This is a genomic window from Paenibacillus sp. Marseille-Q9583 (genome assembly GCF_976954365.1).
Genome location: NZ_CDRJTB010000023.1, coordinates 1 through 57,671, shown reverse-complemented (window position 1 = coordinate 57,671; position 57,671 = coordinate 1). Strand labels below are relative to the sequence as shown.

53 protein-coding genes (1 of these 53 running past the window's edge) are annotated in these 57,671 nt (G+C 42.7%); 13 read left to right on the top strand and 40 right to left on the bottom strand.

Going from position 1 to position 57,671, the window contains the following annotated elements; all coding sequences use genetic code 11:
* A protein-coding gene (locus tag ACWNM1_RS13120) for an MDR family MFS transporter (RefSeq protein WP_449601257.1) crosses the window boundary here: on the top strand, positions 1 to 113 show its 3' end. It extends 1,123 nt beyond the left edge of the window; the window shows 113 of its 1,236 coding nt (coding positions 1,124-1,236); the start codon falls outside the window, past its left edge; the stop codon is at positions 111 to 113.
* Positions 114 to 264: 151 nt separating this feature from the next.
* Here ACWNM1_RS13120 and ACWNM1_RS13115 read toward each other — a convergent pair whose 3' ends face one another.
* The gene (locus tag ACWNM1_RS13115) at positions 265 to 1,236 is read right to left on the bottom strand and encodes a helix-turn-helix transcriptional regulator (protein ID WP_449601256.1); all 972 of its coding nucleotides are present in this window, start codon (positions 1,234 to 1,236) and stop codon (positions 265 to 267) included.
* 111 nt (positions 1,237 to 1,347) lie between these two features.
* Between ACWNM1_RS13115 and ACWNM1_RS13110 the strand changes: the two genes are divergently transcribed.
* Positions 1,348 to 2,283 (top strand): Gfo/Idh/MocA family protein, encoded by a 936-nt coding sequence (locus ACWNM1_RS13110; protein ID WP_449601255.1) that lies wholly within the window; start codon positions 1,348 to 1,350, stop codon positions 2,281 to 2,283.
* A 290-nt stretch (positions 2,284 to 2,573) separates the two neighbouring features.
* On the opposite strand, the gene ACWNM1_RS13105 is transcribed toward ACWNM1_RS13110, so the two are convergent.
* The 4 genes from ACWNM1_RS13105 to ACWNM1_RS13090 all read right to left on the bottom strand — a co-directional run bounded on the left by ACWNM1_RS13105 (position 2,574) and on the right by ACWNM1_RS13090 (position 4,747).
* Complete coding sequence (locus ACWNM1_RS13105) at positions 2,574 to 3,053, bottom strand: flavodoxin domain-containing protein (RefSeq protein WP_449601254.1); 480 nt, start codon at positions 3,051 to 3,053, stop codon at positions 2,574 to 2,576.
* Positions 3,054 to 3,086: 33 nt separating this feature from the next.
* On the bottom strand, positions 3,087 to 3,734 hold the full coding sequence (locus ACWNM1_RS13100; protein ID WP_449601253.1) for a TetR/AcrR family transcriptional regulator: 648 nt from the start codon (positions 3,732 to 3,734) through the stop codon (positions 3,087 to 3,089).
* A gap of 181 nt (positions 3,735 to 3,915) precedes the next feature.
* Complete coding sequence (locus ACWNM1_RS13095) at positions 3,916 to 4,017, bottom strand: sporulation protein YjcZ (RefSeq protein WP_197069683.1); 102 nt, start codon at positions 4,015 to 4,017, stop codon at positions 3,916 to 3,918.
* A gap of 184 nt (positions 4,018 to 4,201) precedes the next feature.
* Positions 4,202 to 4,747, bottom strand: coding sequence for a GNAT family N-acetyltransferase (locus tag ACWNM1_RS13090; RefSeq protein WP_449601252.1), 546 nt, complete (start codon positions 4,745 to 4,747; stop codon positions 4,202 to 4,204).
* Positions 4,748 to 5,010: 263 nt separating this feature from the next.
* On the opposite strand from ACWNM1_RS13090, the gene xerS reads away from it, so the two are divergent.
* Positions 5,011 to 6,093: a tyrosine recombinase XerS gene (gene xerS, locus ACWNM1_RS13085; RefSeq protein ID WP_449601251.1), complete on the top strand. Its 1,083-nt coding sequence runs from the start codon at positions 5,011 to 5,013 to the stop codon at positions 6,091 to 6,093.
* A gap of 229 nt (positions 6,094 to 6,322) precedes the next feature.
* Here the strand turns inward: xerS and ACWNM1_RS13080 are convergent, their stop codons facing one another.
* From ACWNM1_RS13080 to ACWNM1_RS13045, 8 genes are all read right to left on the bottom strand, one after another.
* Positions 6,323 to 7,585 (bottom strand): molybdopterin molybdotransferase MoeA, encoded by a 1,263-nt coding sequence (locus ACWNM1_RS13080; RefSeq protein ID WP_449601250.1) that lies wholly within the window; start codon positions 7,583 to 7,585, stop codon positions 6,323 to 6,325.
* A gap of 176 nt (positions 7,586 to 7,761) precedes the next feature.
* Positions 7,762 to 8,268 carry a DUF4178 domain-containing protein gene (locus tag ACWNM1_RS13075; RefSeq protein ID WP_042188751.1) on the bottom strand — a complete coding sequence of 169 codons (507 nt, stop codon included), beginning with the start codon at positions 8,266 to 8,268 and terminating at the stop codon, positions 7,762 to 7,764.
* Between the two features lie 14 nt (positions 8,269 to 8,282).
* Entirely contained in the window at positions 8,283 to 8,687 is a 405-nt protein-coding gene (locus tag ACWNM1_RS13070) for a DUF350 domain-containing protein (RefSeq protein WP_042128236.1), read from the bottom strand.
* A gap of 123 nt (positions 8,688 to 8,810) precedes the next feature.
* The gene (locus tag ACWNM1_RS13065) at positions 8,811 to 9,479 is read right to left on the bottom strand and encodes a PspA/IM30 family protein (RefSeq protein WP_449601249.1); all 669 of its coding nucleotides are present in this window, start codon (positions 9,477 to 9,479) and stop codon (positions 8,811 to 8,813) included.
* A 70-nt stretch (positions 9,480 to 9,549) separates the two neighbouring features.
* Positions 9,550 to 9,888, bottom strand: a complete 339-nt coding sequence (gene lpdD / locus ACWNM1_RS13060; protein WP_449601248.1) for a prenylated flavin chaperone LpdD — start codon at positions 9,886 to 9,888, stop codon at positions 9,550 to 9,552.
* Between the two features lie 23 nt (positions 9,889 to 9,911).
* Positions 9,912 to 10,844, bottom strand: a complete 933-nt coding sequence (locus ACWNM1_RS13055) for a dihydroorotate dehydrogenase (RefSeq protein ID WP_427472302.1) — start codon at positions 10,842 to 10,844, stop codon at positions 9,912 to 9,914.
* Positions 10,837 to 11,541: a dihydroorotate dehydrogenase electron transfer subunit gene (locus ACWNM1_RS13050; protein WP_449601247.1), complete on the bottom strand. Its 705-nt coding sequence runs from the start codon at positions 11,539 to 11,541 to the stop codon at positions 10,837 to 10,839. The genes ACWNM1_RS13055 and ACWNM1_RS13050 overlap by 8 nt, the downstream gene beginning before the upstream one ends.
* Positions 11,542 to 11,628: 87 nt before the next feature.
* Positions 11,629 to 12,663: an NADH:flavin oxidoreductase/NADH oxidase gene (locus ACWNM1_RS13045; protein WP_449601246.1), complete on the bottom strand. Its 1,035-nt coding sequence runs from the start codon at positions 12,661 to 12,663 to the stop codon at positions 11,629 to 11,631.
* A 185-nt stretch (positions 12,664 to 12,848) separates the two neighbouring features.
* Here ACWNM1_RS13045 and ACWNM1_RS13040 point away from each other — a divergent pair, with 185 nt between their 5' ends.
* Positions 12,849 to 13,730 carry a polysaccharide deacetylase family protein gene (locus ACWNM1_RS13040; protein WP_449601245.1) on the top strand — a complete coding sequence of 294 codons (882 nt, stop codon included), beginning with the start codon at positions 12,849 to 12,851 and terminating at the stop codon, positions 13,728 to 13,730.
* A gap of 131 nt (positions 13,731 to 13,861) precedes the next feature.
* Here ACWNM1_RS13040 and ACWNM1_RS13035 read toward each other — a convergent pair whose 3' ends face one another.
* Positions 13,862 to 14,521: a 3D domain-containing protein gene (locus tag ACWNM1_RS13035; protein WP_449601244.1), complete on the bottom strand. Its 660-nt coding sequence runs from the start codon at positions 14,519 to 14,521 to the stop codon at positions 13,862 to 13,864.
* A gap of 400 nt (positions 14,522 to 14,921) precedes the next feature.
* Between ACWNM1_RS13035 and ppk1 the strand changes: the two genes are divergently transcribed.
* Positions 14,922 to 17,012 carry a polyphosphate kinase 1 gene (gene ppk1, locus ACWNM1_RS13030; protein ID WP_449601243.1) on the top strand — a complete coding sequence of 697 codons (2,091 nt, stop codon included), beginning with the start codon at positions 14,922 to 14,924 and terminating at the stop codon, positions 17,010 to 17,012.
* Here the strand turns inward: ppk1 and ACWNM1_RS13025 are convergent.
* From ACWNM1_RS13025 to glgB, 6 genes are all read right to left on the bottom strand, one after another.
* Positions 16,984 to 18,513, bottom strand: a complete 1,530-nt coding sequence (locus tag ACWNM1_RS13025; RefSeq protein ID WP_449601242.1) for a Ppx/GppA phosphatase family protein — start codon at positions 18,511 to 18,513, stop codon at positions 16,984 to 16,986. The two genes, ppk1 and ACWNM1_RS13025, sit on opposite strands and share 29 nt — an antisense overlap.
* 156 nt (positions 18,514 to 18,669) lie before the next feature.
* Complete coding sequence (locus ACWNM1_RS13020; RefSeq protein WP_449601241.1) at positions 18,670 to 19,392, bottom strand: amino acid ABC transporter ATP-binding protein; 723 nt, start codon at positions 19,390 to 19,392, stop codon at positions 18,670 to 18,672.
* Positions 19,379 to 20,044, bottom strand: a complete 666-nt coding sequence (locus ACWNM1_RS13015) for an amino acid ABC transporter permease (protein WP_042128253.1) — start codon at positions 20,042 to 20,044, stop codon at positions 19,379 to 19,381. Before ACWNM1_RS13015 ends, ACWNM1_RS13020 begins: the two co-directional genes overlap by 14 nt.
* A 106-nt stretch (positions 20,045 to 20,150) precedes the next feature.
* Complete coding sequence (locus ACWNM1_RS13010) at positions 20,151 to 20,969, bottom strand: transporter substrate-binding domain-containing protein (protein WP_449601240.1); 819 nt, start codon at positions 20,967 to 20,969, stop codon at positions 20,151 to 20,153.
* 329 nt (positions 20,970 to 21,298) lie between these two features.
* Positions 21,299 to 22,723 (bottom strand): glycogen synthase GlgA, encoded by a 1,425-nt coding sequence (gene glgA, locus ACWNM1_RS13005; RefSeq protein ID WP_449601239.1) that lies wholly within the window; start codon positions 22,721 to 22,723, stop codon positions 21,299 to 21,301.
* A 48-nt stretch (positions 22,724 to 22,771) separates the two neighbouring features.
* Positions 22,772 to 24,709 carry a 1,4-alpha-glucan branching protein GlgB gene (gene glgB, locus ACWNM1_RS13000; RefSeq protein WP_449601238.1) on the bottom strand — a complete coding sequence of 646 codons (1,938 nt, stop codon included), beginning with the start codon at positions 24,707 to 24,709 and terminating at the stop codon, positions 22,772 to 22,774.
* A 216-nt stretch (positions 24,710 to 24,925) separates the two neighbouring features.
* Here glgB and ACWNM1_RS12995 point away from each other — a divergent pair, with 216 nt between their 5' ends.
* Positions 24,926 to 26,149 (top strand): glucose-1-phosphate adenylyltransferase, encoded by a 1,224-nt coding sequence (locus ACWNM1_RS12995; protein ID WP_076283564.1) that lies wholly within the window; start codon positions 24,926 to 24,928, stop codon positions 26,147 to 26,149.
* Between the two features lie 197 nt (positions 26,150 to 26,346).
* On the opposite strand, the gene ACWNM1_RS12990 is transcribed toward ACWNM1_RS12995, so the two are convergent.
* From ACWNM1_RS12990 to ACWNM1_RS12965, 6 genes are all read right to left on the bottom strand, one after another.
* Positions 26,347 to 27,405, bottom strand: coding sequence for a GNAT family N-acetyltransferase (locus ACWNM1_RS12990; protein ID WP_449601237.1), 1,059 nt, complete (start codon positions 27,403 to 27,405; stop codon positions 26,347 to 26,349).
* A gap of 11 nt (positions 27,406 to 27,416) precedes the next feature.
* Positions 27,417 to 28,874 carry a sensor histidine kinase gene (locus ACWNM1_RS12985; RefSeq protein WP_449601279.1) on the bottom strand — a complete coding sequence of 486 codons (1,458 nt, stop codon included), beginning with the start codon at positions 28,872 to 28,874 and terminating at the stop codon, positions 27,417 to 27,419.
* On the bottom strand, positions 28,871 to 29,569 hold the full coding sequence (locus tag ACWNM1_RS12980; RefSeq protein ID WP_042128265.1) for a response regulator transcription factor: 699 nt from the start codon (positions 29,567 to 29,569) through the stop codon (positions 28,871 to 28,873). The genes ACWNM1_RS12985 and ACWNM1_RS12980 overlap by 4 nt, the downstream gene beginning before the upstream one ends.
* Positions 29,562 to 30,839 (bottom strand): hypothetical protein, encoded by a 1,278-nt coding sequence (locus ACWNM1_RS12975; protein ID WP_042194029.1) that lies wholly within the window; start codon positions 30,837 to 30,839, stop codon positions 29,562 to 29,564. Before ACWNM1_RS12975 ends, ACWNM1_RS12980 begins: the two co-directional genes overlap by 8 nt.
* A gap of 40 nt (positions 30,840 to 30,879) precedes the next feature.
* On the bottom strand, positions 30,880 to 31,605 hold the full coding sequence (locus tag ACWNM1_RS12970; RefSeq protein WP_076283562.1) for a phosphonate ABC transporter ATP-binding protein: 726 nt from the start codon (positions 31,603 to 31,605) through the stop codon (positions 30,880 to 30,882).
* Between the two features lie 90 nt (positions 31,606 to 31,695).
* Positions 31,696 to 32,850 carry an MFS transporter gene (locus ACWNM1_RS12965; RefSeq protein ID WP_449601278.1) on the bottom strand — a complete coding sequence of 385 codons (1,155 nt, stop codon included), beginning with the start codon at positions 32,848 to 32,850 and terminating at the stop codon, positions 31,696 to 31,698.
* A gap of 162 nt (positions 32,851 to 33,012) precedes the next feature.
* Between ACWNM1_RS12965 and ACWNM1_RS12960 the strand changes: the two genes are divergently transcribed.
* The 3 genes from ACWNM1_RS12960 to ACWNM1_RS12950 all read left to right on the top strand — a co-directional run bounded on the left by ACWNM1_RS12960 (position 33,013) and on the right by ACWNM1_RS12950 (position 35,542).
* Positions 33,013 to 33,930 (top strand): ArsR/SmtB family transcription factor, encoded by a 918-nt coding sequence (locus ACWNM1_RS12960; protein WP_042188782.1) that lies wholly within the window; start codon positions 33,013 to 33,015, stop codon positions 33,928 to 33,930.
* A gap of 36 nt (positions 33,931 to 33,966) precedes the next feature.
* Positions 33,967 to 34,713, top strand: coding sequence for an HAD family hydrolase (locus ACWNM1_RS12955; RefSeq protein ID WP_076283560.1), 747 nt, complete (start codon positions 33,967 to 33,969; stop codon positions 34,711 to 34,713).
* Between the two features lie 103 nt (positions 34,714 to 34,816).
* Positions 34,817 to 35,542, top strand: a complete 726-nt coding sequence (locus ACWNM1_RS12950) for a DsbA family protein (RefSeq protein WP_449601236.1) — start codon at positions 34,817 to 34,819, stop codon at positions 35,540 to 35,542.
* An 89-nt stretch (positions 35,543 to 35,631) separates the two neighbouring features.
* Here the strand turns inward: ACWNM1_RS12950 and ACWNM1_RS12945 are convergent, their stop codons facing one another.
* Complete coding sequence (locus ACWNM1_RS12945; RefSeq protein WP_449601235.1) at positions 35,632 to 37,887, bottom strand: DNA topoisomerase 3; 2,256 nt, start codon at positions 37,885 to 37,887, stop codon at positions 35,632 to 35,634.
* Positions 37,888 to 38,073: 186 nt separating this feature from the next.
* Between ACWNM1_RS12945 and ACWNM1_RS12940 the strand changes: the two genes are divergently transcribed.
* Positions 38,074 to 38,937, top strand: a complete 864-nt coding sequence (locus tag ACWNM1_RS12940) for a pentapeptide repeat-containing protein (protein ID WP_449601234.1) — start codon at positions 38,074 to 38,076, stop codon at positions 38,935 to 38,937.
* An 11-nt stretch (positions 38,938 to 38,948) separates the two neighbouring features.
* Here the strand turns inward: ACWNM1_RS12940 and ACWNM1_RS12935 are convergent, their stop codons facing one another.
* From ACWNM1_RS12935 to pdhA, 9 genes are all read right to left on the bottom strand, one after another.
* On the bottom strand, positions 38,949 to 40,664 hold the full coding sequence (locus ACWNM1_RS12935; protein ID WP_449601233.1) for a proline--tRNA ligase: 1,716 nt from the start codon (positions 40,662 to 40,664) through the stop codon (positions 38,949 to 38,951).
* Positions 40,665 to 41,087: 423 nt separating this feature from the next.
* Complete coding sequence (locus ACWNM1_RS12930; protein ID WP_449601232.1) at positions 41,088 to 42,575, bottom strand: glutamate synthase subunit beta; 1,488 nt, start codon at positions 42,573 to 42,575, stop codon at positions 41,088 to 41,090.
* Between the two features lie 230 nt (positions 42,576 to 42,805).
* On the bottom strand, positions 42,806 to 43,297 hold the full coding sequence (locus ACWNM1_RS12925; protein WP_449601231.1) for a dihydrofolate reductase: 492 nt from the start codon (positions 43,295 to 43,297) through the stop codon (positions 42,806 to 42,808).
* 53 nt (positions 43,298 to 43,350) lie between these two features.
* A complete protein-coding gene (locus tag ACWNM1_RS12920) occupies positions 43,351 to 44,331 on the bottom strand; it encodes a thymidylate synthase (RefSeq protein WP_449601230.1) in 981 nt (326 codons plus the stop codon).
* A gap of 107 nt (positions 44,332 to 44,438) precedes the next feature.
* Positions 44,439 to 45,413, bottom strand: coding sequence for a S66 family peptidase (locus ACWNM1_RS12915; RefSeq protein ID WP_449601277.1), 975 nt, complete (start codon positions 45,411 to 45,413; stop codon positions 44,439 to 44,441).
* A gap of 178 nt (positions 45,414 to 45,591) precedes the next feature.
* Positions 45,592 to 47,004 carry a dihydrolipoyl dehydrogenase gene (lpdA, locus tag ACWNM1_RS12910; protein WP_042128286.1) on the bottom strand — a complete coding sequence of 471 codons (1,413 nt, stop codon included), beginning with the start codon at positions 47,002 to 47,004 and terminating at the stop codon, positions 45,592 to 45,594.
* 2 nt (positions 47,005 to 47,006) lie between these two features.
* Positions 47,007 to 48,659 carry a 2-oxo acid dehydrogenase subunit E2 gene (locus tag ACWNM1_RS12905; RefSeq protein ID WP_449601229.1) on the bottom strand — a complete coding sequence of 551 codons (1,653 nt, stop codon included), beginning with the start codon at positions 48,657 to 48,659 and terminating at the stop codon, positions 47,007 to 47,009.
* 108 nt (positions 48,660 to 48,767) lie between these two features.
* On the bottom strand, positions 48,768 to 49,745 hold the full coding sequence (locus ACWNM1_RS12900; RefSeq protein ID WP_042188810.1) for an alpha-ketoacid dehydrogenase subunit beta: 978 nt from the start codon (positions 49,743 to 49,745) through the stop codon (positions 48,768 to 48,770).
* Between the two features lie 15 nt (positions 49,746 to 49,760).
* Positions 49,761 to 50,828 carry a pyruvate dehydrogenase (acetyl-transferring) E1 component subunit alpha gene (gene pdhA, locus ACWNM1_RS12895; RefSeq protein WP_042188812.1) on the bottom strand — a complete coding sequence of 356 codons (1,068 nt, stop codon included), beginning with the start codon at positions 50,826 to 50,828 and terminating at the stop codon, positions 49,761 to 49,763.
* A gap of 265 nt (positions 50,829 to 51,093) precedes the next feature.
* Between pdhA and ACWNM1_RS12890 the strand changes: the two genes are divergently transcribed.
* The gene (locus ACWNM1_RS12890) at positions 51,094 to 51,825 is read left to right on the top strand and encodes an alpha/beta hydrolase (protein ID WP_449601228.1); all 732 of its coding nucleotides are present in this window, start codon (positions 51,094 to 51,096) and stop codon (positions 51,823 to 51,825) included.
* Positions 51,826 to 51,960: 135 nt separating this feature from the next.
* On the opposite strand, the gene ACWNM1_RS12885 is transcribed toward ACWNM1_RS12890, so the two are convergent.
* The gene (locus ACWNM1_RS12885; RefSeq protein ID WP_042194033.1) at positions 51,961 to 52,425 is read right to left on the bottom strand and encodes a low molecular weight protein-tyrosine-phosphatase; all 465 of its coding nucleotides are present in this window, start codon (positions 52,423 to 52,425) and stop codon (positions 51,961 to 51,963) included.
* A 162-nt stretch (positions 52,426 to 52,587) separates the two neighbouring features.
* Here ACWNM1_RS12885 and ACWNM1_RS12880 point away from each other — a divergent pair, with 162 nt between their 5' ends.
* Both ACWNM1_RS12880 and ACWNM1_RS12875 read left to right on the top strand, forming a co-directional pair.
* The gene (locus tag ACWNM1_RS12880) at positions 52,588 to 53,229 is read left to right on the top strand and encodes a thiamine diphosphokinase (protein ID WP_449601227.1); all 642 of its coding nucleotides are present in this window, start codon (positions 52,588 to 52,590) and stop codon (positions 53,227 to 53,229) included.
* Positions 53,230 to 53,555: 326 nt separating this feature from the next.
* On the top strand, positions 53,556 to 54,056 hold the full coding sequence (locus ACWNM1_RS12875; protein WP_339241593.1) for a C40 family peptidase: 501 nt from the start codon (positions 53,556 to 53,558) through the stop codon (positions 54,054 to 54,056).
* 42 nt (positions 54,057 to 54,098) lie between these two features.
* Here ACWNM1_RS12875 and ACWNM1_RS12870 read toward each other — a convergent pair whose 3' ends face one another.
* The 3 genes from ACWNM1_RS12870 to ACWNM1_RS12860 form a co-directional block, all read right to left on the bottom strand.
* The gene (locus ACWNM1_RS12870; RefSeq protein WP_449601226.1) at positions 54,099 to 54,992 is read right to left on the bottom strand and encodes a response regulator transcription factor; all 894 of its coding nucleotides are present in this window, start codon (positions 54,990 to 54,992) and stop codon (positions 54,099 to 54,101) included.
* A complete protein-coding gene (locus ACWNM1_RS12865) occupies positions 54,937 to 55,977 on the bottom strand; it encodes a ThiF family adenylyltransferase (RefSeq protein WP_449601225.1) in 1,041 nt (346 codons plus the stop codon). Before ACWNM1_RS12865 ends, ACWNM1_RS12870 begins: the two co-directional genes overlap by 56 nt.
* A 76-nt stretch (positions 55,978 to 56,053) precedes the next feature.
* Positions 56,054 to 57,607, bottom strand: a complete 1,554-nt coding sequence (locus tag ACWNM1_RS12860; RefSeq protein WP_042188823.1) for an ABC-F family ATP-binding cassette domain-containing protein — start codon at positions 57,605 to 57,607, stop codon at positions 56,054 to 56,056.
* Positions 57,608 to 57,671: the final 64 nt, after the last annotated feature.

The following is a 57,671-nucleotide window of genomic DNA, read 5'->3' as shown; positions in this document are numbered from 1 at the left end:
TCTTCCTGCCACTCGCTTTAACCACGGCTATAGGTCTTCCTTTTCTATTCGTAGCGCACAAGAGGCTTACTGCCAGAGAGAAGTTATCGCATGGTGTTGAGACTAGCGCATAAATGGCTAATTTATTAAATATAAAGGTTATTATGGGGCAATCCTAAATTAGTTAACATATTAATTATTATGTAAACCAATTGAATAAATAAAGCCTATTCACAAATGAGCGGGACCGTTTCATTGCAGAATCTGCGATAAAACGGTCCCTTTTCACACGAGATTATGATAATTATAAATCCCCTGTAGCAAATCCACCTGTTCTTTCACATATTGTCTCAGTTCCAAAGGTTCCACAATCTCGCCTTGTCCAAGTATCCCCCAAATATTCGTACATGCACTAACATAGCTATACATATTTACAGTAAGGGTTATTTGATCTCCTTCCTCTACTCTATTCATGATCTCCACCCCGTGTATAGAAGCCTCTCGGCTCTTATCCGTTCTAATCAATACTGGGTAGATCTCTTTCTCTTTACAAGCTTGCTTAAATCCCCTCTCCTGCTGCTTCCAGTGCCCTTCTAATGAAAAGTTCTGAGGGATAGCATACTCTTCATCTATAAGCTGTGTAGAGGCGATTCGCTCACATTTAAACGTGCGGATTTGTTCGATTTCTTCACAGTAGGCTATAAGATACCACTCTTCTTTTTTCACAACTAGACCATAGGGTTGTAATTTCCTGCTCGAGATGATTCCGTTAATCTTGTGGTACTCAATCTGTAGTTTCTGAGATCTCCAAACAGCAGTTCGAATCGATTCCAGACATGGAATCTCTAAGCGTTCTGTCCACCATGGCGTATCATCAAAATAAAAACGTCTTTGTGCCTTCTGGATATCATTTTGATAGGAAGCGGGTAATGATTTTTCTAATTTCAAGAGGGTTCTCTTTAGCTTTAATCCGGAATCTGTATGTCCTCCAGTATGAATCCCCATTCCTGTTAGAAATAGATTGATTACATCTTCCCCATGAAGCTGATTTAGGTTAACAGTATACCCCTCCATCAAGGAAATGCCACCATTCGGTCCCGGCGTAGATAACAGTGGTATTCCTGCTTCAGCTAATACATCAATGTCTCTGTAGATAGAACGTACGGAGGTTTCCAAGGCTTCAGCTAAGTCATTGGCCTTCATCTTCCCTCTTGATTCCACTAATAATAAAATTGCAATCAAACGATGCAAGCGCATGGGGAGCCTCCAAGTTTTTCTTTTTTTATAGTATACATCATAATTCTTGCCAAGCTGTTGTCAACAATAGAAGGTTATGATTAGTTCATTACATTAAAGGAGCTGATACACATGAATATAGGCGTATTGGGAACTGGATTCGGAGCTTATCATGCGCAGTTATGGACGACAATGGATCGAGTAGACAAAGTAATTATCTTTGGTCGGAACGAAGCTAAGCTGCAGGAGCTAAAACAATCTTTAGGCGTTGAGATAACTACTAACATTGACGATATTATGCTTGATTCCACCATCGATGTGATTGATATCTGTTTGCCCTCTTTTTTACATAGGCAGTATGCAGTCGATGCGCTTAAGCATGGAAAACATGTATTCTGCGAGACACCGGTTTGCTACAACTTAGAAGATGCTCTTGCAATGAAGGAAGCTGAACAACTGTATGATACGCGAATTCTCGTCAACCAGTTTATTAAATTCGATCCTGCGTACAAATATCTTTACGAAGCGACTCATAATGAGAAATACGGAAAACTCTTTTCTCTTACCTTAAAAAGAGAAACGCCTCCTTTGTGGGGTGACCTCGGCCTACACACTATCGCTACAAATCTGATGATTCACGAATTGGATTTTGTGACCTGGATGCTGGGGTTTATGGAGCCGCACTCGGTTTGGGGATCCGATGGTGGTAAAAGTAATCAAGCCTTAGTCCGTGCAATTTTTCAACAACCTCATGTATCCGCAGAGATCGTTGTTTCTTCACAAATGCCGGCTTCGTATCCTTTTACCGTAGGCTATGAGGCTTATTTTGAACAAGGCAAAATTGTCTATCAAGAAAGTGACAACATGAATGGAGCTGTTGAAAGCTCATTAATTGAATATACTGCTGTAGGTAAACAAGATCTTTTGTTAGAACCAGCTAATCCCTATGAAAAAAGTTTGGAGTATGCACTCCAATGTCTAGTGGAGGGTAGTTCATCAATAATTGAGTTAGACAATGCGATACAAGCTTTAGAACTAGCTATTTGCATTGAAAAAAAGCTTGTATAAATGGATCAAGGGATGTTATATCCTTTTTCATGGGTTTTGTTTGTAGGGTGAGGTGAACTGTTTATTGATGTGTAGTGTCTAGGGTGAGGCGATAGTGGATTTTGATTATTCTATTGTGAATTTTTCATATGATGAAATAGCGGAAAATAAGAGCGATAAAATCAAAAATCAATACTTTTTATAAGCAACCCTTCTCCTAACTAATTATAATTGGTATCTGAAAACAATAACTAGTTAACATAATCATTATTATGTTAACTAGTTTCAGAAAATCGATTTTCCACACTCGTTCACCGCTTCTTTAGCGCAAGTGCGAAACGTTCTATCGTCTCTTGGGATAATCCATTTACACTCTTATTCTTCCCTTTTACCACTCGCAGAACCACTCGATCTAATGCAGTCATCTTCTCTTCGTAAATCTCATCACCGAACACTTCTTTTGTAATGGATTGGTTATACAGCTTCTCTGGAAATGAAGATTTCAATTCTTGTATGGCTTGCTCCCCCTTCGCTCCTGCACAAATAAACAATCCAACGCGCTTATTAGCTAGTTCATTTTGATATTTTGAAGTAAACTCCGTCATTTGTTTTTGTATTTTCCCAAAATAAATAGACCCACCTAAGATGACAGTATCGTACCGTTCTAATGTAGGCTCTTTAGCATGCATTAAATTAACTACTTCAGTCTCATCATCCAATTGATTTTTCAATAAATAGGCAGCTTTCTCCGTACATCCATACTTAGAAGTATAAATAATAATCGTCTTCATTCTGATTCTTCCCTCCACCCTCTGATCATCCTACTATGTTAAAGGCTCACGTATCTCCCTGGTTGCTATTGAAACCATAGAATCCAAATAACAAGATATCAGTGCTTCAACCTGATCTTCTGGCAAATCCTTTTCTACAATCAAACGCATAATTAATCCGAACGCAGCACTCCACATCACTTGAGCAGTGAGCTCTATCGAAGATTCCATATGTTGTGCTTTCGATTCGAATCTAGATAGACATTGACAGAGCATACCTATCGCTTTACGCTCCTGACCAGCTCCCTTGAATAGAACTGCTGTGTAACTAAGAACAGCCGGTGTATCATTTAGCATAACATTACGGTACTCAACACTTGTGGAAAGGGTCATCCTGATCCATTGCTCAAGCGATTGTCTCAAAAGCATCTCTGGTGGCAGTTCATGCTCTGCCTTTCGTTGTACAGACTGAAGCCCGTCAACCATATCTGTATATTTCTGTTGCAAATATCTCACCACAATTTCATCTTTACCCTGAAAGTAATGATAAATAATACCCGGAGAATACTCGATTTTCTCTGCAATTTTGCGAATAGAAAGCTTTTCAATCCCGTCCTCTGCAATCAACAAAGCCGCAGCCTCTAAAATTCTTTTCTTCATTTCCTCACGCTCACGCATTTGCCTTTGTTCTTTGGTCATCATTACGTCTCCTTATAATTTGAACATCGTTTAGTCATTGAACACTGTTAAATATATATAATTTATAACGCTCTTTTCTATATAGTAAGTCACATACAACTCTTAACGATTAACGTCCTATCCAGACATAAAAAACCGCCAGTCCTTATAGACTGGCGTAACCACACTTCATGATATTAAAGGATTACAGACAAAGGGTTTTAGTGATGATAACCAACAGGATAAACAGAACCAGAATCGCTCCTGTGGAAGTAAATCCACCATATCCTCCTGCGAATTCGCCCATTTTAACTCCTCCTTTGTAATTGAGTACATCATAAGATATGCTAAATCCCACTCTGTGCTTGGGTGAAATGAACAAAAATAACCCAACAATCCTGTTAAGGCTGTTAGGTTATTCACTATTAGTTTACATAATAATTATTATGTAAACTAATTCTGCATTTATCTTAATTATCGTAAGATAACCATTAATTTTTCATGACTACATCATCGCTGTTACCTTTACAATTATTAATCTTATTATTAGTTAATGTGTTGAAGTATTGACTCGGATTTCCTTGAGGCGGATTAAAACGCTCTTTAAATTCTCCATTTGTGTACTCTCCAATCACTCTATGCCAGAAATTACAGGCAGGCGTATTCGCGCGTACCTGTGACACCTTCCAGTCGCCTGGGTACATATCAAACAACTTATGCGCTGCCCAGGTCCCCACACCGCTCCGGCGATATTTTTGCATCACAAAGAACTCAGTCATGTAAAATTGCCCTTCGGGATCATACAACAACCGTTCTACCAAAGCAAATCCGGCAATATTCCCGTCTACTTTAAACAAATACGCAAATTTATTGTTGCCACTACTCCAAAATGATTCTAATCCCGGATAAGCTGGATATACTCCATCTTGATCTACATCAAGCTCCAGATAACGGGTGAAATCATATAAATAGTACTGCATTAGTTTGCTTATCGTCTGTTTCCGCTCTTTGGGAACCAGCTCCATTCCAAGTTCCATTTCGTGCACCTCTGCCATTTATGTTTACTACACATCATATAACTTAGTTACTTCAGGAGCAAGTTCATCACTAGTAAATAGCTTTGATCAAAGCCATGGGACAAGAAGAACCGGCTTTACCGTCCTTATTGGGACGGTTTCCGTTTCTGCGAGAAATATAAGGCATAAAGTATGGTGTGAAACTTATACTTTCTTATATTTGGACAAAACATGATAAGATAGAAAGAAGAAATGATATGCAAACTATGGAAAAGGTGAATCACATGAGCGTTCAAAAGAACGATGACCGTAAAAAACTGGATCTAAAGCTACCTCTCATGCCTTGGTTCGTTCAGCAGTTTATTGACTATAAGCGTCCTGATCTATCCCCTTCCACCCTGCTGGAATATATTCGGGACTATGAGTCCTTTTTTGGATGGCTGCGTGCAGAAGGCCTCTCAAAGGCCAGCTCCAATACAGAGATCACTCTGCTGGAATTAGAAACCCTGCATATGGATAGTATTGTTGGATACCGCCTACACCTCACTACCCGAGCTGAAGGAACCAATACACGAGTAACCGTGTCCCGTAAGCTGTCCGCATTACGCTCTTTATTTCATTATTTAAGTCAAATCGCTGAGGACGAGAACTTCTATCCATTGCTTAAGCGAAACATTATGGCTAAGGTTGAAGTTAAACGAACGCATAAACCTAAGGATACTGCTGCTAAATTAAAGGGAAAGATTCTGGAGGATGAGGAACTACTGGAATTCGTGGGGTACATTTTCGAAGGATATGGACGAGATGTTGAAGGAAACAAGCAGGCATTTTATTCCTTTCAATTGAATCGCGAGCGCGATGCCTGTATTGCCAGCTTAATTCTGAATTCTGGCCTTCGTGTATCCGAAGTAGTCAATCTAAATGTGGATGATCTGGATGTTAACAACAAGCTACTCTATGTTACCCGAAAAGGGAACAATGATGAAACCTTCAAAACCCCTGTTTATTTTCGAGAACAAGCTAAAGAAGATTTAGCACTTTATTTAAGCCTACGTCAATCCCGTTATAAAACGCCAAAGAGAGAAAAAGCTTTATTTATCGCTTTGCCCAACGGACGGCAAGAAGGCAAACGCATGACCAAAAGAGCCATTCAAGAAATGATTATTAAATATGCAAAACGCTTTGGTAAGCCCTATCTAACGGTACATAAGCTTCGTCACTCTTTTGCAACAGACTATTATCTGCAAAACGATATTTATAAAACGAAAGAACAACTCGGGCATGCTTCGACAGAAACAACCGAGATCTATGCTCATCTCACGGACAAAACGATGTCTGAGGCGATTGAACGGCGTTTGGATAGTTAATTTTTGCGAAAAGCCGGCCATACCCTATCCGATTTTTGTGGAAAAGGTGTGGCCGGCTCTCTTTTTACATGATTTAGAAAGACTGATCAGATTAGCATTATGTTGAATTATTGGCTTTTCTATTGTGAATTTTTCATATATTGAAATGTTGTAAATAATATCGTTGGCATATTATATAATTAGCTATTTCCGTCCTATTGTTAATGTCAAAAAGCATTTTACCTTTATCCTATCCCCGTATTTCTCCCGGAAGCTTAATAATAGTCACTTTAGCACCCGCAGATAAGCCTCGTTCCTCTGGTGGAACAACAATCAGGCAATCGCTATCCTTGATCGTGACCATCACGGAAGATTCATCTATCGCTGCTGGAATGGCATAAAGGCTGCCATCACGGATTTCTAATCGCGCTCGAACAAATCGGGTAAAGTTGTTCACTCTGTTATAATCTGTGCCGAGTGTGGCGCTCCATTCTGGTAAAAAAGGCTGTGACGCGCTCTGCATTAATCTAATAACCGGACGTGCGAACAATTGAAACCCAACGAAACAAGCACCTGGATTACCTGATAGGGCTAACAGCAGCTTACCACCTCTAACAGCAGCAGTAGTTACACTCCCCGGACGCATCGTCACTTTATTAAATAACATATCTCCACTCTGTTCACGAACCAAATCGCCCATAATATCATAATCTCCTACCGATACTCCACCCGTAGTGATTACAAAATCATAGGTTTCCAGCGCCATCTGTACTTTACTTCGAGCCAGCTCCAGATCATCCACAATAGATCCCAGCATCACAGGCTCCCCACCTGCCTCTTTGACTAAAGCTTCGAGCATTGGTGAGTTGCTGTTTCGAATTTTGCCAGGCTGTAGTGGTTCATGTACCTCTAGCAGTTCTGTGCCTGTCGCAAAGATAGCTACCTTAGGCCGGCGATAGACTTTCACTGTATGTATGCCAAACGCCGCCAGAACAGCTATATCCCCTGCAGAGATTAACCGCCCCGCTGGCAGCACTAGCTCACCAGAGCTTAACTCCAGCCCCATCGGTGTGATATTAGACTTCGCTTCCTGCTTCTTTCGAATACCTACGTAAGTCTTTCCTTCCTCCTCACGTGTCTCCGTTACTTCTAGCTTAACTACAGTATCTGCCCCTGACGGCACTTGTGCTCCAGTCATTATCCTTGCTGCTGTTCCCGAAGTTATATCTACCGAGGCCACAGCGCCACATGGAATATTGTCCACCATTTCTAACCATACAACTTGTCCATTTACACAGTGATTGGTATCCGCTGCGATAATCGCATATCCATCCATGCTTGAACGGTTAAACGCGGGAAAGGGATGTGGAGCAATCACTTCCTCAGCTAAATAACGACCACAACACTCATTCAAAAAGACCTCCTGTGGCTCTAGTGGATTAGCAAATTTGATTATTTTAGCTTGTGCCTCTTTTACTTGAAGCGCTCTGCGCTGAAATTTTTGATCCGTCATACCATACCTCCGCTCTAAATCGTCCGTTTTTGTAGTACATACAATAGGTACTATTTTAACATGAGTCATCCTGATGTAAAACGAATAGCAGAAACGGCAAAATCCCTTACCGATTTCAGCTAAGAAGTTGCAAAAAAAAGATGCGATCACAAGATCACATCTCCTACAAATCATTTCTAGGATGCTCTAATTACCTTCACATCTCCAGGAATTACTTTCTCCCCTTCATACAGCATGAATCGTCCATGTTGCCACTCCACACGCAGAAGTCGAGAATCATCTGATTGATATTGCCATACATGCTGCTCTCCACCATTCATAAAAGGGGTTTGACCTAGGGCAGCAACATATCCTTCATACTCTTCCTCCAGAAAAAATGTATAATCGTCCAGTTCAAGTGTTGTTGGAACCTCAGCAGGATTATCTAAGCGCCCATCAATAGGTTTATATAAACCATATTGCAGCTGTTCCCGCTCCTCAATATGCAAATAGGCAATTTGACTACCATCTCTTAAGGTCAGTACTACCGCATTTCGTCCACGATTATGGGTCCTGCCGGTTACCTCGTAGGTAACGAGCGATACTTCACAGATGTCTCCGGGAGACAAATTAAGCATACTTTTCTGAACTTCCTGTGCCGCTGGTTTGGAGAAAAGATTACCAATACGTTTCCATATACTCAACTTGATCGTTCCCCCTACATAAATGCAGAAATAATTAAAGCTCCCGTAATTTGCAGTGAGCCTGATAATAAGCCGTACCCGATTTTGCCAAGCTGTGTACCATGATCCAGATCCAGATTCCCCCATTTAGCTAGGAGGAGACGGACCGTTCTTTCCAATATAAGCAAAAGAAAAAAAGATACAATCGAGACCAGCAAAGCATCTGGCAGACTGTTAGAAGCAGCTATCGATGACGATAAAATGAAAGCCTGTGCCAATAGCTTCATCACAAAACGTGTAGTCACTGCCATATTTCCAGCCTTTAACTCTTCTAAATCATTGTATCGAGTGAAAAGTGAATCTACGAACATCAGCACAAACAGCAACACCGCGCCGCTCACTGTCCACACGACCATGGACACCAGGATATGGAAATCCATTCTATAGCCCCCGCTTATTCATTTTGCATGCCTGTCATAAGCATAGATAAAGCGAAGAGGAAACGATATTCCTGTCTCCCCTTCGCCTGTGAACATCAGCCGTGAAACGGCTAAGATCAAATGTTATTGCTTCTCGTATTGTTTCATCAGAGCAGCCAATTCATCTTCCACTGCTTGATCTTTATTCAATTTCTCGAACTCATCATCAAGTGATTTGTTGCCCGAGCTCATCTCGTTGCTAGCTTCTGCTTGAGCTTCTGCTTGCATCATTTTTTCTTCCATACGTTTCAGGCCGGCAGATGCGGAATCAGAGCTGAAACCACTCATAGCTTTATTAATTTCAGTTTGAGCTTTGGCAGCATTATAACGAGCAACCAAGGTTTCGCGTTTGTTCTTCATTTGAGTAAGTTGCTTACGCATTTCGTCAAGCTTCCCACGAAGATTATCCGCAGATGCTTTGTTCTGATCGAAGCTTGCTTTGTATTCTATCAGTTTAGCCTCAGCAGCCTTCTTCTCTTCCAGTGCACGGCGAGCCAGATCAACATTACCAGCTTGAGCTGCAGCATGTGCCTGTTGTGTACGTTTGTTAACAAGCGCTTCCTGCTCTTCATACAGCTGCTTGAACTTCTTCTCAATAGCGATTTGAGCCGCTACCGCTTTTTCTGCATCTTCCAAATCTTCGGTCATATCACGAATGTACTGATCGGTCATCTTAATCGGGTCTTCTGCTTTGTCGATAATCGCATTCACGTTAGACATTGTTAAATCGCGCAATCTTTTAAATATAGACATGGTTTCATTCCTCCAAAAGATAATTTAAATACTCACTTGATATCTTTTACGCAGAATTGCCAATCCCGTTTCACATTTGTTGCGCTAAATATTGAATTACTTTATTATTTACGATCTCAACGACCTCTTTAATACCTTCTTTCGTGAGATCTTCATAATGAATGCCCATAACCACTGTGACCGTCCTGTTTAAAGCCTCAGCTACCCTAATGGCTATATCTTCGCTTATCGTATGCTCTTTATGATGAGGAACAGCAGAGGTCTGCACTTCTACCCGCTCTCCATTTAAATACGCAGTACTTGCCGCTCCAATATGACGTATGCCCCCACTAATTACGAGTAAAAGATCACGTCCGACAGGCGTCGCCGTCAGCTCAATATCCTCGGGGTTAATCTTGTTAGAAGTCAATAGTATCTCCTCACTACTCCACTTTATATAATGCCACGTATTTCATCCAAGGATTGAATATTCTCTTGAACCATGAATTGCTCAAGCTCTTCAACTAGCTGACTACCTGCTCTTAAATTCATAAAATTGTAGGTTCCCACTTGGATTACCGAAGCACCTGCCATAATAAATTCAATAATATCCGTTGCTGTGGTGATGCCTCCCATTCCGATCACAGGAATAGATATGTTCTGTGCAACTTGATGCACCATGCGCAAAGCAACTGGCTTAATCGCTGGTCCGGACAGTCCGGCATACAAGTTATTAAATACACTACTTCTCCGTCGCACATCAATTTTCATCCCGGAAATGGTGTTGATCAGCGAGACAGCATCTGCTCCCTCTGCCTCACACATTTGCGCCATCTCAACGATATTCTCAGCACCTGGAGACAGCTTAACCGCAAGTGGTAGCCTAGTGGCACGTCTAACAGCTTGTACTACTTTTTGCGCTTCTGAAGTCTTAATTCCAAATGCAATTCCGCCCTCTTTTACATTTGGACAGGAAATATTCAACTCAATCATATCAACAGCTGGTTTACCTGCGCTTGATCGAAGATCTGCATCACGCTGGATCATTTCTGCTCCAAGTACGTAATCTTCAAGCGTCCCGCCCCCAAGGTTCACCAAACGGGCTGTATCGAGTGTTTCCCAATAAGGGCATTCTTTTTCCAAGAACGCAGCTACACCGGGATTCTCCAATCCTACACTATTCAGCATGCCAGAGGCTGTCTCATAAACTCGAGTGCCAGGGTTACCTGCTTTTGGATGGAGGGTGAGCCCTTTCCCTGAGATTCCACCTAGCAAAGATACATCATACAGCTTTCCATATTCACGACCAAAGCCGAATGTTCCTGAAGCCATTACAATCGGATTCTTAAAATGAACGCCTGCAATTGTTGTACTCATCTTAGTCATGGAAAATCACCTCCTCAGAAAGGAACACGGGTCCGTCTGCACAGGCTTTTCGCTGACCATCACGACAAGAAACACTACAAACAAGACAGGCACCAATGCCGCAAGCCATTCGATTCTCTAGAGAGAGATAAACTTTTGTATTGCTACCCGCCTCTTCGGCCGCTACGCCTTTAAGCTGTGCAGCTTTAAGCATAGGATGTGGGCCGCAAACGAAAACATGATCATATTGACTAAAATCCACACGATCCAAAATAAATCCGCCTACATCTACTGTAAGCTCGGCTGCTAATGGACGAAAAGCTTCTGTCCGGTAAGCTTCCCGACTAAAACCTAGAAAGATATCACAACTAGGCAGCTGCTTCGCACAATAATATAGAGGCGCTATTCCAATTCCACCACCAATAAGTGCAACCTTGCCTTCGACCTGCGGGAATCCCGTGCCAAAAGGCCCTTCAAGCTCCACTGAGTCACCAGGAATCAACCGTGAAAATATCTCAGTGCCTTCCCCCACTACGTGATATAAAAATTCGACACTATCTTCTTTTACTTCATGTATACTTAACGGTCTGGAAAGGATCGGATAAGCATCCCATGCCCGTAACATGTAGAATTGACCCATTTCACCGCCGCTATTCGTTTCAACTTTAAGGTGGTACACTCCGTCAGTTAGCCGATCGTTACTTAAAACCATCCCCACGTTATCAAGCTCCTTCAAATTTTATCTTTATTAAGATTGCCTTAGAAGGAGTATAAAATCTGTGACAAACTTCACATTCAAAGCGCGCTATCCCTTTTTCCAGATCCCGCGTTCATAAGGTTTGGGTACATTACGTACGCTTCCAAGCGCCTCTTCCGCATGTAAAGCCCAATAGGGATCGCTCAACATCCCACGGCCAACGGCTATCAGCTCTGCCCGTTCTTCCGCGACGATGGACTGTGCCTCAGTAAAGGATTCAAGCCGCCCCACTGCAATTACAGGCACCTGTAATTCACTACGGATAAACTCTGCCAGATCCACTTGATAAGCAGGGCCTGCACCCGGCCCTCCATTTGAACCTATAGGACCTTCTCCTCCAGAAGAAACATGGAACAGATCCACTCCAGCATTCTTATACCGTCGGCAAATATCCAGAGCGTATGCAGCATCATATCCACCCTCTACATATTCCTTCGCAGATATTCTCATAATCAATGGCATGTCTACAGGAACCACTTCTCGGACTGCTTTAACTACATGTTCTCCGAACAACGCAGGATCTTGTCCATATTCATCATCTCTTGTATTAGTCAATGGAGAATGAAACTGGTGAATTAAATAACCATGTGCACCATGAATTTCAACCGTATCAAATCCTGCCTCTATAGCTCTGCGTGCCCCTTCACGGAAGGCCTCAATTAATTCTGAAATTCCTTTTTTAGAAAGAGCCCGTGGCGTTTTGAAATTAGCATCAAAAGGAATTGCTGATGGAGCCACTGGCGGCTCTGCATCCACAGCTTTTCGTCCAGCATGTCCTAATTGAACAGCGATTTTTGATCCATACGCATGTACACCATCCGTGATTCTACGATAAGCTTCAATTTGCGAATCACTCCAGATTCCTGTATCTCGATTAGTGATTCTACCATCTGGATGTACGCCAGTCATTTCCATGATAATAAATCCTGTACCGCCTATAGCACGGCTTACATAATGAACATAATGCCAATCATTAGGGATGCCATCCTCTTTATCCACCGAATACTGGCACATAGGTGGCATGACAATACGATTCTTCAGCGATAACCCCTTCAATTCATACGGTGCAAACAAATCAGACATTCATGTCTCCATCCTTCCGTAATCTATAATTGACTCGGGAATTCCCCGTTCTATTAGTATACACGCATTGGTTCCTTCAAGAAATCTTAACCAATACTGTATTGTTATCAGCATAAATCTACCCATCTATGGAGATAACAATTAAGAATATGACGGTGATCAGATAGTAAAGGAGGCAGATGGGGATGTATTTTCAAAGGAGAGGTCAGAAACTGCTTGTAATATTAGGAACAATCATAACTATGCTATTCCCAACCTATTCTTCAGAGGTTGCGTCAGCGCCTGTACAGAGTCAGAAGACTCCGCAAGAACAAACACAAAGTGTACCCGCTTCAGACGAAGATTCGGCAATTTCAGCAGGTAGCGCTGCTACAAATAGTTCGACGCTTAACAGCAATAAAAACACTAAAGGTCTGACATTAAGTCAGCTGTTACACAAATACCCAGAGACTTTTAAGACTAGTGGACCTCGGAATAAAGTCATAGCACTTACTTTTGATGATGTTCCTGATCCAAGATTTACCCCCCAATTGCTTAACATCCTGAAAAAATATAATGTCAAAGCAACCTTCTTTGTGGTGGGAAGCCGAGCAAAAAAACATCCAGCTTTGGTGAAAAGAATGATTAGAGAAGGACATGCGATTGGAAATCACTCGTATAACCACCCTCAGTTTGTGAAGCTAGCGATGAATGATTTCCGATCACAAATCATAAAGACCGAGGATATTATACAAACCTTGGCCGGATATAAACCACGACTAATTCGCCCTCCCTATGGGGATATCAGTGAACAGCAGCTTAAATGGGCAAAAAGCCATGGCTACACGCTCGTGAATTGGAATGTGGACTCATTGGACTGGAAAGGACTTTCCAAAAACCAAGTCAGGAATAATATTCTAGCCCATATTGGAAGAGGAGCGATTATTCTTCAGCACGGTGGAGGCGGTCCAGGTAGTCATCTACAGGGAACAATTCAGGCTTTACCTGAAGTAATCACTATTATGCGCAAGCGGGGTTATACATTCGTTACCGTTCCTCAATTACTACAAGTGTCCAAAAGTAAATAAATTACCCAAAAATATATATTTAATAATACGCAAAAAAACGGAGGCAGCCGCTAAGGACTCCCTCCGTTTCCTGTGTAACCTTATTTTAGAACTTTTCATATCTCATAGGTATTCTCTCTATTTTTATCTATCTATTTAACAATGTATAATTGTACATATTGATAACCGAATGATGATACAAAGCTTTGGCTACCAGGGATAAAGATATCGATACGATTGCCTTTTATAGCACCGCCCACATCCGTTGCCGTTGCTAAGAATGCATCTTTAGGCAATCCATCATGTGAATGGCCTGTCACCAATACTTTGGTACCGAGAGGAATCACATTTGGATCAACAGCAATAGTTCCAAGCTTGAGAGGATTTCCGAAATAATCTACTGCACCCCATCCGCCGTTCTCACTGCTTGCAGAAGAATAAGCTGAAGCTTTGACTTGAATCGATTTGTCATAATTAAAGGACTTACCCCATGCTTCAACTGTTTTGGACTCTGAGTTTACATTCAGACTTGGTGTAATCACTGGTGATTTGTCAGTTGTAGTTACGGACTCAGCCTGCATCTTACTAGGGATAGTAATTTCAAGACCTTCGTAAATGTTAAGTGCTGCAACGTTTGGGTTTGCTTTCATTAATTCATTCACACCTACATTATATTGCTTGGACAAAGTATAAAAAGTGTTGCCATCCTTAGCGATATGAACGCTGTCTGCATGAGCTGGAACGGCATGCAGTAATGCACTGATTCCCATAATTGCAGCAAAGGTTTTAATTGTTCTAAATCTGTTCTTCATAATTGCCTCCTCATTAGATGGGCGTGAACGGTATCACTTCCGTATACGCTCGTGTACATTTTAAGTACTTATGTACATCCCGTGTGTGATTTCATGATGTGTTGCAGTCTTTTGTAAAACTGACAGGACTTAATATATCACAATTTTGTAACCTGTGCTTATGTAATTGTTACCATTGTGAAAAATCAAGTTTCAATATTGTCATTTTTTCGGATTGTGGTTAACATATTTTTCATTATGTAAACTTCTTTAAAAGATACATGCTCCTTTTTTTGAAATTATCATATAAAATTCCCGAATATTTTACATAGCGTTAACATTTCATGCTTTATCCAATAGTAGAATGATAGAATATGATAAATAGAATAGATATAGACAACGAATCATATTTGGAGGTCCCATGAATACAGAAGAAAATAAAAACAACCAAAGCAGCCCAGCCACTGCTTACCTCAATAGAGATTTGAGCTGGATCGAATTTAACCGACGGGTGCTGAAAGAAGCTCAAGACCCTGATAATCCGCTAATGGAACGGGCTAGATTTCTGGCTATCGTCTCAAGCAACCTTGATGAATTCATAAGCGTTCGAGTGGCAGGAATTCAAGATCAAATCCGGGCAGGCTATACTAAAAAAGATTTCACTGGCTATACCCCTTCCGGGCTATACAAACGTCTCATCAAGCGAGTTACCAAAATTGTTGCCGACCAATACCGGATTTTCCGTGATATTTCACGGAGTTTGCATAAAGAAGGTATCGTTTTTGTGGATTATGAGGATCTCACTCATGCACAGGAACAGTCCATAGAACAATATTACCGGGATATCATTTATCCTGTACTTACGCCAATGGCTGTAGATCAGAGTCGACCGTTTCCACTCGTTCATAGCCAATTTATCTATTTAGCAGTAGTTCTTACTCGTAAGAATGGCCTTGAAGAAGAGCCTTTTTTTGCTATTCTGCAAATTCCATCTAATCTGCCAAGATGTATCCCGCTACCACACCGGTCTAACAGTAAGAAACGGCAGTTCGTATTTATAGAGGATGTCATCCGTCATCACATACAAACTTTATTTAGTGGTTATGAGCCCGTTGCCGTTAGTGAATTTCGTTTGACCCGCAACTCTGATCTCACGATCGACGAAGAAGGGGCCGAGGATCTTCTAGAAGAGATTGAAAAGGAGCTGCGCAAGCGTCGCCGCGGTGTTCCAGCAAGACTTGAAGTACAAAAAGGAATTCATCCATATGCCTTGGAACAGCTGCAAGCTGAGTTTGAACTTGAAGATTTCGTATTCGAAATTGAAGGTCCGCTAGATCTAAGTTTCCTTCGTAATTTCGCCGGCAGCATTAAGGGCTTTAGTTACTTAAACTATCCAAGCATTGAACCCGTCTACCCTGCTGAATTTGAAGAGAACGAGGATTTCTTCGAGGTATTACGTGAGCGAGATGTTCTGGTCTACCACCCTTACGAATCCTTTGATGCGATGACGGACTTTATCATTCAAGCCTCAGAGGACGAACAAGTGATGGCCATTAAGATGACTTTATACCGTGTGAGCGGAAACTCTCCTCTGATCACTGCACTCGCTAATGCTGCTGAATCCGGAAAACAGGTAACAGTGGTTGTTGAGTTAAAAGCCAGATTTGATGAGGAACGTAACATCGCTTGGGCTCGCCAACTTGAAAAATCCGGATGCCATGTCGTTTATGGTCTTGTTGGACTCAAAACACATGCCAAAGTCACCTTGATTGTCCGTCAGGAGGGCCATGAATTACGTCGTTACGTGCATGTAGGCACAGGAAATTACAATGACAGTACCGCCAAAGTCTACACGGATCTAAGTCTATTTACTGCTCAAAGCGATATCGGACTTGATGCTTCCGAGTTGTTTAATCAAATGACTGGCTATTCCGCTGATTTTGACTGGAATTCCTTCATTGTAGCTCCAACGGACATGAGCCTTTCCTTACAAAAGCTGATGAAGCGTGAAGCGGAGCATGCTGCAGCTGGAAGACCTGCACGTATCATTGCCAAAATGAACTCACTCTCTAATCAACAAGTCATCGACGATTTATATGGTGCCGCACAGGCCGGTGTATCTATCGATTTAATCGTCCGGGGGGTTTGTTGTCTTCGTCCGGGGATTGAAGGCTTGAGCGAAAACATTACGGTTCGCAGTATTGTTGACCGTTTTCTGGAGCATTCAAGAATTTACTATTTTGAAAATGGCGGGAAGCCTGAGGTGTATTTATCCAGTGCAGACTGGATGACTAGAAACCTAACCCGACGGATCGAGCTCATGTGTCCGGTAAGAGACAGCAATATTCGTAAACAAATCGTTAAGATCCTTGAACTATCCCTTAAAGATAATGTGAAGGCCAGCTTCTTACAGCCTAATGGGTATTACGAGCAACCAGACGACAAAAAGGCCCCTTTCCGGAGCCAGTTCGCAGCAATGGATGTTACACGTTGGAAGGAAAATCGAGTTTAACCTTCACCGCCCAAGCATTCTTAAATGCTTTCAAGGCGTTCTCAATGTCCTCTAGACCAATCAGAAGCGCTGAAGTGCCCTCAAGATCCAGATTAAGAGTATTGCCGTGGAGATTAGCTTTCAGGCCGCTTACAATCCCGATCTCTGTGCTGTCTAGTGCAATGCTTAGCTGTACAAGCGATCCGAGCTTATGAATCCACTCTTCGTCGGAAGGCAGTAAAATGTCCTTATACATCTGGGACAATTTCTGCTTCCGGCTTTTTGTGCTATACGAGGCAATCATCGCGCACAGGATAAGCTGGCGGTGTGTCAATCCGCGAATCGGTGAATTCATCAGCCAATACAGGGTGTGTCGTTTAGATTGATAATAGTTAATGTTAGACCCTGTTCGATGTAGCATGATGGATACATAAATTAACATCTCATGTTCAGCTTTATTCTCCTCATCCTTGAACGCGTCAAACAGACTTAGAGCAAGCTTGTTAATATGATCTAAATACCGTTTAGAAGTACGAATATCAAACCGAATAATCGTATTTAAACTGTATTCAAGCGCACTGTCCCGCACCGGTTGCTCCGGCTTCAGTAGATCATGTAGCATACCTTCCCTGAGCCCCTCCCCGCTGATTACAGCCTGGCTAGCCCCAATATACTGATATACCGTATGGAAAATAATCAACCCGGATACGATGATATCTGCTCGACTCTTAGACAACCCGTCTAAGTCTTTACGCTTATCATAAGGCATTGAAGGTAATATGTTCATAAAATGCTCAATCGTCTCACTGGCCATGGTGTAACCGTGAGAGTTAGGTAATGAGTATGCTCTAGTCTTTTGATCCAGCTTACCTAGAGAACGAACCGTACCTCCCAGACCAAACAGTGGAAGACCTGCTGTTGAGTTAAGCCAATCATGCTCTACCAATCTCCCCAGAACATAGGTCTCGAGCTTCTGAATCTGCTCTCCATTCCAGTTCCCGCCTTGACCAAACATAAGATTGGTATTCACCGCTCCGAACGGAAAGGAAATACTATGTTGATAACGCCGCCCGCGAAAAAGTGTGATTTCAGTACTCCCGCCACCAATATCGATGACATAACCATCTTCAACATTAAATGCATTTATGACACCTAAGAAGCCAAAGTAAGCTTCCTGATGACCACTGATAACCTCAATTGGTATGGTTGAAGCTTCTGACAAAAAGGCAATAATTTCACTGGAGTTAGCAGCATTTCTGATTGCCGCTGTAGCGCCCGCACGAATGGTCTCGACATCAAAAGCATTGCAGATCTCCTTAAACTGGCGCAAGACTGGAATGATCGTCTCCATATCCTTCTGCTCCAGTCGACCTTCCTTCGTAATCTTCTCACTAAGACGTGCAGAGTACTTACACTCCTTGATGATCTTATAGCCTCCCTCCGGCGTAGTATCATAGATTACAAGACGTATGGAGTTAGAACCAATATCGATAATGCCTATCCGGCGCAGATCATCTCTCATTATGTATGTACTCCTTTTCAAGTTGATTGACCATCTATTATACATGGTTCACATAAATAAATGAACTCAGTCCATTATATCCTCAAATTATGCAACTGTTAAAAAATAAAGCAGCACCCGGATAACTTGCCCGAGCGCCGCTTCGATTTGACTTACTTATAACACTTTACTTAAAAAATCCTGTGTACGTACATGCTGAGGATTTCCGAATACTTGTGCAGGTGTACCCTGCTCTACAATCACACCGCCATCCATAAATAGAATACGGTCGCCCACTTCGCGTGCAAAGCCCATCTCATGCGTAACAATGACCATTGTCATCCCATCTTCTGCAAGCTTCTTCATAACCTCCAGCACCTCACCGACCATCTCTGGGTCAAGTGCTGAGGTTGGCTCGTCAAAGAGCATCACATGAGGCTGCATCGCCAGCGCACGGGCAATCGCGATCCGCTGCTTCTGTCCTCCGGACAGTTGAGCAGGATATGCATCCTTTTTATCTTCAAGGCCTACAGTCTTGAGCAGCTCCATTGCGAATTTTTCAGCTTCGGACTGCTGCTGTTTTTTCACCTTAATCGGCGCTAGTGTAATGTTCTGCAGAACTGTTTTGTGAGGAAAGAGGTTAAACTGCTGAAATACCATTCCCATCTTCTCACGTGTAACATTAATATCGTGCTTTTTGGAGGTAATAGATTCACCTTCAAAAGTGATTTCGCCACCAGTTGGCTGCTCCAGGAGATTCAAACAGCGTAGAAAGGTACTTTTACCCGATCCACTCGGTCCGATAACGACGACGACCTCACCTTTATGAATCTCCAAGTCAATTCCCTTGAGAATTTCCAGCTTCCCATAATTTTTTTGCAAGTTCTTAACGGCGATCATCGGTATTCAGCCTCCTTTCCAGTCTACCTAGGATCTTCGATAGCGTAAATGTCAGCACAAAGTACATAAATGCGATAATTACAAGTGGTGTCATACCATCGTAAGAAATCGTTGTAACCGTACGTGCTTGAAACATCAAATCCGTAACGCCGATAAAAGAAATAATCGATGATTCCTTGATAATGGTAATAAATTCATTTCCGATTGCCGGAAGAACACTCTTGAGTGCCTGCGGGAGTATGATATGGCGCATAGTCATCCCTTGCTTCATTCCAAGCGAACGGGCTGCCTCCATTTGTCCACGATCTACCCCTTGTATCCCAGCACGGAAAATCTCTGCAAGGTAAGCAGAACTGTTAATGGATAAAGTGATTGCCCCCGACTGAATCGGTGTAAATTCAATCCCGAATGTAGCCAATCCATAATGGATCAGAAACAGTTGTACAAGCATAGGTGTACCACGAAGGAATTCTACCCAGGCTGTTGCCAAGAAGCGAAGCACACCCCATTTGGACATACGTAGCAAGGAAACAATAATCCCTAGAATAAAACCAAAGAAGACGCCTAGAACAGCAAGCAGCAAGGTATACTGCAAACCGGTTAGGAAAAAATCACGATAATCATAAGCCATTTTAAATAAAGTAATGTCCATAACCTATCCTCCCATCTCCAAAAAAATAGAAAATAGCTTATTGTCGCTATTTTCTGTATACACATACAATTTACTTTAGCAGACTTTAAAAATATCCGTTGTTTCTTTACTTCGTGCTATCTGCAAGCTCACTAGCTGCTGTTACGTACTCATCAATTTTACCTTCTGAGTTTAAACGTGTCAGCGTGCTATTTACTTGATCCAGTAGCTCTTTGTTTCCTTTTTTAATACCAATAGCATAACCGTCATCTTCAACTTCTGGCTTAGCATCAGTAATTACAAGACCAGGAACATTCTTAACGAATGATTTGGCGACGGGCCCTTCAATGATAGCAGTATCTACACGATTGGATTGCAATTGTAGAACGATTTCGGAGATTTTACCAAGCGAAGTGATTTTCGCTCCCTCGACTCCTTTAGCAATTTCTTCTTGAATGGATCCAGTCTGCACACCAATTTTGGTACCTTTTACAGCATCCATAGTGGCGTATTTATCTTTGTCCGCTTCGCGCACAACAATCGCTTGCTCAGCCTTGTAATAAATGTCTGAAAGGTCAACAGCCTTTTTACGTTCTTCCGTCGGGCTAAGTCCAGAAATTACAATATCTACTCTTCCGCTGGACAATTCGTTTAGTAGTGAGTCGAATGGCAAGTCCTTAATTACAAGTTCAGCACCCATATCAGCAGCAATTTCCTTAGCGATATCGATATCGAAGCCCACAATAGTATCTTTACCGTCTACTACTTTATGGAATTCGTACGGAGGAAAATCTGCACTTGTACCCATAGTAAGCTTCTTAGTAGCCCCACCGTTAGTTGCATTTCCACTTGCAGCGGTATCACTATCATTTTTATTTTGACCGCAGCCTGACAACAGGCCTACTGCTAATAACATACCTAAACTAAGTTTACCCCATTTGTTCATTTCTATATCTCCCCTATTCGTATGAAAAAAATCCAAGTTGTCTCTTTGACCGACTTATTATAAATCAGAACGCATGAATATGCAAAGGCATAATTGTGACAATAACTTCCTTTTATTGGGTTTCAAAGCAAAGAATTCATTCTTCTGAAACATATTATTCAACATTTATTCAAATTTTATATAATTTTATACATTTTTACTATTCCCTAACTTAACCAAATCATGCGGCAAATCGCCTCTTATTTTCATCAAAAAAAGGAGTGCACTTAAAGTATGAGTTATACTTCAGTGCACTCCCTTATTATCCTATTACGGAATCTAATGAATCCTTATTCCGTAATTTCATTATAAATATCAATGTACTGTTGCGCCGATACATTCCAGCTATAATCTCCAGCGAATGCGTTTTTCGTAATCTTTTTCCAGTGTTCAGGCTGCTTGTATAATGAAATCGCCCGGCGAAGTGTAAACATCATATCGTGGGCGTTGTAGTTACTGAATGTAAAGCCGTTCCCTTCACCGGATTCTTCATTATAAGCTTGAACTGTGTCATTCAGGCCACCAGTTTCCCGCACAACAGGTATGCTGCCGTAGCGTAAAGCGAGAAGTTGACTGATTCCGCAAGGCTCAAACTTGGAAGGCATCAGAAAGATATCACTAGCAGCATATATTTTGCGTGAGAGTGCATCATTAAAGAGGATTTGTGAAGATAGCTTTGTCGGATAACGCCAAGCCGCTTCCTTAAACCATCGCTCATAGGACTCATCCCCCGTTCCAAGCAGAACAAATTGAATGTCATCCTTATACAATAGCTCATCCAATACACGCGTAAGCAAATCTAAACCTTTGGAATCCACAAGACGAGTAACCATAGCCACCATCGGAATATTAGCATCCACAGGTAGTCCTAATTCCTCCTGCAAGGCTAATTTATTCTCCGTTTTCTTCGCCAGATTAGAACGATAACGGGTAACAAGACTTGTATCCGTTGCAGGATTATAACTTTTTGTATCAATTCCATTCACAATACCGCTCAAAACATCCGCTCGCGCATTCAATAATCCATCCAACCCGTAACCATAATATGGTGTTCGAATTTCTTCCGAGTAGGTTGGACTTACTGTGGTGACACGGTCGCTATATACAATGCCACCTTTTAAGAAATTCACATTCCTGTAATACTCCACGCCTCCAAAATAACTGCTGTCCAGACCCAATAGCTCACCAAGCACTTCATAAGGAAACACACCCTGATACAGCAGGTTATGTATGGTAAATACACTTCGCATTTCGCTGTAAAATGGATTGTGTCGATAATGACCCTGAAGCAGCATTGGGATTACAGCCGCATGCCAATCATGGCAATGCAAGACGTCGGGCTGAAAATCAATAGCTGGCAGACACTCCAGCACCGCACGATTATAGAACGCGAAGCGTTCCCCATCGTCCATATATCCGTAGATTCCGTCCCGTCCAAAATAATATTCATTGTCGATAAAGTAAACGGGAATACCGTCATAAACCATATGTTCGATCCCGCAGTATTGATTACGCCAGCCGATTGGCACATACACTTCTGTTAAATGCTCCAATTTTGAAGTGAACTTTTCTGGAATCCCACGATATTTAGGCAAAATCACTCGTACATCCACCCCGGCACCCTTCAGCGCTTTAGGTAATGCCCCAATGACATCGGCCAGACCACCCGTTTTGATAAATGGATGAGCTTCAGCTGCGGCAAATAAAACTTTCATGATTATTTCCCCCTTTAAAGTGTACGGATTCTCTATTCGTTCTTTAATCTATGACTCATTTGCCTCTTTACTCTTACCCACTCGTGACGTTTTCTTAAACACCAGGAAGCTAAAAGGCGGTAATGTTAGCTCTATACTGTTCACCTGATTATGCCATTCCAACTTTTTGCTCTTCTGAGGCAAGTTGTGTATACCCGAACCTCCGAACGCTATATCTTCCGAGCTAAAAAGTTCTTCATAAGTCCCTGGGCGTGGAACACCTATACGATACTGTTGGCGCTGGACAGGTTGAAAATTGATGATAAACAGCAACGTATCTCCAGGCTTCTTGCCTTTACGCAAATATGAAATTACGCTTTGTTCATTGTCATCTGCATCAATCCATTGATAACCCTCTTGGGAATGATCAAGCTCCCACAGGGCTTTCTCCGAGCGATACAGTTTATTAAGTGCAGCAGTGTAAGCTAGCATGCCGCGATGGCTGTCATAGTCCAGCAGTAGCCAATCCAGCTGTTCCTGATCCTTCCACTCGATAAATTGACCAAATTCTCCACCCATGAACAGGAGTTTCTTTCCGGGATGAGATATTTGATAACCGAGCAGTTGTCTAAGTCCTGCGAACTTTTGCTCATAAGAACCTGGCATTTTGTCCAGTAATGACTTCTTGCCATGTACAACCTCGTCATGTGATAACGGTAATGCATAATTTTCGGCATAAGCATAACATATTGGAAATGTTAATAAATTATGATGATGAGGGCGCCCCCAAAAATCATGTTCTATGTAGCCCAATGTGTCATTCATCCATCCCATATTCCATTTGTAGTTAAAACCGAGGCCACCTTCATGAGCTGGCGCTGTAACTCCCGGCCAAGCACTAGATTCTTCTGCCATCATTAATGCCTTAGGAAAATACTGAAATATCGCTTTATTCAGGTTCTGAATAAACTTAATGGCTTCTAAATTCTCCAGACCACCATTCACATTACGTCGATATTGATGAGCTTGTTTCTCAAAATCGAGACGTAGCATACTGGTAACCGCATCTACACGCATCCCGTCAATATGATAATATTCAAACCAAAAGAGTGCATTAGAAATGAGGAACGAAGAAATCTCAGGCTTGCTGAAGTCGAACGATAGGGTTCCCCAGCCTGGTTTTTCCGCTAACATTGGATCTGCATATTCATAAAGTGGCGAGCCATCAAACATTCTTAAACCGTGTGCATCCTTTGCAAAATGGGCCGGAACCCAATCCAGAATGACACCAATTCCAGCTTGATGCAAATGATCGATTAAATACATCAACTCATGGGGTTCACCATATCGGCTCGTAGCCGCAAAATACCCCGTGCCTTGATAGCCCCATGACAAATCGTATGGATGCTCAGCAAGCGGCATAAACTCAACATGGGTATAACCCATTTCCACCAAATAAGGAATTAATAATTCACTCATTTCCTGATAGCTGTAAAATTCCCCATCTTCTTTTTGACGCCAAGTTCCAAAATGCATCTCATAAATGTTCATCGGTTGATGATATGGAGCTTTACTCTTTCTCCGCCATGCAGCATCTCCCCAACGATAACCACTGAGATCCGTAACAACGGAAGCAGTCGCCGGTCGAACCTCAGCTTTGAAGGCAAAAGGATCCGCTTTTAGGAAGCTGGAGCCATCACTGGCAACAATCCTGTATTTGTAAAAAGTTCCCGGCTGTATTCCCGGAAAAAAACGACTCCAAAATCCTGAATCGGGTATCTTATATAACGAGTCCATGTCCTGCGTTCCATCCCAGCCATTATGATCACCAGCTAGTCCTACATATGTCGCATGAGGAGCCCACACGGTAAAGCGCACGCCCGTAACGCCTTCTTCAGCGGCAGTGTGCGCACCCAGCATAGAATAGCTGCGATAATTGGTGCCCTCATGGAACAAATAAATATCAGCAGCTGACGGAAGGGTATCGATTGTTGCTTTTTCAGCCAATTCTACACCACCTTTTTTGAATGCTTGTACCTATTACATTACCCGAATATTACCATTTTGAAAATGATTTGATGTGAAAACAAAAGATTTTCTGATAAAGAAATATTAATTGTAATTTTTCTTTTTACACAGCAATATACTTCACCTATGTCGTTTCAAGTGCTTGTCGTGAGTTTATATATCAAGCATTGACAAAATAAATGGGAGGGATAACAAATGAATAACAAAAAAGATTGTATCGCCATGCTCTTGGCAGGAGGGGAAGGCCGCAGATTGGCTCCCTTGACTTCCAGTATGGCTAAGCCTGCAGTCCCTTTCGGTGGACAGTATAAAATTATTGATTTCCCACTAAGTAATTGTGTAAACTCTAAAATTGATACAGTAGGTGTCCTGACGCAATATGAAGCTGAATCCTTACATGAACACATCGGTGAAGGTGAGCCTTGGGGCTTACATAGTCAAAAGGATAAAGGTGTAACCCTGCTTCCTTCCGGTGTTGAAGGCAGAGATAGCTATACAGGAACTGCTGATGCAATTTATAAAAACATTGAGTATATCGATAGCCGCAATCCAGAACATGTTCTCATTCTATCCGGTGATCATATTTACCATATGGATTACCGAAAAATGTTGGATTACCATGTAGAGAAGGCTGCAAAAGCCACCATCTCCGTAATGGAGGTGCCTTGGGATGAAGCCAGTCGTTTTGGAGTGATGAACGTAAATGATGAACTAAAAATCTCTGAGTTTGCGGAAAAACCAAAAGTACCCAAAAGTAATTTAGCTTCTATGGGTATATATCTGTTTGAGTGGGCTTATCTGAAGGAGCACTTGTTACGGGATGCAGCTAATCCGAATTCCAGTCATGACTTTGGTAAAGACGTTATACCAACGATGCTTGATCAGAATGATGATTTATTCGCTTACCGCTTCAAAGGATACTGGAGAGATGTAGGTACTGTGGGTAGTCTTTGGGAAGCACATATGGATCTTCTGCAAAAAAACAATGGCATGAAGCTCGACAAAGCTCATTGGCCGATGTATAGCCGGAGTCGCCGGACTAAGCTTGCTGTTCATAAACCACGTGTTCAGATTCCATCAACCGACTCTCTCGTGAATGAATTCTGCACGCAAGAAGGCAGCTTGCAACGTTCTGTAATCTTCAATGGTGTGGAAATTGGAAAAATGAGCCAAATTAAACAAAGCGTTATTATGCCTGGCGTTCGCATCGGACGTGGAGTACAGATCGAAAATGCCATTATTGGCGAAGGCGCCATTATTAAGGATGGTGCTGTCGTCAAGGGAAGTATTAATAATATTGTAGTTGTTGGGCCCAATGAGACCGTAGCTCCTAAGCCAGCGGTTCGAAATCAACCCTCCCGTCTGTTTCAGGATGTTTATGAGAAGACAGGACGTCTACGGGAAGTTCTCCCTTCATAAAGACCATTATATATATAAATACTTAATCAAGCAAAAACGCCTTCGGCGTCCCAAATGGACGGTAAGCGTTTATGCGAGAAATATAAGGATAATGTATAGTGTGAAACTTATATATTCTTATATTTATAAAAAGGGGGCTGTTGTCCTGGTCGAATATGACCAGAGCAACAGCCCCTTCGGTTGTTTGAAGTTAACCTTTATGATTCATGGAGCGCTAACCATTCTCGATCTAAAATGCTCATTTCCACACAATCTACATATTGCTCCCCAAACAGCGCTGATTCGCGCTCTACACCCTCCCGCTTAAAGCCCAATGCTTCATAGGTTTTCAGGGCTACGGTGTTGAATGCAAAAGCTCCCAGAGAAATACGATGCAGATCCAAGCTCTCAAATCCGATCCGGAGCGTTTCATTCATCATCCTTGTTCCAAAGCCTCTACCCTGATAATCAGTATCTACTACTACTCTGCCAATACGTGCAGATCGATTCACCCGGTCTATGGCTGAAAAACTGATGTGTCCCACGACCTGCTGAGTAGCTTCATGCACCGCACAGAAAATAAGGCGATCAGAATTCGCTGGATGATTAGCCCCATCTAAATACTTAGTAAGCTGGTCATCGTCAAGAGGAAAAGTTAGTGAAGGTCCAGCCCATTGCTTCAGATACTCAGGTGAGACACTCCATCGTTTCAGATGCTCAAAGTCCGATTCAGAAATAAATCTAAGAATCAGACGATCGGAATCAGGTTGTTCCTCAAAATGCTCATACAGGTTCACTAAACGACCATTTCCCATATCGTTAGTACCCATGTAATGAAAACCCATGCTCTGATAATAACGATTGAGTTTAATGTTATGTGCGACGGTATCAAATCTGAGTCCTATGCAGCCTAGTTCTTTGGCTCGCACCGCAGCATATTTAAGCATATGCTGACCAAGTCCCTGACTGCGGTGTGAACCCGCTACAGCTAATCTATGCAAATATGCATAAGACTCATCGTTTTTACTTCCCCAGTATTGAGGATCACTGAATTGTAACGTGAACATTCCAACAACTGCCTCATCGTCAATCGCAAGATAAACATGCCTATCAGCGAAATAGCCTGTGATATCATTCTCGTTAAATTGGCCGGGGGTCCATTGCTTAATCCCATTTCGTTCCATCCAATTTGCTGCTTCCTGTAGCAGCCTCAAGATATCACCTGTCCGATCAGGTTCTCCACGAACGATCCTAATCGAATTCCCCCATACTTCCATTTCCATACCTCCTAGACATCTGATTCAGGTAAGGTAGCTGTTATTTGTGCTACATGATCTGAATTGACTTCAGGCAGCTTCTCAGTAAGTGGCAAGATTACGGTAACTTCAGTTCCACTACCTAGCTCACTTTCCATTTCGAGCTTCCCGTGATGAAGTTCCACGATTTGTTGTGAGATGGCTAGACCTAAGCCCGTTCCCCCGTTCAACGCATCCACTTGAAAGAAACGGTCTTTCACTCTGGAAATATGTGCTTCACTAATCCCAATCCCACTATCACGAACCATGATAGCAGTCTCTGTAACCGAAATTCTCTTCGCAGACAATTCTATACTGGACTCCTCATGTGAAAACTTCACGGCATTGTCTACCAGATTCAAGAACACTTGTTTCAGACGATTGGCATCCCCTTTAACATAGATCCCGTCTTCACATTCAAGAAGCAGGTGAATCCGTTTCTTCTCTGCCTTGGCCCAAATATTAAGTATAGTCTCCTGAAGTAACACTTTCACGTCAACAGTCCCAATGGACAGCTTCATTTGGTTCTGCTGCAGCTTTGAAAAGTCTAGAATCTCCTCTACTAGACCAATCAAGCGTTCGCTTTCTTTGGAAATGATGCTGACTCCAAGCTTCGTCTCCTCCGGATCATAGCCACCAGAGACCAAGGTTTCACTCCAGCCCTTGATACTAGTAAGGGGTGTCCGAAGCTCATGTGAAATGGACGAGATGAAATCATCCTTAATCTGATTACTGCGCACAATTTCCTGAGCCATATAATTCAGCGTTGAAGCCAAGTCACCGATCTCAAATTTGTAATTCCCCTTAATCCGCACATTAAATCTACCCTTAGCCATTTGGGCTGATACCGCCGTAATGTTATTGAGCGGCTTTACGATTGAATTGGCAAGTCCGAAGCTAAACACGATAACAACAGCCATAACAGCTGCACCTATACCTATTGACAGTAACGTAAGATTAAGCAAATCGTTGTTAATACCCTCAAGTGAAGTAAGATATCTTAGAATATACGTATCACGTCCGTGAACCTGCAGCATCTTAGACACAGCCATAACACTCTCGTTAGTACCACTCTGGCGTCCTACCCAGCGGCCAATACTGCCCCCTACCGCTTCAGGGACGTCACTAGTTGTAATCGTACGGTCAGGCTGAAAACCGGTCGAACTGGTAATCATGTCACCATTCATGGTCAATACTTCTAGCTCTGTATTGGGCAGCTCAAATCTATCCAGCAGTACTTGCAGCTGATTCGAGTTGTTATCGCCATCTAGCTCGTATTTATGAAAAAACGACTCTGCCGTGGTAATGTGATTTTTCATCTTGCTATATACACTGTCATAATAATACGTTCTGATGGCAAGCAGGAAGATAACTTCTACGAGGAGAAGCGCCAAAAAAACTACAAGAATGTAGTGTAGAACAATTTGTCTGCGCATCCCCTTCTTAATCATTGTACTTGGCCTTTCCATCTATATCCGTGTCCCCATACCGTTTGCAAAAATTCTGGCTCTGACGGATTATTCTCTATTTTTTGACGCAGACGACGAATATTCACATCCACAATTTTGGGATCACCCATATACTCCTTGCCCCACACATGATCCAGCAGAAGATCGCGGCTGAGCGGTGTATTTTCTTTTTCGAGGAAGAATTGAATCAACGAAAACTCCGTTGGCGTCAGTTCAATCGCTTCATTATCACGTTTAAAATGTTTGGAAATAAGATCCAAGGTAAATGGCCCTGAAACGAATGAAACTTTCGCTGACTGTTCACGATGAACGTTCACTCGGCGCAGCAAAGATTGAATTCGAGCAATCAGTTCTGTCGGGCTGAATGGCTTGCTAACGTGGTCATCCGCTCCTACAGACAATGCATACACTTTATCTTGCTCTTGAACCTTGGCTGTCAGAAAAATAATACCCAAACGCTCATTGGTTTCTCTGACCCGTCTACATACTTCAAATCCATCAATACCCGGAACCATTACATCCAACAGAGCGATATCAATATCAGGGATCGTGGTTAACTTGTGAAGAGCTTCATGCCCATCCGCAGCCTCTATCACTTCGAACCCATTACGCTTCAAGTTAATGACAATAAAACTACGAATGGACTCCTCATCTTCCAGTATCAGTACTTTACTCATCTATTCCCTTCCTTTCTATAGGGGAAGCAATTTTATTGCTTCCTTCCTTTGTTGTACTTTGTTCTAACTTACCGCGGTAGGCGATGACCTTGTCTGCATCACGTGCAAGCAAATCCCAACCGTCATTTTTTACTCGATCCCATTCTGAAGGAGAAAAGAAGGAAACCTCAGCAACCGTCTCACCGGTATCTGACATGATAAACTTAAGGTTCTTATCCAGAACCGATTTCGTATCAACTGTCACCTTTCCATGCCATTCCGGAGAAAAATTAATATTGAATCGATCCGATGGATCATGATATAGCTGGGTTGCGAAGGTCAGACCTTCTTTCCCATCCCATTTATAATAGGAGGTAAAGTATGGAATTTCAGCTGGATCGAAATACTCCCATCCTTTAGGCGCCTCAAGCAATCCAATTTCAATAATGCCATCATGATCAATATCTTCACTTGCAATCCGACGATCTTTATAAGTCCGCGCATCGCCTGGTAATACCACACGCAGCTTGTTATTCTCCATAACGACAATAGAGGTATAGGCAGATTGGGAATCCACCGCAGCATCCAATACGATTCCTTCTTTATTCTCTGAGATTTTTCCTGCAACAATATTGTAATAATTATTAAAATAAGGGTCGATATTATCAAGCTTGTCGAGTACCTTAAAGCCATCATTGTACTGATAGACCGAAATGGTTGCAAATTCATTTCTTTTAAAGTAAACAACGGTTATGTCCTCAATTCCATCTCCATTAAGATCATCAATCATATATTTTGTATAAGGATGTGAAAGCACTTCTTCTAATGTTCCGCTAGAATAGCTGTATACGACAAGACCCTTTTCTTCACCTTGTGAATACCCGGTAACAATTTCAAGCTTCCCATCACCCGTCATATCCTTCAAATCAACCGACTCCAGCACAGACCCGTCGCCATCGAATACAAGTTTCTTGACCCAAGTGTCGCCCTGTTTCTCCAGTATCATCCCGTGAATCTGTACGGCTTCACCTGGAGTCCTATAGAACACTAGCGTCTCCATAACTCCATCCTTATTGAGATCTTCAGTAAAGATGGTACTATCATCGTCATTGGTCGGACGAATCAACGTGGAACCTGCTGGCTTAAGTGAATTAATAGCAGCCATAAGTGTTGCTTTGTCAGCAGACAATTGTGGGGATTTCATCTTAGAAACAGGATCACTGATGAAAGTACAACCCGACAGTACGGATAACGTCAGCGTTGCGGCTACAAAGCACCTAAGACTTCTCATATTCAACTTCATCACTCTTTTCCTTATCCGTGTCCTATATTTAAAGATTTGCACGTTCTTGGAACGTTAATCTACGCCCCTTTATATCATGCTTAATTCTGCCATCTTCTAGTACCCATAGACGCGTAGCAAAACGTTCCGCTAATTCAATCGGTAACACCGTTACAACCGTAAGACCGGTTTCTTTACACAGCTTCCGCAATGTTTCCAAGACACTCTCCGCGGATTTAGGATCTAATCCCGTAACCGGTTCATCCGCTAAAATCACTTTAGCACCGTGAGTCAACGCTCTAGCTATCGCTACACGCTGCCTTTCTCCGCCACTAAGTTGGCTTGTCTTCATCTTCGCTTTATCCAGGAGGCCAAGGGCGTCCAGTTCATCCATTGCACCCATATAATCATCTGAACGTACCATCCCAGTGACCATTCGCCATAACGGCGTTTGTGAAGACTGGCCGATCAGTACATTTTTCAATGCAGTACGGTTAGGATTGAGCTCTGCATTCTGCTCCAGGTATGCCCACTCGCGGCGGATTTTTCTTTTACCTGTAAAGGCACTCGCCATTATATCTGTACCGTCCACTCTAAAATTCCCTCTATCCCACTTCTCACGCAGTGCTAAACAGCGCAGTAAAGTGGTCTTACCGCTACCGCTAGCTCCAAGTATAGCTACGAACTCACCCGGTTCTAATTGAAACCCTATATCCTGTAGAACTGGATTCTTATCTTCCCCAACTGCCTTGGCTAAGTGTTCAACTGTGATCATAGTTCAGCCTCTCCCTGTCTTTATCTATAATCTATAGTGTACTCTGAAAGCCAGATGAATTTCCATGCGAGCACTCGTTCTTATCTTACCTCAAATTTTTTGCCGTGGCGAGAAAAATAACCCAAGCAATCCGAAGGCGATATATAAAGCGCCCATCAAGCCGAAAATCCCCCCGCCCCAGCCGACTTGCATGAGCAAACCGCCGATACCTGGACCTATAATACTGCCTATACTAAAATGAAAAGAAGCAACCACATTTGCAGCAGGCAGTAAATGTCGTGGTAAAATATCCGCAGCCAGACTAAGCCCTAATGAGAAAAAGGAGCCTACAAGTCCACCAGCAATCATCAACAGCACCATAGTCACTTTGAAATGGTCACCTGCTAATGGCAGTAATGCGAAGGCAATCCCGCCTCCAATCCCAGTAAGTATCAATACCTTCTTTCGACCAAAACGGTCGCTCCACAGTCCTAGCGGGAATTGTAACAGCAGTCCTCCAATGCCCGCAAAAGGCAATAAGGCTGCAATTTGATCCGTGCTGTATCCGATCCGGAGGCCATACACTGGAAAATTACTATTTAAGCTTGCTTCCATGAAACCGTATAGGAGTGCAGGAATTAAAGCGAACCAAGCTAGACTGTAACAACGTCCAAACCGGCGTACCTGACTTTCTCCACTCTCAACTTTATCTGGACGTGAATCCGGAAGCAATGTAACGGCTAGTATTAGGACCAGCAAAAAAAGAAAAGCTAGAACAATAAAGGGTGTTTCCTGACCAAAGCGCAGCAGACTAATTCCAAGTGGCCCCATGCTAAAGCCCAGACCATAGGACATCCCATACAGGGAAAGATTTCGTCCGCGATGCTCGGCAGGTGTCATTAGCAGCACCCATAGCTGGGCGGCATAATTGATAGCTGCATCACCAACACCTACAAGTAGACGTAACACAAACCATATTTTGATTCCAGGAAAAAAGGGGAATAAAAGCAAGCTTACTAAGACTAAGCTTATCCCGCCAGCAATCAGTTTTTTGAATCCAATCGCTCCGAGAACTCTTTCAGCAATTAAGGTCATTCCGAATGATCCTATGTATAAAGCAGCTGCATTAAGTCCATTAAGCGAAGAGGAAACTCCTTTCTGCTCCAATAGAATGGATAATACGGGAAGCAGCATTCCTTGGCTGAGTCCAGCCGCTATAGTAGCGGTAATAAGAATCATGAAATTCATTTTGCTGTTACTTCGGATCGATAATTTTGGCCGGTCTGACACAGATGATATCCCCCTATGATTAATAACGCTAATTTGTTCTAACGCCAATTGGCAAACACCGAACATTATAGTGGACAACCCTCTTCAAAACAAGAGATAATATGAAGATGTTACGGATTTCCTGGGGGTGCATGAGACATGGAGTACGAATTAAAGATCGACGTATCGCCGGTTTATGAACTGCTGGACAGTTTTATGTTATATGTAACTAGAAAATGGATCTCCAATTTGGACATTGGTCCCCACTGGATAAGTGATGTGGAAGATCGCATTTCTCCTCATAAGGTAACAGCTTTAATGCAAGCCGCCGAGTGGCCTTTTACGGATTATGATGTGCTATATGCCTGGGTTTACATTCGAGGACCCGCAACTTCAGTGCAGCATTTCTTAGATGATCTGGATTCAGCCTCCATAGAAGAATGTTATCAGCAAATCGCTCCGCTCATTCAGGAGTTTACGATTGAAGATGCTTTGCGGATTCGGAGCAGCTATAGTCCACTCTTGCGTCTCTGGTACGAGCAATACTTCCGCCATGTGGAGCACAAAATATTACCGCTATTAATTGAAGATGCTTCTGAGAAAAAAATGCTTGAAAGCAAAATGGACCCCATTTCTCTAATTGAATACGCATCTGGCGGTGTAGTTTTTGAGGAGATCACGGATCTAAAGACGATTGTATTACTACCAACTGTTCATAATCGTCCGATTAACACTTACTGCTTCTACAAAACCATGGTGATCGTACAATATCCTGTAGATGTACCTTTAGAAGATGAAAATGAACCACCTATGGTGCTTTTGCGCATGACCAAGGCACTATCCGACCCCACCAGACTTCGATTGCTTCGCTATGTCGCACATGAACCCAAGTCGTTGTGGGAGATGCAATCTGATCTTAATCAATCCAGAGAAATGCTGATGCATCACCTCATGATTCTCCGAGTAGCCGGCCTACTCCGCATCCATCTTAGAGGTGAACAAGATGAACGTTTCAGTATTCGCCCTGACGGCGCATCAGAGCTTCAAATGTTCCTAGAGTCTTATATTTATCTATAGAACACTATACAGATACAGATCCAAGGAGTGAGAGATATGAAATACATGACACAACAGGTGATTTTCGATCTAGATGATACACTAGTCCACTGCAACAAATATTTCGATCTGATTTTAGGGCAATATTTTGAGCTAATGACAGATTGGTTTAATGAATTTGGCCCGAGCACCAGTGACCTACGCGACAAACAAATAGAAATTGACGTGCACACGGTCAACACAAGTGGTCTTGCCAGCGATAATTTCCCTAAATCCCTAATCGCTACCTACCGCTATTTCTGCGCCAAATATAATCGTCCGACGGACCGTTTTCAAGAGCAACAGTTACACAAGCTTGGATTAAGCGTCTATGATCAAGAAATCGAAGCTTACCCTGGCATGGTTGAAACGCTGGATACCCTGAAGCAGGATGGTCACCATTTATTCCTGTATACGGGCGGAGACGATACGATCCAACAACGTAAAATTGAGCAAATGAAGCTAGATGCTTACTTTGATGACCGGATCTATATTCGTCAACATAAAAATGTTGAGGCACTTGAAAATATTTTGACTACGCAAGGCTTTGACCGCAAACGCACCTGGATGATTGGTAACTCTTTACGTACAGATGTACTTCCGGCAGTAACCGCAGGCATTAACAGTATCTATCTGAAGCAACAGAATGAATGGAGCTATAACCTTATTGAACTGGAGCAAGAAATGCAACAAGCAGTGAAGACCATTTCCTCCATCCATGAGGTGCCTCCTGTTATTCGTACTGCTACCCTGCAGAAACTCTAGGTGCAAAGTGACCTCAGACATTGTTACAAATGACATATCTACTCTACCTCTGGGATGATTATACTATTTTTGTACAATTCCTAAATGAGGTAGGAGATGAGATATGAACAAGAACGTGAAGTCCAACCATTCCCGAACTAACAAATCAATGCTTCCCATGCTCTTAGGCGTAGTTGTAGTAATCCTTGTCGCCGTTATTGTCTTCATTCTAAATGACAAGACGGACAGTACAGAAGGACTACCTAACTACACCGATGTGAAGGGAAGCATTGTTGTTGATGGGCTGAAATACGAAAAGCAACCTCATCTTGGTAGTCCTGATGCCAAAATCAAAGTTATCGAATTCGCAGATTTCAAATGTCCTGCCTGCAAAAATTGGTCGGAGAAATATTCGGATATTTTTGTTAAGGACTACGTGGATACCGGAAAAGTTGAACTCTTCTTCATGAACTTTGCCTTCTTGGATCGAGATTCCTATCTTGCTGCAAGTGCAGGTGAAGCCATTTATAGGCAAAGCAATGAGAAGTTCTGGGAATATCTCCATAAGCTGTACGCCAATCAAGGCGATGAGAGCAAAATATGGGCCACACAGAAGTTCATTCTAAATTTCGTCAAAGATAACATTGAAGGTATTGATTACGCACAATTCGAAACAGATCTCAAGAATCATACCTACATGTTCGATGTCAAAGAAGACTTCAAGATCGCCGGGTCGTACGGGGTTAATGGTACACCTAAATTTATGGTAAACGGAACCCTGCTTCCTGACTCCTCCTATGAAGGGCTTACCGCAGCGATTGAAGCGCAGCTGGCTAAATCCGCTGAATAATTATAAGGCATGATTAAAAAGGTGTCTCTGCCATGTATCCATCATGGCTAGAGGCACCTTTTTACCGTACACAAATTCTTTCCGTTCGACTATGATTCAATTGCTAATTGGCCCGTATCCATATTTTCAAGCACTAGCTTGCCTTCCAGAGGTGTACCGTCTTCGCTGATAAGCTTTAGCTTGCCCGTCCTACCTTTCTCAATCAACGCCTTCACTTGTGTATCCGTGAGTGTACGACCATGATTCTCTTTCCAGATCACGAATTTGCAGCCTTCCTTGTAATGAGAGCAGCCGTAGCCTTTTTTACCCATAAAAATCATTCCACCGCAGCCGGGACGCGGACAGCTTCCGATGACCTTAGGACCTGAATTGGCGGATTCCTCTTCACTACTTGCCTTGCGTTTTCTTGGCGCTGCAGGTTTATCGCTGGTTTTACGAGATGTACCTCCACCGTTCCGACCTTTAGCACCCGTATTCACCGAAGGAGTTTCCCCTTCAAAAGAAGTTTTGGACGCCCGAGATTGTACTCGCACTTTATCCACGATCATACATGCGAATCTTTTTACATTCTCCATAAACTGCCCGTCCGACGCCGTTCCTCTGGATATTTCGTTCAAACGGCGTTCCCATTGTCCGGTCATTTCCGGTGAAGTCAACAGCTCAATACCCGCTCCACGAATCAGCTCAATGGCTGTTCGTCCTTTTTGCGTGATGGCAATTTTTTTGCCCTGCATTTCAATATATCCCACATTCTTCAGCCGTTCTATGGTTGCTGCGCGGGTAGCCGGAGTTCCAAGCCCTGAATCCTTCATAGCATCTCGAAGCTCTTCATCCTCAATCTGCTTTCCGGCACTTTCCATCGCTCGAAGCAGCGTACCTTCTGTGTAATGCTTGGGTGGCTGAGTATCTTTCTCTTTAACAATAGCCTCACTACAAACCACTTCTTCTGCCGGAGCAATAGAAAATGGCTCGTTCACTTCGATCTCTTCGTCCTCTTCGTCATCCTTGTTCTTACCCTTGGAAGTCTTCGCTTTATCCTTCTTCTGGTCCGCGTAAATGACCTTCCAGCCGAGGCTTAATAATTCCTTGACTGTGGTTTTGAACTTTTCCTCTTCTACCTCGGTCATCACCGTATGCACTTTATACTCCGCTGCCGGATAGAACTGAGACAAAAAACGCCGCACAATCAAATCATACAGCTTTCCTTCATCTGCACTAAGTCCTGATGCTTTACGATATGTAGGTAAAATCGCGTGGTGATCCTCAACCTTCGAGGGGTTGCAGATGAATTTATTCCCTTTATGAACGAGATTGCGATTCGCACCCTTCACCCACTCATCATAAGCCGTCCCTTGCAGCGTGGATAACGTCTTATGCATCTCAGGAATATTCTGTTCTGTAACATAGTTGGAGTTCGTCCGCGGATAAGAGATCACCTTATGCTTTTCATATAACGCTTGAGCAATATCAAGCGTCTTTTTTGCGGAAAAAGCGTACTTTCCATTCGCCTCGCGCTGCAGCAGCGTTAAATCGTACAGCTTATTTGGATACTCTTTTGTTTCCTTAACCTCGTAAGACTCAATCCGGCCCGGTTTTCCTTTGACCTTGGCAGCTAGCGCCTCCGCCTTATCCCCGTCAGTCAGCCGATCCCCCTGCCACATGCCTTTATAGGTCATTTCATTCTGAGTAAAATGTCCCTCCACCTCAAAAAACTTTAGGGAAGAGAATGCCTCAATCGTCTTCTGACGGTCGTAAATCAGCGCGAGTACGGGAGTTTGGACCCTACCCACGGACAGCAGCACATTATGCTTTGTAGTAAAAGCACGTGATCCGTTCATGCCGATGAGCCAATCCGCTTCACTGCGAGCTTTTGCAGCTTTCGTTAGATTCTCGTACTCCGATCCATCCTTCAGCTCCTGAAATCCTTTGCGAATGGTCTCTGGCGTCAGATCCGAGATCCACAACCGCTTTACAGGATGCTCCAGCTTCAAATGTCGTTGAATGAGTGAGAAGATATGCTGCCCTTCTCGCCCGGCATCGCATGAATTCACTAGAAGATCGCTACGTTTCGCAAGATCTCCAATTACCTTGAGCTGGTCGATTGTCCGCGTATTAGGAACCAGTTTGAACTGGTCTGGAATAATGGGCAGATCATTAATATTCCACTTTTTGTATTTAACATCATAAGCATCCGGCTCGGCCAAACCGATTAGATGCCCTATTGCCCAAGTAATAATGTACTGCTCCCCTTCAAGATAGGAACGGTAATTTTTGGCCTTCGGTTCTATTGCGGCGGCGATATTCCGCCCCATATCCGGTTTCTCCGCAATAATGAGTGTCTTCAAAAACAATCGCTCCTTACCTTTTCGTTCTTAAGTCCAAAATGCGTCCAGTATTCTATTATACCATTAACCTCGGTTTTTTTTAATGGATTGGTTAGTAGGCCTAGGTAAAATTCAGACTTCCCTTAGTCTTTTCTATGAATTAGAATAGTTACGTAAACGAGTTTTATATATCGGAGGAATCAAAACGTGTCTGAAAATCACAAATTTAAAGAGCCTTTTAAGGACAAAAACGGTCACTATTTAAAAGCAGAATGTGAGAACTGCTTCGGTTTGTGCTGTTCCGCACTACCTTTTTCAGCTTCAGTGGATTTTGCTATGGATAAAGCAGCTGGCCAGCCGTGCCATAACCTACAATCAGACTTTCGCTGTGGTGTACATACAGATTTAAGAGCGCTTGGATTTCGTGGTTGTACTGTATATGACTGTTTTGGGGCTGGGCAAAAGCTTTCTCAGGTTACTTATACCGGTGAGGACTGGCGGAAGAATCCAAAAACTGCAAAGCAAATGTTCGAGGTATTTACGGCCATGTGGCATTTGCACGAATTGCTATGGTACTTAAATGAATCATTGAACTTTGATATAACCCATGCAATACATGTTGAGCTGCAAACAGCACTCGATGAGACGGAACAACTCACTTTACTTAACCCTGATTCTCTACAGAAGGTGAATGTTGACGCTCATCGAGCAAAGATTAATCTGTTACTGCTGCATGTCAGTGAACTTGTGCGTACTGAGGCTCGCCGTAAACTAAAAAAAGCATCGAGAACTTTCAGCCGTGGTGCTGACCTTGTCGGCGCAAATCTTAAAAATGCAGATCTCAGGGGCGCCAACCTGAGGGGAGCCTATTTGATTGCCGCTGACCTTAAAGGCGCTAATCTTAGAGGTGCAGATCTTATTGGTGCAGATTTCCGTGACACTGACCTTAGGGGCGCTGATCTATCAGAGAGCATTTTTCTAACTCAGGGTCAGATTAATGCGGCAATAGGTGATGATCTCACAAAGTTACCTCCAGCACTTTCCCGCCCTGAACAATGGCTTTCAGTTTGAGTTATAGAAGTTTAATTCAGCTGCGAAAAGAATTCTTGGATACGAGAAACTACTTCTAACTTTTCTAAGACTTCTTTACCCGCAGCAGAGGCTCTTTCCAGATACTCCACTCTACCTTGTGCAGCCTCCTTACCGACTACTAGCATTACGGGTATACCAATCAAGCTTGAATCCTTAAATTTAACGCCAGCACGTTCATCCCTATCATCTAGAAGCGTCTCAATACCGAGCTTAGTAAGTTGATTATAAAGCTCCTCTGCAACTGCCAGTTGCTCCGAGTCCTTTATGGACATCATCAAAATATGAACCTGATAAGGTGCTAATGCAACTGGCCACATTATTCCTTGATCATCATGATTCTGTTCTACAATCGCGGACAATAGTCGCGAGATTCCAATTCCGTAACAACCCATGATCATAGGCTGACTTTTGCCTGAACGATCTAAAAAGGAAGCTCCAAGCTTCTCGCTGTATTTGGTACCTAATTTAAAGACATGTCCGATTTCAATGCCTTGATGAAAATGAAGAACGCCATCCTCGCAATGTGGACAAGCTTCTCCTTCCGCTACATTGCGAAAATCCCCCACATGCTCAAGCCCAAAATCTCTGCCAGGTACAACATTACGGAAGTGATAATCTTTTTCTCCTGCTCCCGTCGTACCTTCCGTCATCTCAGCAACTGCGGCATCAACTAGTACAGTTAATTGAAGTCCCACAGGCCCCACAAACCCACTCTCTACACCCGTTAAAGATTTCACAGCTTCATAGTCAGCAAGCCTGATCTCCATCGCTCCGATATATTTACTCACTTTTATCTCATTAACTTCATGATCTCCTCGAACCACTACAGCAAAGAATTGTCCGCTACCCTCGTAAATCAATGTTTTCATAATCTGCTCTGGCTGGATCTTAGGCTCCTGCTCTAATTGATCAATTGTACGTAAATTTGGAGTATGGAATTTCTCTATCGCCTGTACTTCGAAATTCATTTCCTTCTTAACTGGACGCACAGCTTCTGCCTGTTCCAGATTGGCTGCGTAATCGCAAGAGGAACATACCGCAATCGTATCTTCCCCGATATCAGCCAGTGCCATAAATTCATGGCTGCCCCCTTCTCCGCCAATTGCACCAGAATCTGCATGAACAGCTCTGAACTTCAATCCACATCGCTTAAATATCCGGTGATAAGCATCGAACATTTGGTGGTATGATTTATCAAGTCCTTCTGAGCTTATGTCAAAAGAGTACGCATCCTTCATCAAGAACTCTCTTCCTCTTAGCAATCCGGAACGTGGCCGCCGTTCATCTCGAAACTTAGTCTGAATTTGATACACGGTAACAGGAAGCTTACGATAGGAGCTGATCTCATTCCGCACAAGTGTGGTTACTACTTCTTCATGCGTTGGACCGAGAATGAATTCCCGCTCATGACGATCCTTAAAAGTCATCAACTCCTTACCATAAACATCATAACGTTCTGATTCCTTCCAAAGTTCCGCAGGCTGCATGGATGGCATTAAAATCTCCTGCGTTCCGGAAAGATCCATCTCTTCTCTCACAATCGCTTCTATCTTTCGCAGAACCCGCCGTCCAAGTGGTAAATAGGTATACACTCCAGCAGCTAATTGACGGATATACCCCGCACGCAGCAGTAGCTGATGACTGTTCGTCTCCGCTTCCGAAGGCACCTCACGCAGTGTTGTTAATAATAAATTGCTTTGTCGCATCTCGAATACCCTCCCTAGAAATTATCTCTCTAAATGCAAAAAGACACATTCGTCAGGGACGAATGTGTCGTGATACCACCCTTATTCAACTGCCAGCTCAACATACAATCCATTCTGATTTGGCAATCCTCAAATCGGATAACGGTCGATTCCGGTAGCGGGTTAGTAGATACTATCGCTACAGCTACCAAGGCAGGATACCACTCACACGTGTTTGAGGAACCTTTCACCCGGTGGGTTCCCTCTCTGTTCTAACGCTTCTTGAATCGTAGATCCTTGGTCAATGCTTTTGTCATGTGAATAATGTATTTAATTTATATGATACTGATATCTACGTCAAGCATCGGTTTATATAAAAAACCGTTTCTCCAGCAGGTAAACTGCTTTTGAAACGGCTTATTACACAATTATTCTCGTAACGTTTTAAACAAGAACGGTTGAACCCATCAGGTATTTATCCACTTCACGCGCAGCTTCGCGTCCTTCGTTGATGGCCCATACAACCAAGCTTTGACCACGTCTCATATCGCCAGCAGCAAATACTTTATCCACGTTCGTATTGAATTTACCATAACGAGCTTTCACATTGGAACGACGATCTGTCTCAAGATCAAGCTCTTGAATAATATCTTGTTCTGGCCCATCAAAACCGATGGCTATCAAAGCTAATTGAGCAGGATATACAGCTTCGGTACCTGGAACAGGTTGATAGATCTTACGACCTGTCTCATCCACGATCCGGCGGATCTGTACAGTATGCAGTTCTTTCAAGTTACCTTCATCATCACCAACAAATTTAGTAGTCATGATAGAGAACTCACGCGGGTCATCCCCAAATATGGCTTTAGCTTCTTCTTGCGCGTAGTCTAGGCTATATACATTCGGGAATTGTGGCCAAGGGTTAGCAATCGGATCACGCTGAAGAGGTGCTTTTTCATGTGTACCAAATTGAGTGATACTGCTGCAGCCATGACGAAGTGCTGTAGCAACACAGTCAGATCCAGTATCACCGCCACCCAAGACGATCACGTCTTTACCTTCAGCAGATACATAGTTGCCATCTTCAAGATTGGAACTCAAATAGCTCTTAATCGTACCATTTAAATAGTCCATGGCGTACATAACACCCTTAAGCTCACTGCCTTCAACGTTAAAACGCCGTGCCTTTGTAGCTCCACCACACAGAACAACTGCATCATACTCATCCACTAGCTGTTGAGCAGGAATATCCTTGCCAATCTCTGTATTCACTACAAAATTAATACCTTCTGCAGCTAATAAATCTACACGACGTTGAACAACTCTCTTATCGAGTTTCATAGTGGGAATGCCATATGTCAGTAGTCCGCCGATGCGGTCACTGCGTTCAAATACAGTTACTGTATGTCCAGCCTTATTAAGTTGGGCTGCTGCTGAGAGTCCAGCAGGTCCAGAGCCTACGATTGCAATCTTTTTGCCTGTACGTTTCTCTGGAGGATTAGGTACAACCCAGCCTTCTTCAAAGCCCTTATCAATAATAGCTAGCTCAATGGTCTTAATGGTCACCGGCTGTCCAATGAGACCCACTGTGCAAGAGCCTTCGCAAGGAGCAGGACAAATGCTTCCAGTAAACTCAGGGAAATTATTCGTCTTATGCAGACGTTCCAGAGCTTCTTTCCATAGTCCGCGGTACACCAAATTATTCCACTCTGGAATTAGATTATGAACTGGACAACCCGAGGTTCCTCCAGCCATATCAATTCCTGTATGACAATACGGCGTTCCGCAATCCATGCAGCGCGCTCCTTGTGTCTGAAGCTCGTCCTCGGATAAATGATGGTGGAACTCCTCCCAGTCTTTTACCCGCTGCTCAGGATCCCGATCACCTGGGAGCTGCCGTTTATACTCCATAAAACCTGTAGGTGTAGACATGTTTACGTTTCCCCCATCCGTTCTCTTCGTGTTGAAGTATAGTACATTGTAGCATATTGCGGCTTCGTATGGTCGTGAGCAGCGCAATGAAGTACCTGCACATTCTATACCTGTAGATTATCATTTCTAATTTTAATTATAGTAGCACTCATTACTTTTGCACAGTAATGGATTAATCTACTGATTTTTTGTACTATTTCACATGTTATGTCAGAGAAAACGTTTTATTGCTATTCCGTACGTTCATAAACAAGAAAACGGTAATCATACGGATTCTTTTCATCACGGATTCCCTTCTTATTGGAAACCTCTTTCCACACACTCCAGTCAATATCAGGAAACCGGGTATTTCCTTCAAAATCCTGTTCAATTTGCGTTAACATCAACTTGTCAGCATACGGCAACATCAGCTTATAAATTTCCGCACCGCCGATCACCATCAGCTCATCGTCTTTTTTACCCTCACTGAGAGCTTCCTCAAGCGTGTGTACAACCTCTGCACCTTCAGGAGCATAATCAGTATCTCTAGTCATAATTAAGCTTGTTCTGCCCTTTAGAGGCTTCCCTCCGAGCGAATCCCACGTTTTTCGGCCCATAAGCATTCTCTTCCCCAGTGTTTCTGCTTTGAAATAAGCAAAATCAAGCGGTAAATGCCAAGGCATATCATTATCTTTTCCAATAACATGATTGGTGCCCATTGCCCATATTAAGCTAATACTCATGAAACACGCTCCTTCCTACCTATATAGATCAAAAAATCTTGCTAACCATTAATTTATACTGCGATCGGCGCTTTTATCGAAGGATGCGGATTGTACCCTTCAATAATAAGGTCTTCCAGCTCGATATCAAAAAGTGATTTCTTATTTGAATTAATAACCAAAGTAGGCAATGGTCTTAAATCTCTTGATAATTGCTCTTTTACTTGATCAACATGGTTTGAATAGATATGTGCATCACTAATGCTATATACAAACTCGCCTACTTCTAGACCACACTCATGTGCTATTAAATGTGTAAGTAAGGAGTAAGACGGGATATTGAAGTTAGCTCCAAGAAAAGAGTCAGCGCTGCGCTGCAGCAAGTGACAGCTTAATTTACCATTTGCAACATAGAACTGGAACATAACGTGGCAAGGTGGTAACGCTGCTTTACTCCCTTTTGCCCCAGCATTTATAACATCTTCCGGGTTCCATGCGCTTACAATTAAACGACGAGAATCAGGATTTGTTTTGATCTGATGAATTACATCTTGTAATTGGTCAATGGATTCACCCGTAGAAGATGTCCAATTTCGCCATTGCTTACCATAAACATTCCCTAGGTCACCATGCTTCGCTGCGAACGCATCATCTTCTAAGACACGATCACAAAATGCTTTCATCTCTGCTTGATAAACTTGATTGAAGTCTTCATCAATTGAACAACGATTCCCGAAATCAGTCATATCTGGACCTGTATATTCGTCTGATTCAACCCATCTTTTGAAAGCCCATTCATCCCAAATATGATTATTATTTTTCAATAAATAACGAATGTTTGTGTCGCCTTTAATAAACCATAATAATTCACTTGCGATTAAACGGAACGGTGTCCGTTTTGTTGTAAATAATGGGAAGCCTTTTGATAAATCAAATCGCATTTGATAACCAAATACACTAATAGTACCTGTTCCGGTACGATCTTCTTTTTTTACACCATTATCTAAAATATATTGTAAAAAATTCAAATAGGTTTGTTCTAACTCATTATTCAATTTACTGCACCTCCGTAATATTTCACCTTATATATTATATCTGAAATATCCGATTTTTGTAGAAGGTAAGATATTTTTTAAATTTATTTAATAATCTGAGGAATTCACTACTCCGATATCCTTAACTCTACTCTAACCCCATAAGCACGAAGTGAGGCTTGTCCACCTACAGGGAAAGTAATCATAGGAGATGTATGTCCAAAGTCCACGTCTGCAATGACAGGAATGTCTGATAGCTCTTCTTTCGAAGTTATGATTTTGATCAACAGTTCTTTAGTCATACGTGATCCTTGTTGGAATCTGCCAATAACCAATCCTTTAACATGCTGAAAATCTGGTTGATGAATCAGTGATTGTAAATCCCGATCAAAGGTTGCAGGCGATGACTCATAATCATCCTCAAGAAATAATATCGAATTTTTTAAACTTGGCATATACTCCGTTCCCTGCAAAAGATTTAATGTACAAAGGTTCCCACCGATAATTGTCCCTTTCGCTTCTCCATCATTGATAATGAACGGACCTTCATTTCTGATAAATACACGGTTCTCCTGATCCAGATACCACTCATCATCACTCCAATGTTTCGAAGGCCTCACCATTATTTCTTTGTTATCCATCATCAGCTTACGGAAATATTCGGTAGTATATTCATTGTCGTGAAGCATTGCGAAGCTAGAAAAATGTGGTCCGGAATATGTAAATAATCCTGTTTTAGCATAGATTGCATTACTTAAAGCTGTAATATCCGAATACCCGCATAATCGTTTAGGATGCTCTGCAATGATGGAATAGTCAATATAACGTAGCAGTTGATTGCTATTAAAGCCTCCAATGGTCGTAAGAATCCCTTTAACATTCGGATCTAAAAAAGCTTCGTGCAAATCCTCTATTCTAGAATCGATCGATGAGGAAACAAAATCATCCTTCTCAAAGGAATTTACAGAAAATGATATTCGAAAACCTAATTTTTGTAGCTGTTCTTTGGCAATTTTCCTTTGTTCAGCAGCGATTAACGACAGACTTCTGGCAGGTGAGATGATTCGCAACTCATCACCAGGCTTTAACTTATTGGGTTTCATCATTTGTCCTCCCTATATAAGTTTTTAAAATACGGATGAATGATTTTATAGTGTATTCGCTCAAATTGTTTCATCTCCTCCCATTATATCTTTTTTCAAAAAAGTGGAAAACTCAAAAAGGCGAAACGCAAATGCGTTCCGCCTTTTTTGTGCCTGCTAGAGCAATTGGGTAGAGAAATTATTTCATTACGTGAATAGGATGACCTTCAACCAGTTCAGCAGCTTCCATGACGATTTCGCCAAGGGTTGGATGCGCATGAATAGTCAAAGCGATATCTTCAAGTGTTGCGCCCATTTCAATTGCCAAACCAAGTTCAGCGATCAAGTTAGAAGCTTCGATACCGACGATTTGTGCACCAAGCACAAGATTGTTTTCGGAGTTAGCAACAATTTTGATAAAGCCTTCTGGGCTGTTCAAAGATACGGCGCGGCCATTCCCTGCAAATGGGAACTTACCAGCTTTCACTTTGTAGCCTTTGTCTTTCGCTTCTTTCTCAGTCAAACCAACGCTTGAGCATTCAGGATCTGTAAACACAACTGCTGGGATGACTTTGTAGTCAACAACAGATGTAAGTCCTGCAATCGCTTCTGCGGCAATCTTACCTTCGTAAGAAGCTTTGTGAGCCAACGCCAGACCTGGAACAACGTCGCCGATAGCGAAGATGTTAGGAATGCTTGTGCGACCTTGATGATCAACTTTGATCAATCCACGATCGTCGAGCTCAAGACCGATCAGGTCTAGTCCAAGTTCACCATCAGTGTTAGGACGACGGCCTACAGTTACAAGCAAGTAATCCGCAGTAACTTCTTTGGATTCGCCACCAACAGAATATTTCACGGTAACTTCCTTGTCGTTCTGTACAGCACTTTCAGCTTTAGCGTTAGTTACGATTTCGATGCCAGTTTTAGCCATGTTTTTCGCAACAAGACGAGTCATATCTTTATCAAAGCCTGGAAGTACAGTATCCAAACCTTCGATGATTGTTACTTTAGTACCGAATTTGGAGTACATTTGGCCAAGCTCAGCGCCGATGTAACCACCACCGATTACGATCATGCTCTTCGGAATTTCTGGAAGCTCAAGAGCTTCAGTCGAAGACAAAATGCGTCCACCGAATGGGAAAGGTTTCAGTTCAATCGGACGGGAACCTGTTGCAATGATACAGTGTTTGAAGCGGTAACGTGGGGATTCATGATCATTGAACACACGTGCTTCTGTGTCGCTGATAAACATGCATTCGCCGTTAAATACTTCAATTTTGTTGCCTTTCATCAAGCTAGTCACGCCGCTAGTCATTTTCTTAACTACGCCGTTTTTGAACTCTTGAGTTTTGGCAAAATCCACTTTAACGTTCTCAGCAGTAACACCGAAAACTTCACCATGCTTAGCAGATTCGAACTGATGTGCAGCAGCAATCAGTGCTTTAGAAGGAATACATCCACGGTTCAAACATACACCGCCGAGTTCCGATTTATCTACGATGAGGACTTTTTGGCCGAGCTGGGCGGCACGAATTGCCGCCACATACCCACCAGGACCTGCACCAATGACCAATGTGTCAATATCTAGAGAAGCGTCTCCTACTACCATAATTATACCTCCATAACCAGCAGCTCAGGATTATTGAGCAGCGATTTAATGTAGTTCATAAAGTTTTGAGCAGTCGCACCATCGATAATACGGTGGTCAAAGCTGAGTGACAACGCCATTACAGGAGCAACTACGATTTCACCATTCTTAACTACTGCTTTTTCACTGATACGGCCAGTTCCGAGGATAGCCACTTCAGGGAAGTTAATGATTGGAGTAAAGAACATACCGCCAGCAGAACCAATGTTACTGATGGAGATCGTGCTGCCCTTCATTTCGTTAGCAGACAATTTACCGTCACGACCACGAACTGCAAGGTCAGTGATGCTGCTAGCGATCATCCAGATGCTCTTACGGTCAGCATCTTTGATAACTGGAACGATCAAGCCGTTTGGTGTATCAGTAGCGATACCGATGTTGTAGTATTTCTTGTAAACAATCTCGCCTGCTTCTTCATCAATCATAGCGTTAAGCGCCGGGAATTGACGGGAAGCTGCAACCAATGCTTTAACAATGAACGGAAGGTAAGTAACCTTAACGCCTTTTTTCTCAGCGATTGGTTTCATACGTGTACGGAAAGCTACCAGTTCAGTAACATCTACTTCGTCCATAATTGTAACGTGAGGTGCAGTGTAAGCCGATTTAACCATTGCATTGGCGATCGCTTTACGAATGCCCTTGTAAGGTACACGTTCTTCTTCAAGACTAACATTACCGCTCGCTGCTGCAGATGTTGCTTTAGCTTCAGTTTTAGCAGCCTTAGGAGCTTCAGAAGCTGCCGCTGCAGGTGTTGCCGCTGCCGCAGGTGCTGAACCACCTTTCAAGAATGCTTCAACGTCTTCACGAGTGATTTTGCCGCCTTTTCCAGTTCCGTTCACTTTAGAGATATCCACTTTTTGCTCACGAGCAAATTTGCGGACGCTTGGTGTAGCCAACACATCACGGTCAGGCGCTGGTGCTGCACTAGCAGATCCACCTTGTTTAGCATCAGATGGGCTAGTTGCTGCAGGGGAAGAAGTGGTATTTGCACTTCCTTTTGCTGCATCTGCTTCTGCGGAAGCATGACCTGCTTGTTCAGGAACGTCACCTTCTGCAGCAATGATAGCTACAACATCGCCAACACGGCATACTTGACCATCTTTAGTCAGAACTTCCAACACAGTACCGTTCACTGGACAAGGAACTTCAACTACTGCCTTGTCATTTTGAACTTCCATGATGATATCATCATCGGTTACTTTGTCACCGGCTTTGATATGCATTTTGATGATTTCACCTTCATGCAGACCTTCACCCAGTTCTGGGAACCGATATTCAAAGTTCGCTGATTTAGCATTCGCAGGAGCTGGTGCAGCAGGTGCAGGTGCAGCTGGAGCTTCTTCAGCAGCATGACCTTCTTGCTCAGGCACGTCGCCCTCAGCTTCGATAATAGCTACAACTTCGCCAACACGGCAAACTTGGCCATCTTTAGTCAAAACTTCCAACACGGTACCGTTCACTGGACAAGGCACCTCAACTACCGCCTTATCATTTTGAACTTCCATTACGATATCATCATCCGTTACCTTGTCACCGGCTTTGATATGCATTTTGATGATTTCACCTTCATGCAAACCTTCACCTAGTTCAGGGAATCGGTATTCAAACTTTGCCACTTTGAAAACCTCCTTGTGAAATTGGGACTGACCTTATGGTTAGAATTTAGAAGAAGAAACGACGTTGTCATCCATAAAGGATGACAACCGTTTCTCATAGAAAAAAATTTAGAAATCCAAAACTTTCTTCACGCCTGCAATAATACGCGCAGGGTTTGGAAGCCATGTATCTTCAATTTGTGCGAATGGATATACTGTGTCCGGACCTGCGATCCGAAGAACAGGTGCTTCCAAGTGCAGCAATGCTTTTTCGTTAATTTGTGCAATAACCTCAGCAGCAACACCGGAGCTCTTTTGAGCTTCTTGTACTACGATAGCACGGTTAGTCTTCTTCACAGACGCTACAATAGTGTCGATGTCGATTGGACTTACAGTACGAAGGTCAATAATTTCAACGTTAATGCCTTCTTTTTCGAGTTGCTCGGCTGCTTTGGTAGCTGTATGTACCATCAGCCCGTAAGTAATGATAGATACATCAGCACCTTCACGTACTACGTTAGCTTTGCCAAGTTCAACAGTGTATTCACCTTCTGGCACTTCAGCACGGAATGCATGGTAAAGGTTCAAATGCTCCATGAAGAATACAGGGTCATTGTCGCGGATAGACGCGATAAGAAGTCCCTTAGCATCATATGGGTTTGAAGGAATTACTACTTTAATACCCGGGCTTTGTGCAATCAAACCTTCGAGTGAATCTGTATGAAGCTCAGCAGCCTTAACTCCGCCACCAAAAGGAGTACGGAATACGATTGGAGCATTATATTTACCGCCGGAACGCCAGCGCAGACGTGCCGCTTGAACAACGATCTGATCAAGTGCTTCAAAGATAAAACCAACGAATTGAATTTCTGCAATTGGGCGGAAGCCTTGTACACCAAGACCAAATGCCAGACCACCGATAGCGGACTCAGCTAGTGGAGTATCAAAAATACGATCTTCGCCAAATTCCTTTTGCAGCCCTTCCGTTACACGGAAAACGCCACCTACATTACCAACATCCTCTCCGAAGATAAGAACGTTAGGGTCACGATTCAGTTCAACGCGCATCGCGTCGCGGATCGCTTCTTTCATATTCATTTGTGCCATTGCCTGATATCCCCCTTATTCAAAATCGGCTTTTTGCTCTTCCAGATGTTTAGGTGTTACTTCGAACATGCTGTCGATCAAGCCAGGTATAGTCATTTTTTCGGTTTGTTCAGCTTTTTTAATCTGCTCGTTAACAGTAGCTTTCGCTTCGTCTTTCACGCGCAGCGTATCTTCTTCAGTCCAAAGACCTTTCTTCTCCAAATACTTGGCAAGACGGTTGATTGGATCCTTTTCGCTCCATTGTCCTTCTTCTTCTTTCGAACGATATTTACTTGCATCGTCAGAAAGGGAGTGTGGACGGAAACGGTAAGTTACAGCTTCGATCAATGTAGCACCTTCGCCATTACGTGCACGCTCAGCAGCGTCACGAACAGCACTGATTACTGCAAAGATGTCCATGCCGTCAACTTTAATTCCCGGGATACCAGCTGCAACCGCTTTGTGAGCGATCGATTTGGAAGCTGTTTGTTTTGCGAATGGAGTCGTAATCGCGTAACCGTTGTTTTGAACAAAGAAGATAACAGGCAGTTTAAAGCGACCAGCAAAGTTCAAGCCTTCATAGAAGTCGCCTTCAGAAGAACCGCCATCACCAGTGTAAGTAATTGCAACACTCTTTTGTTTCTTCAATTTAAAGCCCATTGCAATTCCTGTAGCGTGCAGGATTTGCGCGCCGATGATAATTTGTGGCATCAATACATTAACGCCATCAGGAATAGCTCCACCATGTTGGTGTCCACGGGAATATAAGAATGCTTGGTACAATGGAAGTCCGTGCCATACTAGCTGCGGAATATCACGGTAGCCTGGGCATAAGAAGTCTTCTTTCTCCAAAGCGTACTCGCTACCAATCATAGTAGCTTCTTGACCGGATACCGGTGCGTAGAAACCAAGACGGCCTTGACGACCAAGATTTACTGCACGATCATCCCAAGTACGGGTAAATACCATACGATACATAATTTCTTTCAGTTGATCGTCGGTTAAATCAGGCATTTTATCCTTGTTGATAATTTCTCCATCCGGGGAAAGTACCGTTAGAGCCTCGACGTCCTCTGTATACACTTCATAAGGAACTTTACTCATTATCTTCACCTCAATAAAAAAATTTGAATATCAGCTGCCTCTGTTATAATATTATTATACACCTGTTTGGTTACTTTCGTCAAAGAAATACTTATAAAATTTATATTCCTTTAAATTTTGTATGTATAACAGGTGATTTATTTTTATATAACAGTTTAAAGCTTTTGGAACAAGTAAATGATTAATCACACAGTTACTCAGCTATTCATTTTAGAGCAAACCGTTGTGTATTGCAAAATTCGACAAGAAAGGTGACGTGGCAACTATGAGCGATTCTGTTTTTCTGAAACGCACAATTGTAAAAGAAACGCTTTGGAGTAAACATCTGCAGGAGGAACGTAAATTACGCATCTATCTCCCTCCCGGCTACAACGAAGTCTTGAGCTACCCAGTGGTGTACTGCCAAGACGGCGAAGAGTTCTTTAACTTTGGCCGCATCGCTACACTCGCTGGACGTCTTATTATAGAAGAAGACGTGGAGCCCTTCATCATCGTTGGTGTCGAAGTAGACGTCGCTGTTCGCACTCAAGAATACGCTCCTTTTGGCAGCAGATTCAAGCAGTACTTATCTTGCTTTTCCGAAGAGATTATTCCCTTCATTGAACAAAAATATCCTGTGCGACGTACTCCGGACGAACGAATCTTAGCAGGCGACTCCCTTGGGGGCAGTGTATCGCTCCATCTTGCACTTGCTTATCCTGCGATCTTCACACGTATCATCAGCCTTTCCGGTGCATTCTATCCTGAATCCCGCGACATGCTGGCTAAAGAAGAGGATCTCTCCTGGCTCAACATTAATATGGTCGTTGGTCTGCAGGAAATAGACTACAAAACGGATACTGGCATTTATGATTTCGTTCAAATGAATCGAGAAACAAAAACATTGCTTGAATCACGCGGAGCAACCGTATCCTATCGAGAGAAAGACGGACATCATCTCTGGGGCTTCTGGCAGAAAGAGCTACCAGAATCTCTACTCTATTTCTTAAACGCATAATGACCTATTGATAGTAGTAAATAGTGAACATCTAAAGAACAGTATGTAGATTACTTGATTGCGCTTACAGTTAATTCAGCAATTCCCCTCGATTTACCATATAAATCATACAGAGAGAGCTGTAATCCGAATGGGTTACAGCTTTTCTCTTATCATTCTTTCCAGCAATATGTCACAGCCCGCGTTGATCAAATCATATACCTGTTCAAAATTACCTGTAAAATACGGATCCGGCACTTCGCGAAGCTCCTCCTCAGGCAATAAGTCCATGAAGAACATTAGCTCGGCGTCTTTCCCGCCAGGAATCTTTCGAACATTCTCTCCATTAGACTTGTCCATGCAGACGATATAGTCAAATTTTTGAAAATCTTCACTGTCGACTAGCCGTGCTAACATGTTCTCATAGCTAATGTCGTTCTGATCAAGGATACGTCTTGTTCCTTCATGCGGCTCTTTTCCTATATGCCAATCTCCAGTTCCCGCTGAGTCTACAAGAATCTTATCAGATAGTTCTCGTTCATTAATCTTATGCCGCAGAACAGCCTCCGCCATTGGTGATCGACAAATATTACCCAGACATACAAACAGTACGCTTACGATTTCGTTCACCTCCCAGTTGTTAAACCTAAATATATGTGAATTTATACTCAAAAGATCGCACACTATCATTTTAGCGTTGTCGAGGTCAATTGTGCAACCTTTCGATCTGCATTATACTGGACAGGATACTCAACAAGAGGTTTAAGAGGAGGAATGGATGTTATGTCATCCAAACGAGTCGTAATTTTTGCAGGTGGAGAACTATCTCCAGAATATTTCAACCTATTAGATGAAGATGATTTTATTATCGGTGCGGATCAGGGAGCGCTATTTCTCATTTCACACGGATATACACCAGATATAGCAGTAGGTGATTTTGATTCCGTATCGCCTGAAGCACTTCAAGATATTGAAAACAAAAGTAAGAAGACTATCACCTGTGATGCCGTGAATAAAGATTTGACAGATAGCGAGATGGCGCTAGATATTGCAATGGATCAGCAACCCGAATCTATTCTACTATTAGGTGTTACGGGTACTCGTATTGACCACTCCCTGGCTAGCATTCAAATGATGACAAGAGCCCTACAACGTCAAATCAACTGCCACGTCATGGACACTCATAACTATATAACCCTTACAGGATCCCAGGCTGTTATCAACGATTTAGGCTATACCTACGTTTCTTTACTGCCTTTAACCCCAGAAGTATCGGGTATTACCTTAGACGGATTTCAATATCCATTGAAGGACGCTACACTAAAGCTTGGACAATCACTTGGTGTGAGTAACAAACTGGTTTCATCCTCAGGGACGGTTACCATTCGAAGTGGATTGTTGCTGATCATTCAGAGTAAAGACTAGATACATACGGATCATTTTTAACTTAAAAATGCTACTATTTTATAGTTTAGAAACATCATTGTAACTTTTATCTCAAATTCGAAAAAGCCGTGAAAACTCTTTTGTACCAAGGGTTTTCCGGCTTTTTTAAGATAATATTACATCAAATTATTAATTTTTTGTAACTTTTAATGAATTTTTAATAAAACGCTTACAACCCATACCCAGCCTCACTTTATTGCACCTCTTCCAATTTTTATGTCATAGATAACCTGCTATACTACGAATCAGGCAAGCAAGACAGACAAACACAACAACAAAGACTAACACCTTGGAGGTAATACAACATGAATAAACAACAATGGATTAAAAAAGCGATTGTTATAGGAATGGTTACTACAATGGGCTTGGGTACAATGATGGCAACAGGCGTAGGCGCAACGAAAGTTGAAGCAGCTTCCGTATCTAAAGGTCAAAGCGTAGTGAATCTCGGGAAAAAATATATGGGAGTGCCTTACAAGTTCGGTGCATCCACTTCAACTACTAAAGTTTTTGACTGCTCTTCTTTTACAAAATACATCTTTAAACAATATAATGTAACATTGCCTCGTACATCCGTAGATCAATCTAAAGTAGGGAAAGCAGTATCGAAAGCTGACCTTCGTGTAGGTGATCTAGTATTTTTCTCCAGCGGTAGCAGAGCAAACGGTAAAAATGTAACTCACGTAGCTGTTTATGCTGGCAATGGCAAAATTCTGCACACTTACGGTAAACCAGGTGTTACGATTTCCGATCTTAACTCCGGTAATTGGAAAAAAACATATTTAAAGGCTCGCCGCGTACTGTAAACAACGACTCTGTAGAGTTCTAACTATAATAGAGAAATAGTCTCAGGATGTGGTGCCGCCTTCGGGCGCCCTCATTACATATCCTGTTCCGCGAACGGTATGAATCAACTTGTTCCGGTGACCTTTATCCATTTTCAAACGGATATGTCTGATGTAAACATCTACAACATTGGTATCTGCGTGAAATTGGTAACCCCATACTTCTTTAAGTATCTCGATGCGAGAGCATATCATTCCTTGGTTCGCAGCGAGATAATACAATAGATCAAATTCTTTGGGTGTCATTTTTAACTCGATCCCGTCGCGACTTACAAACCTGCGGCTGGGATCGAGCATTAAACCATCGACTCGCAGTATTTGATTTAAATTTCGACGCCGTCCAGTAAGGGTTAACAAATTTAGAATTCTGTGTTTGAATTCACCGGTGTGTAAAGGCTTTGTCATATATTCATTACCCCCGGCTGAGAACGCCGAAACTGCCCCAGTTCCAGATTCAGATTGTTTACCGGAAATCACCATTACCGGTAGTATCATCCCCTCAGCTCTTACAGCGGAAATTATGTCCCAGCCTTCCCAAGTCCCCACCTCGCATAGCTCAGCAAGCAGCAGTACCGGTTCTACTTTTGATATGGATAAGCGGAGATCCTCGGGATCTTCGCTTTTTGTTGCTTCAAGTCCAATATCTTGTAGCACACTTTCTATAACGGTTCGATCTTCTTCTCTACTACTGCTATCAGCCATATACCATATTATTTGCTCAATCACAAAGCTCCCCCATATCCATAAGACTTGCACCAGCATCTCTGCGGTACGTATAGAATTCCCGGAAAACAAAAAGACCATTCCTAAGGAATGGCCTAAACACCTATTTACAGCTTCTTTATCCAAAATATCGATGATAAAAGCTCCGAGCAGCAGCAATATCTTTTGTCCCATGAATCAACGCTCTACCATCAGCAAAAATTACTAACCGATAAGGCCCTTCTATAAAAGAAACCAGATAAGCGTTGCTGTCCACGCTTCCGCTTCCTAAACGAGACAAACGATCCGCAGTTTCCTGCAAGTTAAGCTTCTGTGGTCTCGCAGGTCGAATTTGTACTGTATCCCTTCCACAAAGAACATCGCCTCGTTCGGTATTCGCTGCCATTAGATAGGGATAGATCGGATGACTCCCACAAGAAGGACAGTTTTTCTTTTTGGCAGCTTTCACTCCAATTTCATGGTATTCATTCCGCCACACATCAAACGTTAACAGTTTGTTTCTTAATTGAGCTTTCCGCTTACCTAGGAGTTTCAGCGCCTCTGCCGTTGCATTTGCCGTAACTAGTTGTACCGCTTGCGGAAGTATACCTGCGGTATCACAGGTATCACCTCCTAGCGGTACTGTACCTAGAAGACAATGGAGACATGGAGTTTCTCCTGGCAAAATCGTATAGGTTATTCCATAACTGCCTACACATGCACCATAGATCCAAGGAATACCGTGCTTTTGCGCCATATCATTAATAATGAGCCGAGTATCAAAATTGTCTGTACCATCCATGATCAGATCAACCTCTGAAACAAGCCCTTCCAACTCTTCGGCCCGAACATCTATAACATAGGCTTCAATAACGACCTCAGAATTAATCTGCCTAAGTCTGCTCTGTGCAGCAGCAGCCTTAGGCATACGTTCAATAGCATCTACCTCAGTATAGAGCTGTTGCCTCTGAAGGTTACTCCACTCTACATAATCACGGTCAGCTAAAATAATTTTACCTACCCCGCAGCGTACCAGCGTCTCTGCAATCCCTGTACCAAGCGCACCTGCTCCCACTACTAGTACACTAGACTGCGCGAGCCCTTGTTGTCCCTCTGCTCCAAATGGCGCAAATCGCACCTGACGAGAATAACGATCTTCACGACCATCTGTATGAATCATTCGGTTTCCCTCCCCGTATCCAAAAACCGGAGAACAGCAGATCGATCGTCTGCTATTCCCCGGGAGTATGATGATTCTATACTTGTACTGCTGACCACTGTTCAACATCCCAAATTTTCGTAACCCAGTCTTCATAGAAATCAGGTTCATGGGAGACGAGCAGAACGGTGCCTTTATATTCTTGTAATGCCCGCTTCAGCTCAGCTTTGGCAATAACATCAAGGTGATTGGTAGGTTCATCGAACAGAACCCAGTTGCTCTCACGCATCAACAGCTTACAGAGACGGACCTTAGCTTGTTCGCCACCACTCAGCATGCTAAGCGGTCGGGTAATATGCTCATTTTTCAGACCACAGCGAGCTAGATGACCACGCACTTCATTCTGAGTTAGACTAGAAAATTCATTCCAGACATCCTCAATAGGCGTAAGATTAGCTGCTTTTACTTCTTGTTGGAAATACGCTGAGTTCAGATAATCTCCTAGATAGGTTTTACCGCTATACGTAGGAATCACGCCAAGAATAGTCTTGAGTAGCGTCGATTTACCGACACCATTGCAACCAGTTATAGCGATCTTCTCTCCACGTTCAATGGTCATGTTCAGCATAGGAAGCAACGGACGGTCGTAACCAATCTCGAAATCAATACCTTCGAAGACTGTTTTCCCGCTGGCCCGACTTTCTTTAAACTTAAAGGTAGGTTTTGCAGCTTCTTCTGGTCGATCAATTCGATCCATACGATCCAGCTGTTTCTCACGGCTCTTCGCCCGTCCAGATGTGGAGGCACGAGCTTTGTTACGCTGAATGAAATCCTCTTGTTTCTTAATAAAATCCTGTTGTTTCTCATAAGCATCTATGTGTTGGATCTTATTCATCTCGGCCATATTCAGAAATTTCTCGTAGTTCGCAGTGTATCGAGTAAGTTTGCCGAACTCCAGGTGATAGACCACATTTACGACTTTATTCATGAATTCCGTATCATGAGAGATCAATATAAATGCATATGGATATTGCTTCAAATAGTTAGTTAACCAGTCGATATGCTCAACATCCAAATAGTTAGTAGGCTCATCCAGCAATAGTACATTCGGTTTCTCAAGCAGAAGCTTCGCGAGCAGAACCTTTGTGCGCTGACCCCCACTTAGTGAAGCGACATCACGGTCAAGTCCAATAACGGATAGGCCAAGACCATTCGCCATTTCCTCCACTTTTACATCAATAAGATAAAAATCTCCGATGTCCAGCTGTTCCTGAATGTCCCCCATTTGCTCGAGTAACATCTCTAACTCTTCAGGAGAAGCGTCGCCCATCTTTTCAGTTATAGTTAGCATTTCCTGTTCCAGCTCTAAAAGTGGCAAGAAAGCGTCCTTCAATACATCACGGATGGTTTTCCCTGGCGTTAAGATCGTATGCTGATCCAAGTAACCATAACGGACGCGAGGCGTCCACTCTACTTTTCCACTATCCTTCAACAGTTTTCCAGTCAAAATATTCATAAGCGTCGATTTTCCTACGCCATTTGCTCCTACGATTCCTACATGCTCACCCGGTAACAACCGGAAAGAAACATTTTTAAACAACGTCCGATCCCCAAAATTGTGGGAAACGTCTTCTACACTAAGTAAACTCATAAATTCTCCGCAAGCTCCTGTCTATACTTAAATAATGCGTAATAAGAGGAACGTCTTTGACGTC

Coding starts and splice junctions, on each gene's coding strand:
- ACWNM1_RS13115 (WP_449601256.1), bottom strand. CDS start 1,236: ATGCGCTTGCATCGTTTGATTGCAATTTTATTATTAGTGGAATCAAGA.
- ACWNM1_RS13110 (WP_449601255.1), top strand. CDS start 1,348: ATGAATATAGGCGTATTGGGAACTGGATTCGGAGCTTATCATGCGCAG.
- ACWNM1_RS13105 (WP_449601254.1), bottom strand. CDS start 3,053: ATGAAGACGATTATTATTTATACTTCTAAGTATGGATGTACGGAGAAA.
- ACWNM1_RS13100 (WP_449601253.1), bottom strand. CDS start 3,734: ATGATGACCAAAGAACAAAGGCAAATGCGTGAGCGTGAGGAAATGAAG.
- ACWNM1_RS13095 (WP_197069683.1), bottom strand. CDS start 4,017: ATGGGCGAATTCGCAGGAGGATATGGTGGATTTACTTCCACAGGAGCG.
- ACWNM1_RS13090 (WP_449601252.1), bottom strand. CDS start 4,747: ATGGAACTTGGAATGGAGCTGGTTCCCAAAGAGCGGAAACAGACGATA.
- xerS (WP_449601251.1), top strand. CDS start 5,011: ATGAGCGTTCAAAAGAACGATGACCGTAAAAAACTGGATCTAAAGCTA.
- ACWNM1_RS13080 (WP_449601250.1), bottom strand. CDS start 7,585: ATGACGGATCAAAAATTTCAGCGCAGAGCGCTTCAAGTAAAAGAGGCA.
- ACWNM1_RS13070 (WP_042128236.1), bottom strand. CDS start 8,687: ATGGATTTCCATATCCTGGTGTCCATGGTCGTGTGGACAGTGAGCGGC.
- ACWNM1_RS13065 (WP_449601249.1), bottom strand. CDS start 9,479: ATGTCTATATTTAAAAGATTGCGCGATTTAACAATGTCTAACGTGAAT.
- ACWNM1_RS13055 (WP_427472302.1), bottom strand. CDS start 10,844: ATGACTAAGATGAGTACAACAATTGCAGGCGTTCATTTTAAGAATCCG.
- ACWNM1_RS13045 (WP_449601246.1), bottom strand. CDS start 12,663: ATGTCTGATTTGTTTGCACCGTATGAATTGAAGGGGTTATCGCTGAAG.
- ACWNM1_RS13040 (WP_449601245.1), top strand. CDS start 12,849: ATGTATTTTCAAAGGAGAGGTCAGAAACTGCTTGTAATATTAGGAACA.
- ACWNM1_RS13035 (WP_449601244.1), bottom strand. CDS start 14,521: ATGAAGAACAGATTTAGAACAATTAAAACCTTTGCTGCAATTATGGGA.
- ppk1 (WP_449601243.1), top strand. CDS start 14,922: ATGAATACAGAAGAAAATAAAAACAACCAAAGCAGCCCAGCCACTGCT.
- ACWNM1_RS13025 (WP_449601242.1), bottom strand. CDS start 18,513: ATGAGAGATGATCTGCGCCGGATAGGCATTATCGATATTGGTTCTAAC.
- ACWNM1_RS13020 (WP_449601241.1), bottom strand. CDS start 19,392: ATGATCGCCGTTAAGAACTTGCAAAAAAATTATGGGAAGCTGGAAATT.
- ACWNM1_RS13015 (WP_042128253.1), bottom strand. CDS start 20,044: ATGGACATTACTTTATTTAAAATGGCTTATGATTATCGTGATTTTTTC.
- ACWNM1_RS13010 (WP_449601240.1), bottom strand. CDS start 20,969: ATGAACAAATGGGGTAAACTTAGTTTAGGTATGTTATTAGCAGTAGGC.
- glgA (WP_449601239.1), bottom strand. CDS start 22,723: ATGAAAGTTTTATTTGCCGCAGCTGAAGCTCATCCATTTATCAAAACG.
- ACWNM1_RS12995 (WP_076283564.1), top strand. CDS start 24,926: ATGAATAACAAAAAAGATTGTATCGCCATGCTCTTGGCAGGAGGGGAA.
- ACWNM1_RS12990 (WP_449601237.1), bottom strand. CDS start 27,405: ATGGAAGTATGGGGGAATTCGATTAGGATCGTTCGTGGAGAACCTGAT.
- ACWNM1_RS12985 (WP_449601279.1), bottom strand. CDS start 28,874: ATGATTAAGAAGGGGATGCGCAGACAAATTGTTCTACACTACATTCTT.
- ACWNM1_RS12980 (WP_042128265.1), bottom strand. CDS start 29,569: ATGAGTAAAGTACTGATACTGGAAGATGAGGAGTCCATTCGTAGTTTT.
- ACWNM1_RS12975 (WP_042194029.1), bottom strand. CDS start 30,839: ATGAGAAGTCTTAGGTGCTTTGTAGCCGCAACGCTGACGTTATCCGTA.
- ACWNM1_RS12970 (WP_076283562.1), bottom strand. CDS start 31,605: ATGATCACAGTTGAACACTTAGCCAAGGCAGTTGGGGAAGATAAGAAT.
- ACWNM1_RS12960 (WP_042188782.1), top strand. CDS start 33,013: ATGGAGTACGAATTAAAGATCGACGTATCGCCGGTTTATGAACTGCTG.
- ACWNM1_RS12955 (WP_076283560.1), top strand. CDS start 33,967: ATGAAATACATGACACAACAGGTGATTTTCGATCTAGATGATACACTA.
- ACWNM1_RS12950 (WP_449601236.1), top strand. CDS start 34,817: ATGAACAAGAACGTGAAGTCCAACCATTCCCGAACTAACAAATCAATG.
- ACWNM1_RS12935 (WP_449601233.1), bottom strand. CDS start 40,664: ATGCGACAAAGCAATTTATTATTAACAACACTGCGTGAGGTGCCTTCG.
- ACWNM1_RS12930 (WP_449601232.1), bottom strand. CDS start 42,575: ATGTCTACACCTACAGGTTTTATGGAGTATAAACGGCAGCTCCCAGGT.
- ACWNM1_RS12925 (WP_449601231.1), bottom strand. CDS start 43,297: ATGAGTATTAGCTTAATATGGGCAATGGGCACCAATCATGTTATTGGA.
- ACWNM1_RS12915 (WP_449601277.1), bottom strand. CDS start 45,413: ATGAAACCCAATAAGTTAAAGCCTGGTGATGAGTTGCGAATCATCTCA.
- lpdA (WP_042128286.1), bottom strand. CDS start 47,004: ATGGTAGTAGGAGACGCTTCTCTAGATATTGACACATTGGTCATTGGT.
- ACWNM1_RS12900 (WP_042188810.1), bottom strand. CDS start 49,745: ATGGCACAAATGAATATGAAAGAAGCGATCCGCGACGCGATGCGCGTT.
- pdhA (WP_042188812.1), bottom strand. CDS start 50,828: ATGAGTAAAGTTCCTTATGAAGTGTATACAGAGGACGTCGAGGCTCTA.
- ACWNM1_RS12890 (WP_449601228.1), top strand. CDS start 51,094: ATGAGCGATTCTGTTTTTCTGAAACGCACAATTGTAAAAGAAACGCTT.
- ACWNM1_RS12880 (WP_449601227.1), top strand. CDS start 52,588: ATGTCATCCAAACGAGTCGTAATTTTTGCAGGTGGAGAACTATCTCCA.
- ACWNM1_RS12875 (WP_339241593.1), top strand. CDS start 53,556: ATGAATAAACAACAATGGATTAAAAAAGCGATTGTTATAGGAATGGTT.
- ACWNM1_RS12870 (WP_449601226.1), bottom strand. CDS start 54,992: ATGGGACAAAAGATATTGCTGCTGCTCGGAGCTTTTATCATCGATATT.
- ACWNM1_RS12865 (WP_449601225.1), bottom strand. CDS start 55,977: ATGATTCATACAGATGGTCGTGAAGATCGTTATTCTCGTCAGGTGCGA.
- ACWNM1_RS12860 (WP_042188823.1), bottom strand. CDS start 57,607: ATGAGTTTACTTAGTGTAGAAGACGTTTCCCACAATTTTGGGGATCGG.